Source organism: Bradyrhizobium sp. UFLA05-125, assembly GCF_059803515.1.
In genome coordinates, this window is the sequence record NZ_JBANBJ010000037.1 from 1 (window position 1) to 57,189 (window position 57,189).

A 57,189-nucleotide genomic window follows, 5' to 3' on the forward strand; every position below is an offset into this window, starting at 1 on the left:
CGAGATCCTGTCCGACAACGGGGCGGAGTTCGCCTCCCGCAACTCTCCTGAAGAGCACCCCTTCGAGGCCATGCTGATCGAGCTCGGCATCAAGCATCGCTACACCAGGCCCTATCGGCCTCAAACCAACGGCAAGGTGGAACGCTTCTGGCGAACGCTCGACGACGACGTCATCGAAGGCGCAACCTTCGACAACCTCGAGCACTTCGCCAACGAGCTGTTCGAGTATGTGATCTACTACAACAACTTCAGGCCTCATCAGGCCCTCGGCGGCAAGACACCAAAGGGATTTGCCGAGGCCCAGACCCAAACCATTCGATCACCGAATTAGTGAACTTGCACAATTGCGAGGAGCGAAGCGACGAAGCAATCCAACTATTTCCGCGGAGAGATTCTGGATTGCTTCGCTGCGCTCGCAATGACGATGTGGGGGTCGTGTGCACAAAAATCTGCAAAACAACCCCATGCAAAGTAGCCGGCCTAGCCTTTTCTTCCCACCCGATAGCCCGCCGCCGGGTGCGGCGTGGTGAGCCGGGCGCGGCCTTGGCCGAACAGCTTTTCCCGCAGCGTGCCCTTGGCATAGTCCGCCTTGTAGCGGCCGCGCCGGGTCAGTTCCGGCACCAGCATGTCGGCGATATCCTCGAAATCGCCGGGCGAGATCGCAAACGCCACGTTCAGCCCGTCGACGTCGGTCGCCTCGAACCATTCCTCGATCTTGTCTGCGACCATCTCCGGCGTTCCCACCACGACCGGGCCGGCGCCGCCGATGCCGACATGTTCGATGACGTCGCGCACGGTCCAGACGCGGTCGGGATCGGCGCGGGTGACGTTGTCCATGGCGCTGCGGCCGGCATCGTTCTGCACGTGGCGAACCTGCTGATCGAGCTCGTAGCCGGAGAAATCGACGCCGGTCCATCCCGACATCAGCGCCAGCGCGCCTTCGGGGCTGATGTGGCGGCGGTAGTCGGCGTATTTCTGCTTTGCCTCCGCCTCCGTCCGCCCGAGGATCAGCGTCATCATCGAGAACATCAAAATTTCGGCCGGGTTGCGCCCGAGCTCGGCCGCCGTCTGGCGGATCGCGGCTACGCGCGGCGCGATCACCTTCGCCGACGGTCCCGACATGAACACGCATTCGGCGTGCTGGGCCGCGAACTGCCGGCCGCGCGGCGAGGTGCCGGCCTGATACAGCACGGGCGTGCGTTGCGGCGACGGCTCGCTCAGATGAATCGTGTTGTTGAGCCGGAAATTCCGGCCCTCATGCGTGATGCGATGAACCTTTGCCGGATCGGTGAAGATGCCACGCGCGCGATCGCGCAGCACGGCGTTATCCTCCCAGCTTCCTTCCCAGAGCTTGTAGACGACCTCCATATATTCGTCGGCAATGTCGTAGCGATCGTCATGCGCGGTCTGCTTGTCCTTGCCGGCGCCCCGCGCGGCGCTGTCGAGATAACCGGTGACGACGTTCCAGCCGATCCGCCCTTCGGTCAGATGATCGAGCGTCGACATCCGTCGCGCGAACGGGTAGGGCGGCTCGTAGGAGAGGTTGGAGGTGACGCCAAAACCGAGATTCTGCGTCACCGCGGCCATCGCCGAAAGCAGCAGCAGCGGCTCGTTCGATGGCGTCTGCGCTGCATTGCGCAACGCGGCATCGGGGCTGTTGCCAAAGACGTCATAGACGCCGAGCACGTCGGCCAGGAACAATCCGTCGAAGCGGCCGCGCTCCAGCGCCTTCGCCAGATCGATCCAGTAGGGCAGGCGATTATATTCGGCTGTGCGATCGCGCGGATGGGTCCACAGGCCCGGCGATTGATGCGCGACGCAATTCATCGCGAATGCGTTGAGCCGGATTTCTTTTGCCATGCTTGTCCCTCGGCGCCACTATCCCCGGGCTCGTCTCGATGCTATCGGTCCCCGGCAGTTGGCCAAGTTCTTGCATTCGGCCTGCCCTTGGCAAGAGTCAATTGCTAACCCTGCTACTTCCGAAAGACGGCGTATCCCGCTACGCTTGTTCCAAATCCAGGCTTGAAAAAGAACGAAATGACCAGAGCTGACGCCATCGCCCGCGCCCGCGATGATTTTTCATCCGGCGCGTTCCTCGCGGAGCTCGACCGCCGCGTCGCCTATCGTACCGAGAGCCAGAATTCCTCGCGCGGCGCCGAGCTGCGTGCCTATCTGGAACAGGAGATGCAGCCCGCCTTTGCCGCGCTCGACTTCGAGAGCCGCCTGGTGGAATCGCCGAGCGGCAAGGCGCCGTTCCTGATTGCCGAGCATGTCGAGAGCGCGTCCGCGCCGACTGTTCTGATCTATGGCCATGGCGACGTCGTCGACGGCATGGAGGGCGAGTGGCGCGACAATCGCGATCCCTGGCGCACGACGACATCGGGCAATCGCGTTTATGGCCGCGGCACCGCCGACAACAAGGGCCAGCACAGCATCAACATGGCCGCGCTTCGCGCGGTGCGCGCGGCGCGCGGCGGCAAGCTCGGGTTCAACGCCAAATTCATCGTCGAGATGGGCGAGGAGATCGGCTCGCCCGATCTCGGCAAGGTCTGCGATCTCAATCGCGAGACGCTGAAGGCTGATCTGTTCATGGCCTCCGACGGGCCGCGCCTCTCGGCCGATCGCCCGACGCTGTTCCTCGGCTGTCGCGGCGGCATTCGCATCCATCTCGACGTCAACTTACGCGACGGCGGACATCATTCCGGCAATTGGGGCGGTGTGCTCGCCAACCCCGCGACCATTCTGGTGAACGCGATTTCGACGCTGGTCGACGGCCATGGCCGCCTCCAGCTAGACGCCTTGAAGCCGCCGCGGCTGACCAACCTGATCCGCAGCTTCCTTGCGGACGTAAAGGTCGAACCGACCGAGGACGAGCCGGCGCTTGCGGAGAACTGGGGCGAGGACGGATTGTCCGCCGCCGAACGGCTCTACGCCTGGAACACGCTGGAAGTGCTGGCCATGTCGTCGGGCAATATCGAGAAGCCGGCGAACGCGATCCCCGGCCATGCCAACGCGGTGCTGCAACTGCGCTTTGTGGTCGGCACGAAGATTGACGGTATGATCGACGCCATCCGCGCGCATCTCGTCGCAAGGGGATTTCCGATGGTCGAGGTGCGGGCGGCGCAAAGCTTTGCCGCTTCACGGACCGATTTCGACAGCCCCTGGATCAAATGGGCCGCGGACTCCGTGCAAGCGACCACCGGCAAGGCGCCCGCGATCCTGCCAAATTTCGGCGGCTCATTGCCGAACGACGTGTTCTCCGAGGTTTTGGGCCTGCCGACGATCTGGGTGCCGCATTCCTATCCCGGCTGCTCCCAGCATGCGCCAAACGAGCACATCCTGCTGCCATTGACCGAAGAAGCGCTGACTGTCATGGCCGGCCTGTTCTGGGACCTTGGGGAGCTACCCCGTCCGCTCGGCTAGGTGAAGGGCTCCGAAAGTCACATTCTAATCCGGCCCGATTTATGCAAGCATCCGGCCGCCATTCCGCAACGGGAGAAAAAAGTGAAATATTTCCGTAACTTCGGCCTCGCGCTCGCCGCCACCATGGTCGTGAGCCAGGCCAGTGCCGAGGAGCTGACCGGCACGCTCAAGAACATCAAGGATACCGGCGCGATCACGCTCGGCTTCCGCGACTCTTCGATCCCGTTCTCCTATCTCGACGACAACCAGAAGCCCGTCGGGTTCGCGATGGACATCTGCTACAAGATCGTCGACGCCGTGAAGAAGGAGCTCAAGCTCGACAAGCTCGAGGTCAAGCTCAACCCGGTGACCTCGGCCACCCGCATCCCGCTGATGGCCAATGGCACCATCGACCTCGAATGCGGCTCGACCACCAACAATGCCGAACGGCAGAAGCAGGTCGCCTTCACCAACACCCACTTCCTGACCGCGAGCCGCTACGTGTTCAAGAAATCGAGCGGCCTCAAGTCGATCGATGACCTGAAGGGCAAGACGGTGGTCTCGACCGCCGGCACCACTAACATCAAGCAGCTCACCGAAGCCAACGTCGAGAAGAAGCTCGGCGCCAACATCATTCCGGCCAAGGATCACGCCGAAGCCTTCCTGATGGTGGAGACCGATCGCGCCGTCGCCTTCGTGATGGATGACATCCTGCTTGCGAGCCTCGTTGCCGGCTCGAAGAGCCCGTCCGACTACGTGATCTCCAAGGATGCGTTCTCCAAGCCCGAGCCCTATGGCATCATGCTGCGCAAGGACGACGCCGCCTTCAAGAAGGTGGTCGATGCGGCGACTGCCGCGCTCTACACCTCCGGCGAGGGCCAGAAGATCTACGACAAGTGGTTCATGCAGAAGATCCCGCCGAAGGATCTCAACCTCAACACGCCGATCTCGGACGAGTTGAAGCACGAGTTCGCCAAGCCGTCGGACTCGCCGAATCCGGACGATTATAAGTAAGCTGATCCGTTACTGCCGGTTGTGCGATGGTCCAATCATTGCATGAGCGGTGCAGCACATTTCGCCTCTTCCCTCACCAGGGGAGAGGCTCTCGATCCTCATGGTGAGGAGCTGCGCAAGCAGCGTCTCGAACCATGAAGGCCCGGACCGTGGCCTTCATCCTTCGAGACGCGGCGAAGCCGCCGCTCCTCAGGATGAGGGGCACTTTCGATCATTCTGGAGGAGAATGGTCTAAGATGTGCACGGAAGTTGGTAGGTATAATCGACATGTTCGCGCGGGGGACTCGTGAACTACAACTGGAACTGGGGAATTTTCTTCCAGCCGAACCCGATGGGTACAGGCACGTATCTCGACATGCTGTTGTCGGGACTGGTGCTGACGCTCGAGACCGCGGTGCTGGCCTGGATCATCGCGCTGATCACCGGCTCGATCGTCGGCGTGATGCGCACGCTGCCGTCCAAGGCAGCCTACTGGTTCGGCTTTTGCTGGGTCGAGTTCTTCCGCAACATGCCTCTGCTGGTGCAGCTCTTCCTGTGGTTCTTCGTGCTGCCGGAAATGCTGCCGAAGGCCGCCGGCCTGTGGCTGAAGCAATTGCCGAACGCGCCGTTCTGGACGGCGTCGATCGGCGTCGGCCTGTTCATGTCGGCGCGCGTCGCCGTGCAATTGCAGGCCGGCATCGGCTCGCTGCCGCGCGGGCAGAAGATGGCGGCGACCGCACTCGGCCTGACCACCGTGCAAGGCTATCGCTACGTGCTGCTGCCGATGGCGTTCCGCATCATCCTGCCGCCGCTGACCTCCGAGTTTCTCAACACCATCAAGAATACCGCGGTGGCCATCACCATCGGCCTGCTGGAACTGACCGGACAGGCGCGCTCGATGCAGGAATTCTCGTTCCAGGTGTTCGAGGCATTCACCGCGGCGACCGTTCTCTATCTCCTCGTCAACGCCGTCGTCGTGACCGCAATGCGTTTCCTCGAGCGCTGGGTCGCGATCCCCGGCTACATCACGGGGAAATAGCGATGCTCGGCAATTTCGATTTCGACGTTATCCGCCGTGCACTGCCCTATCTGTTCTACGAGGGCATGACGTTCACGCTGATGCTCACGGCGCTCGCCGCGCTCGGCGGCCTGATTTTCGGTACGGCGATCGCATTGATGCGGCTCTCCGGCTACAAGCTGCTCGGCCGCATCGCCGGTCTCTATGTCGACTTCATGCGCTCGCTGCCGCTGGTGCTCGTCATCTTCTGGTTCTACTTCCTGGTGCCCTATATCGGGCAGTGGCTGACCGGTGCGCCGCGGCCGATCAAGGTCGGCGCGTTCGCCTCCTCGCTCATCACCTTCATCATGTTCGAGGCGGCCTATTTCTCCGAGATCATGCGCGCCGGCATCCAGTCGATCTCACGCGGGCAGCCGGCCGCGGCGAACGCGCTCGGCCTGACCTACGCGCAGACCATGCGCTACGTCGTCCTGCCGCAGGCGTTTCGCAACATGCTGCCCGTGCTGATCACGCAAACCATCGTGCTGTTCCAGGACACCTCGCTGGTTTACGTGCTCTCAATCACGGATTTCCTCGGCGCGGCGAGCAAGGTCGCGCAACGCGACGGGCGTCTCGTCGAGATGTACCTATTCGCCGCCGTCGTCTACTTCACCATTTCCTGCATCGCGTCCTTCGGCGTTCGCCGCCTGCAGTCGCGCATCGCCATCATCCGCTAGAGCCCCTCATGATCGAGATCAGTCACGTCGACAAATGGTACACCGCCTCGTTCCAGGTGCTGAAGGATTGCACCACCAACGTCGCCAAGGGCGAGGTGGTGGTCGTCTGCGGCCCTTCGGGCTCGGGCAAGTCCACCCTGATCAAATGCGTCAATGCGCTGGAGCCCTTCCAGAAGGGCGATATCACCGTCGACGGCACCAAGGTCAACGATCCCAGAACCGATCTGCCAAAGCTCCGCTCGCGCGTCGGCATGGTGTTCCAGCACTTCGAGCTGTTCCCGCATCTCAAGATCATCGACAATCTCTGCCTCGCGCAGGAGAAGGTGCTGCGGCGGGCTCACGACAAGTCGATGGCCAAGGGCATGCAGCTTCTGGAGCGCGTCGGGTTGAAGGAGCAGGCGCAGAAGTTTCCGGCGCAGCTCTCCGGCGGCCAGCAGCAGCGCGTCGCCATCGCGCGTGCACTGGCGATGGATCCCATCGCCATGCTGTTCGACGAGCCGACCTCCGCCCTCGACCCCGAGATGATCAGCGAGGTGCTGGACGTCATGGTCGACCTCGCCCGCGAAGGCATGACCATGATGGTCGTCACTCACGAAATGGGCTTTGCCCGCAAGGTCGCCAACCGCGTGATCTTCATGGACCGCGGCGAGATCGTCGAGGATGCTCCGAAGGATGATTTCTTCGGCAAGCCCAGAAGCGACCGCGCGCAGAAGTTCTTGTCGAAGATTCTGTCGCATTAACTCTCCCCACCGTCATTCCGGGGCGATGCGAAGCATCGAACCCGGAATCTCGAGATTCCGGGTTCATTCGCTGCGCGAATGCCCCGGAATGACGGGGAGTGGGGTTTATCGCCGCCCACGAATTTCGTATACGAGCAGGCAATTCCCGCATTCCCGACAGGAGACCTGCCTTGGACTCGATCGCCTACGTCAACGGCTCTTTCGTCCCGCTTTCGGAAGCCAAAGTCTCGGTCCTCGATCGCGGCTTCCTGTTCGCCGACGGCATCTACGAGGTTTCGGCCGTGCTCGACGGCAAGCTGGTCGACAATGCCTCGCACCTGGCGCGCCTCGAGCGCTCCGTCGGCGAGATCAAGCTGAAGCTGCCGGAGACGGTCGAGCGCATCACCGAGCTGCAGAAGGAGCTCATCGCGCGCAACAAGCTCGCCAATGGTCTCGTCTATCTCGAAGTGACGCGCGGCGCCGACACGGGACGCGACTTCGCTTTCCCCACGGGCGACGTCAAGCCGACGCTGGTCATGTTCACGTCCGAGAAGGACATCATCAACGCGACCTCGGCCAAGACCGGCATCAACGTCATCACGGTGCCCGACATCCGCTGGGAACGGCGCGACATCAAGAGCGTGGCGCTGCTTGCGCAGGTCCTGGCAAAGCAGGCCGCAGCCGAAGCCGGCGCAGGCGAAGCCTGGATGCTCGAGGACGGTTTTGTCACCGAGGGCGGCTCGTCATCGGCGTTCATCCTGACCCAGGACGACGTCATCGTGACGCGCCAGAATTCGAATGCCATCCTGCCGGGCTGCACCCGCAAGGCCGTGCTGGCGCTCGCCGAAGAGCGCCAGCTCCGCGTCGAGGAGCGCGCTTTCACGGTCACTGAGGCGCTCGCCGCCAAGGAGGCCTTCATCACCAGCGCATCCTCGTTCGTGCAGCCGGTGGTCGCGATCGACGGCAAGCAGGTCGGGAGCGGTAAGCCCGGCCCGATGGCAACGCGGCTGCGCGAGATCTATGTGGAGTTTGCCAAGGCGACGGGAGTTTAAGCCTCGTACTCAGCTATCGCAGGGTGGGCAAAGGCGCGCTTGCGCCGTGCCCACGTCTTCTCTCGCGTTTGCCGAAAAAAAGAGGTGGGCACGCTTCGCTTTGCCCACCCTACGAGATTTGCCCGTGAGGGGCGTCCCGCCCCTCACGCCGCTGTGCATTGCTGCAAGCCGTGGCATGAGGCCTGTGTCGCACACTCCGCCGAAATCGCCCGGTTTGACCGGGCGATCCAGTACGCCGCGGCAGTCGTTGTGAATCTCGAAGCCTCTGGAATACTGGATGCCCCGCCTTCGCGGGGCATGACAGCGGAGAATGCCTCACGCTACCGACGCCTTCACCTTCACGGGATGAACCGAACGGAACGAGATCGCGATCCGGTTCCAGGCATTGATGGTCGCGATCAGCATGGTCAGGTTCACCGTCTCCTCCTCGGAGAATTGCGCACGGACCTGCTCGTAGACGTCGTCGGGCGCGTGCGTTTCCGAAATCAGCGTCACCGACTCCGTCCAGGCCAGTGCTGCGCGTTCCCGATCGGTGTAGAGCGGGGATTCGCGCCAGGCGTTGAGCAGATAGATGCGCTGCTCGGTCTCGCCGCGCTTGCGCGCGTCCTCGGTGTGCATGTTGATGCAAAAGGCGCAGCCATTGATTTGGGAGGCGCGGATCTTGACGATCTCGATCAACGATTTCTCCAGGCCCGTCGACTGGATCTGGGTCTCCAACGCGTTCAGGGCCTTGATCGTGTCGGGCGCGGCCTGGAAGAAATTCATGCGGGGCTTCATGGTCGTTCTCCTTGGTTTGGTCAGTGGGCTCCGCCCGCCGAAACGTGGCCGGGCTTCTTCAGGAAGAGGGACGCGATCAACGCGACGATCAGCGCCGCGCCGAGCAGATAGAAGGTGTCGCTGAAGGCGAGGATGAAGGCCTGCTTCTGCACGATATGGCCGATTGCGACATAGGCGCGGTGCGCCGCATCGGTGCGGTCGACGACGCCGTGATTGACGAAGTACTGGGTCAGTTGTTCCAGCCGCGTGCGGGTCGCCTGCTCGAACACTGACACGGACTGCATCAGTACGTTGGAGTGATATTGCTCGCGCTTGGTCAGCACGGTCTGCAACAACGCGATGCCGACAGCGCCGCCGAGATTGCGCATCATGTTGAACAGGCCGGAGGCCGAGCCTGCATTCTCCGGCTCGATGCCTGATGTTGCAACTGCCGACAGCGGCGTCAGGACCAGTGCCTGGCCGATCGCGCGGACAACATTGGGCCACAAGAGCTGGTCGGCGGCGTAGTCGCTGGTCATGTAGATGTTCATGAAGTTGGAGGCCGCGAACAGAACGAAGCCGACGCCGATTACGATCCGCGGATCGAAGCGCTGCATCAGACGCGGCACCAGCGGAATGAAGAGAAGCTGCGGCAGCCCGGTCCAGGCCAGCACCATGCCGATCTGCTCGGCATTGTAGCCCTGGATGCGTGCCAAATATTGCGGCAGGATGAACACGGAACCGTAGAGCGCGATGCCGAGCAGGAAGTTCGCCAGTATCGCGAAGCCGAAATTGCGACGGACCAGGAGGCGCAAGTTCAGAAGCGGCTTGTCGACGCTCAGCTCGATGATCAGGAACGCGGTCAGCGCAACGGCAGCGATGACGGAGAGCTTGACGATGAAGGGCGAGCCGAACCAGTCGTCCTTGTTGCCTTCCTCCAGCACGGTCTGAAGCGCGGCGAGGCCGATCGCCATGGTGATGATGCCGGCCCAGTCGCCGTCGCGCAGTAGGGCAAGCTTCATGAGCCTCGGTTCCAGCGCGTACCAGAGCATGCCGACCATGATCGCGCCCGGCACCAGATTGACGTAGAAGATGTACTGCCAGCCGAGATTTTCGGTGAGATAGCCGCCGATGGTCGGGCCGATTGCCGGCGCAAAGGTCGCCGACAGCGCGAACAGCGCAAGGCCCACAGGCTGCTTTCCGCGCGGCAGCAGTGTGATGATGAGCGTGAAGGCCATCGGGATCAGCACGCCGCCGGTAAAGCCTTGCACGGCGCGCAGCGCGATCATCTGCGGCAGGTCCTGCGCCAGTGCACAGGCCGCAGAGAGAACCAGGAACAGGATCGCGTTGGTCAGGAGATAAATGCGGATCGAGAACACCTGGGCAAGCCATCCCGAAAGCGGGATCACCACGATCTCCGCGATCAGGTAAGAGGTCGAGATCCAGCCGCCATCGTCGATGCCGGCGCCGATCGCGCCCTGAATGTCGGCCAGTGAGGCGTTGACGATCTGGATGTTCAGCACCGCCATGAAGGCGCCGAGCGTTGCGCCGATCACGGCGATCCAGGTTTTTGCGGAGACCGCGGGCGTGGTGGGCGCAGCCGGAGCTGGAATGGTTGCGGCGGATGTGGCGTTGAGGGCGGGTTGGAGCGTGCTCATGGAAGCCTCGTCTCGTTTCTAGAGACAGGATGCATTAGGCGAATGATTTCGATAATCGCGGAAGTTTTGGAAGGATCGTCCGGCGGAGCTTGATAATCGGGCGAACCGGCGGCCTCATCCGCCGTTCGCGCGCGCCGCGCTGTCGGCGACGCGCTTGCCGATGTCACGCTCGGCCAGCACCGCCTGCTTGGTGTTGACGGTCGGAACCGCCGACATGCCAGGGCGTAACAGGCCGCTCAGGTTGTGGTCGTCGAGCACGATCTTCACCGGCACGCGCTGCACGATCTTGGTGAAGTTGCCGGTGGCGTTGTCCGGCGGCAGCAGCGCGAATTCAAGCCCGCTCGCCGGCGACAGGCTGTCGACATGGCCGTGCAGCGTCTGATTGCGGAAACTGTCGATGCGCATTTCCACCGGCTGGCCGGCGCGCACATGGGTGAGCTGTGTCTCCTTGAAGTTGGCGACGATATAGACCGCATCTAGCGGGACCACCGCCATCAATTGCGTTCCGGCCTGCACGAGCTGGCCGACCCGCAACGAACGGGCACCGACCGTGCCGTCCACCGGCGCGGTGATCTCGGTGTAGGAAAGATTGAGCGAGGCCTGCTCCGCGATCGCGCGTGCGCGCTCGAGCTGCGCGACGGCCCTGGCGCGCTCGGTGGTGAGCACGTCGACCTTGCGTTGTGCGGCCATCAGGCCCGATTTTGCGTGCTGCAATTGCGCGTCGCTGGCGCGGAGCGCGGCGTCGGTCTGCTGTGCGCGCTGGATCGTGCCGGAGCCCGACTTCATCAGCTCGTCGTAGCGCGCACGCTCCTCCTGCGCGAATTTCAGGTTGGCCTCGGCCGCGGCGACGTCGGCGGTGCTCTGTTCGATGATCGGCTGCTGCAGCGCGATCTGCGCATCGAGATTGCGGACCGACGCTTCGCCGCCGGCAACGTCGGCGCGGGCCTGGTCGAGCGCCGCCCTGAAATCGCGGTCGTCGATCCGCGCCAGCACCTGACCCGCTTTGACCTTCTCATTGTCGCCGACCAGCACCTGGGCGATGTAGCCGGAGACCTTTGGCGCGATGATCGTGGAGTCCGCCTTCACATAGGCGTCATCGGTGGATTCGAGATAGCGCCCGGTCGTCAGGTAGTCGTAGCCAAAATCGGTCGCCGCGGCGACGCCCAGCCCCAGTGCGAGTGCGATGGCCACCCGCTTGATCGCCTGCCGCGACGGGCGCAGGCCGATTTTTGTAGTTGGTTCAGTGACATAAGTAGCGTTCGACATGGCGCTCTCCGGCATCTCCAAGCGTCCCCGTCTGAAAGGACGCCGCTCGTGACGGTAAGATGCGCTGTCCCGCCCGTTGTGATAATCCCAGAAGAACTGGAAGCATTATCCAGCGACAGCGGATAATCGGAGCCTCGATCATGGACCGCTTCACCAGCCTCACGGCCTTCGTCCGGGTGGTCGAAAATGGCGGATTCTCCGCCGCCGCCCGCCGCCTCAACATGTCGACGACCATGGTGAGCAATCACGTCCAGGCGCTGGAGGACCGGCTCGGCGTGCGCCTCCTCAACCGCACGACGCGGAAGGTGAGCCTGACCGAAATCGGCCAGGCCTATTACGACCGCTCGACGCAGATCCTCGCCGACCTCGAGCAGGCCGACGACATCGCTGGCGCGCTGCAATCGACACCGCGCGGCACGCTGCGCATCCATATCGCCACCCACATGGTACCGTTCGTCGCGCCGGTGGTGGCCGAATTCCTGTCCGCCTATCCGGAGGTGAAGGTCGACTTGCGCATGGGCGAGAGCAACGTCGATCTGGTCGCTGAGGGGTTCGACCTTGCGCTCCGAATGACATCGCCGCCGGATTCGAGCCTGATCGTGCGAAGCCTTGCGACCTGGCGGCACGTGCTGTGCTGCTCACACGCCTATATCGAGGCGCGCGGGCGCGTGCAGCAGCTCGAGGAGCTTGCGGAGCACAATTGCGTGCGCCATTTGAACTATCCTTTCGAGGAGTGGCGCTTCCTCGATCGCAAGGGCAACCCTGCATCGGTCCGCGTATCCGGCACTCTCATGACCAACAGCGGTGAGGCCTTGCGCACCGTCGCGCTGCAAGGCGCCGGCGTTTGCCTTGCGGCGGGGTTTTTGGTGCACGACGATCTCGAAGCCGGACGCCTGGTCCGCCTGCTGCCGGAATATCGTCCGGTCGAGCTGTCGATGAATGCGGTCTATCCGCATCGCCATCATCTGTCGGCGAAGGTGCGGACCTTCATCGACATGCTCGTGCACCACAGCGCCGAGCAGCAGAAGCTGATCAATCCCTACGCCTGACGCGAGGGATCATGATGCCGGTTCCCCTGCTCGGGTTTGGCCGTTAGACTGGTGACGCCATGTACGTTACCGCCACCGAGAGCCGGGTTCTTGCGCGCATCTTCGGGCTGCTGTCCGAGGACATGGGGGAGCGAGACGTCCGTGAAGCGGTCGGACATCACCTGCTCGAATTGCTGCAGGCGGATTACTACGCGTCTTTCGTCTGGGAGGACGCGACGAAGACGTTCGGCAAGGCCGTATTCCTGCACATGGATCCGAAGAACCTCGCGAACTACGACGCCTATTACCAGTACCACGATCCCATCACCTTCAAGCTCCAGGCACGCCGTGAAGCGACGCTGGTGACGCAAGTCATGCCGCAGCGCGATCTGATGCGGACGGAGTTCTTCAATGACTTCCTCGCACGCGACGGGCTGCATTGGGGCGTCAACGCCTACAGCTTTGTCGGCGATCGCAACATCGGCGATGTCAGGATCTGGCGCTGCCGCCAGCGCGACAATTTCGACGCGCATGCGCTGGAATTGCTGCGGCTGATCGAGCCGGCATTCACCGGAGCGCTCGTCCGTGCAAACGGCGACGCCGCGGTGGCCGGTGTCTCACCGGTTCTCAAGCTCTCGGTCCGCGAGTTCGAGATCGCGCGCATGATCGCGGATGATCTCAGCGACAAGGAGATCGCGCACCGCCTTCAAGTCGAGGTATCGACGGTGCGCACCTATCTGAAGCGCATCTTCGACAAGCTCGGCGTACGCCGGCGCAGCGGCGTCGCCGGTCTATTGTCGAGGCACTAAAGCGCGATGAGGTTTAGGATGAATCGTCATCGCGCTTTACGTTGTTGTTTGAGCATGATCTTTTCGGAAAACCGCTTCACACTTTTCCGGATCATGCTTTAGTGCGTGGGCGCCGGCAGGCGTCCAAACACCTTGTCCATTGCCATTCCAATCGCGAGCAGCCGGCGGTCGCTTCCGGCGGGTCCATCGAGCTCGAGACCGACAGGGAGCTTGCTCGACGCGCCCAGCGCGACCGGGATCTGGATGCCGGGGACACCGGCATTGCTGCCGGGGTCGGTGTTCTGGATGAACAGCAGGAAATTCGGCAGGCTGCTGGAATCGGGATTTGCGGCGAGCGCGACCTTCGGCGTGGTCGGAAACGCGATGGCATCGAGCTTGTTCTTGGCGAACGTGTCGCGATAGAGCGCCTGAAGCGACGGACGAGCCGTTTTGATCGCCGCGTCGTAGACCGGCTTGCCGTCGACGACGGTGTTGTCGGGACCAGGCAATTTGTGCGGGATCACCAGGCCATCGTAGGTGCCTTTTACATCGGGACTTGCAATGTCTTTGGCCAGCGCTTCGATGGTGATGCCGGTGCCAGTGTGCTTGAGATAGGCGACCATGTCTTCATTGGCCTCATAGATGGCCACGGGGAAACTCACTTTGCCGTTGAGCTCGGCGAGCTCTGGCATCTCGACATCGACCACGGTGACACCCTGCGATCTGAGCTTGTCGATCGCCGCCTTGAAGGCGCCATCCGTATCGCCGTCGAGATTGGCCTGCATGATCTTCGCAACGCCGATGCGCACCTGCTTCAGATCGGCGGGGACGATCGCACCGCCGCCGGCGATGATGCGGTCGAGCGCCGCGACGTCCGTCATTGTTGCCGCCATCGGGCCCGCGGTGTCGCGGGTGTGGGAGATCGGCGCGATGCCGCCTTGCGGATAGCGGCCGACGGTCGGTCGCAGCGATGCGCAGCCGTTGAGCGCGCAGGGGATTCGAACTGATCCGCCAGTATCGGTGCCAAGGCCCGCGGTCACGATCCGCGCGCCGATCGCGGCGGCCGTTCCGGACGACGAGCCGCCGGCGATCTTGCTGGTGTCATAGGCGTTGCGGACGCCGGGCTCGGCGCCGGTCTTGAAGCCCGCATTGTATCCGGAGATGCCGAAGGCCAGCTCGTGCATGTTGGTCTTGCCGATGATGATGGCGCCGGCTGCGCGCAACTTCGCCGCGACGGGAGCATCGTTCTTCGGAACGAAGCCCTTCAGCGCCGGCGTTCCCGCGCTGGTGGGCAGCCCGGCGACCTCGATATTGTCCTTGATCACGACGGGCACACCGCCAAGCGGCTGGCACGGGCGCTTCCTGCGCCGCGCATCGAAGGCCTCGGCAGCCTTCATGGCGCCGGCCTCGTCCAGCGTGATGAAGGCGTTGAGATTGGGATTGGCCTTGGCGCGGGCCAACGTTGCCGATGTCAGCGCCTTGCTCGTGACCTTGCCTGCGCAGATGTCGGCCGCGGCCCGGGTCATCGTCAGCTGGTCGAGGTCGATCGCCTGTTGCGCGAGCGCGGGCGCCGGCAGCGCGGCGGCAGACAGGATGAGGCTTGCGATAGCTGAATTCAGCGAAACGGTTCTGCGTTCCATGAGGCTCCCCCGTGACCACCGGAGCTTACCTCAGGCGGAGGACGGTGCCTGTCCTCATTTTCGTGGACGCGGAGCCTCCTCAGGCTGCCTGGGCAGCTGCCGGCCGCGCCAGCAAGGATACGACCTCGGCCTTGACCTTCGTGATCGCGGCATCCTTCACCGGCCCGTAGCCGCGGATGTCCATCGGCGCCTTGGCGATGGTCACGAGATCAGGCAGATGCGCGGTGTCGAGCCGGCCGAGCATCATGTCAATCAATCCCTCGTACCAGGTGATCAGCTCGCGCTCTGCGCGCCGCTCGGAGGTATGGCCAAACGGATCAAAAGGCGTGCCGCGCAGGCCCTTCAGCCGAGCGAGCAGGGAGAGTGGCATCTGGATCCACTGCCCGAAGACGCGCTTGCGCGGCCGGCCGCGCGCGTCGCGCTTTGAGGGGAGGAAGGGCGGCGCCAGATGATAGTTGACCCTGAAATCGCCGTCGAACTCGCGCTTCAGCGTGTCGAGAAAGCCGGTCTGCATATGCAGGCGTGCCACCTCGTATTCGTCCTTGTAGGCCATCAGCTTGAACAGGGAGCGCGCGACCGCATCGGTCAGCGCCTCGCTACCGAATTTACTCTCGGCGCTGCGCACCTTCGCGACCATCGCCCGAAAGCGCGCCGCATAGGCTGCGTCCTGATATGCAGCCAGGAATTCGGCACGACGGTCGATGATTTGTTCGAGCGTCTCGGCGACGGGAGAGCCCTCCGGCTTGGGGAGAGAATCCGGATCGGCCGCGGCGATCCGGCCCCAGGCCAAAGCCTGCTTGTTGCGCTCGACCGCGACGCCGTTGAGCTCGATCGCGCGGAGCAAAGCCTGAAGCGAGACCGGCACGAGGCCGCGCTGCCAGGCAAAGCCGAGCATGATGATGTTGGCGTAGACGGCATCGCCGAGCAGGTGTTCGGCCAGTGCGTTTGCGTCGATTGTATCGAGATTGCCGTCACCGACGACCCGGCGGATCGCGCGCAGGCGGGCGGGCGAGGCGAGATCGGCGTCGCGGAAGCGCACGACGTCGCCGGTCGGCATCTCCGCCGTGTTGATCGCGGCACGCGTGCCGCGGTGGTAGGTGCCGGAGGCTTTAGGCGAAGAGCTGACGACGAGATCGCAGCCGATCAGCGCATCTGCTGCGCCCTGATCGATGCGCACCTGATGCAGCGCCTCCGGGCTCGCGGCAAGACGGATGTAGCTCAGCACGGGTCCGAATTTCTGCGCAAAGCCGGTAAAATCCAGCACCGAGACGCCGTGGCGTTCGAGATGCGCGGCCATGCCGATCAGCGCGCCGACGGTGATCACGCCGGTGCCGCCGACGCCGGTCACCAGGAGATCGTAGGGTCGGTCGAGCGACGCGGGCGCGGGCAGGGGGAGCGAGGCGGCGCGACCCACGGCATCGACGTCGCTCGCCGTCCTCTTCCGTCGCGTGGCGCCTTCGACCGTCACGAAACTCGGGCAGAAGCCGTTGAGGCAGGAAAAGTCCTTGTTGCAGGCCGACAGGTTGATCTGGCGCTTGCGGCCGAACGGCGTTTCCTTCGGCTCGACGCTCAGGCAGTTGGACTCGACCGAGCAGTCGCCACAACCTTCGCAGACGAGATCGTTGATGTAGGCAAAGCGCTTCGGATCTCCCATCTGACCGCGCTTGCGCCGGCGGCGCTTCTCGGTGGCACAGGTCTGCTGATAGATCAGCACGGAGACCCCAGGGACTCCGCGCAACTCGCGTTGCACGGCGTCCATCTCCTCGCGCGGATGGATGCTTACGCCACCAGGCAGATCTGTGGGCGAGAACTGCGCGGGATTGTCCGACACCAGCGCGATGCGCGAAACGCCCTCGGCGCGAACGCTGTGCGCGATCGCGTGCACGCTGACGGGGCCGTCGACCGGCTGGCCGCCCGTCATCGCCACCGCGTCGTTGAACAGGATCTTGTAGGTGATGTTGGCCTTCGCGGCGATCGCCTGCCGGATCGCCATCGAGCCCGAGTGGTAATAGGTGCCTTCTCCGAGATTCTGGAACACGTGCTTGTGGCCGGTGAATCTTGACGACGCAGCCCAGTTCACGCCTTCGCCGCCCATCTGGATCAGCGACGAGGTCTCGCGGTCCATCCAGCTCGCCATGAAATGGCAGCCGATACCGGCGAGCGCCTTGGAGCCTTCGGGGACTTTGGTTGACGTGTTGTGTGGGCAGCCTGAGCAGAAATAGGGCGTGCGCGTCGCGCCGCTGACGGTGATCACGCGCTCAGCCTCCGGCGACAGCGCGGCCGCACGCGCGGCGAGGTTCAACCCCGGAAACATCGGGTCGAGCCGTCGTGCCAAGACGCCTGCGAGCGCGCGGGGCGACAATTCCCCGATCCAGGAGATCAGCCGCGTCCCTTGTTCGTCATGCTTGCCGACCATGCGCTCCGGCTTTGCGCCGGGAAAGTCGTAAAAATACTCCTTGAACTGGCTTTCGATGATGCCGCGCTTTTCCTCGACCACCAGGATCTCGCGCTTGCCCTTCACGAACTCCATCGCGTCGTGCAGCGCCAGCGGCCAGACCATGCCGACCTTGTAGATGTCGATGCCGATGCTGCGGCAGGCCGCTTCATCAAGGCCCATCAGCCGCAGTGCCTCCATCAGGTCGAGATGCGCCTTGCCGGTGGTGACGATGCCATAGGTCGCGTGCGGGATGTCGTAGATGTGCCGGTCGATCGGGTTGGCCTTGGCGAAGGCGTAGACCGCATGCTTCTTCGCCTCCAGCCGTTCCTCGATCTGCGGACCCGGCAGATCCGGCCAGCGATAGTGCAGGCCGCCCGGCGGCGGCGTGAAGTCGGGCGTACGGAAGTCGCGCGGCGGACGCAATGCGACGGAGGCGCCTGATTCCACGATCTCCGAGATCGCCTTGAAGCCGACCCACATGCCGGAGAAGCGGCTCAGTGCGTAGCCATATTCGCCGAACTCCAGATACTCGCTGACGCTTGCCGGATGCAGCGTCGGCATGAACCAGCTCATGAAGGCGACGTCGGACTGGTGCGGCATCGAGGAGGAGACGCAGCCATGGTCGTCGCCAGCGATCACGAGCACGCCGCCATGCGGCGAGGAGCCGTAGGCGTTGCCGTGCTTGAGCGCATCGCCGGAGCGGTCGACGCCGGGGCCCTTGCCGTACCAGAGCCCGAACACACCCTGCACCTCGCGGTCGGCTTGCGTCTCGACCTGCTGGGAGCCGAGCACGGCGGTCGCAGCGAGATCTTCGTTCACCGCGGGCAGAAACTCGATGCGATCTCTGGTCAGGCGATCCTTGATACGCCACAGCTCGAGGTCGACGCCGCCGAGCGGCGAGCCGCGATAGCCGGAGATGAAGCCAGCGGTGCTCAGCCCCGCGGCGCGATCGCGCCGGGCCTGGTCAAGCGCGATGCGGACGATCGCTTGCGTGCCCGTGAGGAAGACCCTGCCATCCTCGCGCTCGTAGCGGTCGGAGAGCTCGTAAGCATCGAGTGATGAAATGGCGTCCATGGTGGACCTCGCGCGGCGTCCCTGCCGGATAGGCGAAAGGTTAGTCCCTGATGGCTGGTAGGTCTTACCTATCCATCCCGAATGGAGGCGATATTTGGTACATTTTTGCGATATTATCTTCGGTGTGGTAGAATTATCCGGATTGAGGTGCTTCCATGATCGAAGAACAGGACGCGCGGATTCTCGCTCATCTCCAGAAGGATGGTCGCGCCACCAACCAGCAGCTTGCCGAGGAGGTCGGCATGTCGACCTCGGCATGCTGGCGCCGGGTGCGCGCGCTGGAGGAGACCGGAATCATCCAGGGCTATGCGGCGCTGGTCGCGCGCGAGCGGGCAGGGTTTGCAATGTCCGCGGTCCTCCATGTCTCGCTGGAGCGGCATGATGCAAAATTCGTCGACGAGTTCGTCTCGCGCGTAACGAAACGTCGCGAGGTGCTGGAGTGCTTTGCGACCACGGGCGATGCCGACTATCACCTGCGCGTCGTGGTGCAGGACATGGCGGCCTACAACAAATTTCTCGATGAATTCATGTTCCGGATTCCCGGCATCCGCTACGTCCGAAGCAACGTGATCCTGAAGGAGATCAAGACGGGCGTGGCGCTGCCGTTTTGATATGCGGTGTCGTCGGGTCGTAGGGTGGGCAAAGGCGCTCTTGCGCCGTGCCCACCATCTCTCCACGATTGCGAAAAGTGGTGGGCACGCTTCGCTTTGCCCACCCTACGATATCTATTCCGCGGCCACGCGCGGCTGTGTCTTCCACGCGCCGGCGGCCGGCCGCTTCAGCCCGAGATTGTCCCGCAGCGTCTTGCCGCGATAATCCTTCTGGAACAGCCCGCGCCGCTGTAGCTCCGGCACGACGTGGCGGACGAAGTCGGCATAGGAGCCCGGAACGTAGGTCGCAGCGATGACAAAGCCGTCGCAGCCTCGCTCGATGAACATCTCCTCGAATCTGTCGGCGATCTCCTTCGGTCCGCCGACCATTGCATCCTGTACTCCGCCGCGTCCGGAGAAGGTGACGAAATCACGCGCGGTCGGATTGCTCTTGCCCGACAGCTTCAGTACGCCGTCGCGGATGCCGAGGATGCCCTGCATGCTCTTCAGCTCGTCGGTCGTGAGCGGCTCATCGAGTCCCTTCGAGGCGAAATCATAGTTGAGGGCTTCGGCGAGCAGCGACAGCGCGTCGATCTGGAGCGGCAGCGTGTTGATCAGCGCCATCCTGTCTTCCGCTTCCGTCTTGGTCGCGGCGCAGACCGGCGTGGTCAGGTTGCAGAGGAACATCGCATCGGGGTCGCGTCCGGCCTTGGCAGCCTCATTGCGCACGGCGGCGTAGCCCTCCTTGGCGCCCGCAAGATTCCGCGCAGCAGTGAAGACCACTTCGCCCCAGCGTCCCGCAAAGCGCTGCCCGCGGCCGGAGGCGCCGGCCTGGATGATGACGGGATGGCCCTGGTCCGAGCGCGGCACGGTGAACGGCCCGCGCGATTTGTAGAATGGCCCCTTGTGATCGAGACGCTTCACTTTGCTCGGATCAGCGAAGCGGCCGCTCGTCTTGTCCACGATCAGCGCGCCGTCTTCCCAGGTGTCCCAATGGCCAAGCACGACCTCCATGAATTCGTCGGCGCGGTCGTAGCGAGCGTCATGTTCGGGATGGGAGTCCCTGCCCATGTTGAGCGCCTCGCCGTCATTGAGCGAGGTGACGACGTTCCAGCCCGCGCGCCCACCCGACATCAGGTCGAGGGTGGCAAAGCGGCGCGCGACGTCGAACGGCTCGTAATACGTAGTCGAGCAGGTCGCGCCGAGCCCGAGCCTGTCGGTGACCATGCCCATGGTGGTCAGCACGATCAGTGGATCCATCTTGACGCAGCGGATGCCATATTCGACGGTGTGCGCGTGATCGTTGCCGTAGCGGTCCGGCATCGCCAGGCGGTCGTCGAAGAACGCCATGTGGAACTTGCCGACTTCGAGAATGCGCGCGATCTCCTGGTAGTAGTCCGCCGACATCGAATCATCGCGCGAGTCCGGATGCCGCCACGAGCTCGGCAGATTGGTGCAGTTCTGCGCCTGAAGGAAGCCGACCAGTACCATCTGCCGCGTCATGCCGCTTCTCTCCGTTTTTCGTCAGGCGAGGTCGAGCTCGGTGTCGAGCTTGTAGCCGCGCGCCAGCGCGCGCAGCTTCTCCCAGGTCGCGTCCTCGACCGCGATGCCGTCGCGCAATCGCTCGATTTCCCGCAGATGCTCGACCTCGCCGGGATAGAACACCCCGCGGCTTCCTTCCGACGGCGGCGTCGACTTCAGGTAACGCGCGAACTCGGCGACCTCGCGCTTGAAATCCTTCAGGGGGCGGAACGCGGCGACGTTGAACACCGCCATGAAGCATCCGTCATTGTGACGGCCGGTCGGCTCGACACCGAAGCCGAGACCGGTGAGCAGGCCGCACAGCACCTCGACCATGGCCGCGAGGCCACTGCCCTTGTAGCCCTCGGTGCAGCCGAGCGGCAGCAGTGCGCCGCCCTTGCGATATTGCGTGGGGTCGGTGGTGTGCCGCCCTTCGGCATCGATGATCCACCCCAACGGAATCTCTTCGCCGCGCGCGACCGCTAGCTGGATTTTGCCCGCGGCGACCGCCGAGGTCGCCATGTCCAGATAAAACGGGGCCTCGAGATCGGACGGCACCGCGATTGCGATCGGGTTGGTGCCGAGCCGTGCCTCGCGGCCGCCGAACGGCGCCACATGTTTTGGCGAGCGGCCGGAATCCGCCGTCGCAATTCCGATCATGCCTTCGCGCATCGCCATCAGCGGATATGCCGCGAGCCGGCCGACATGGCTCTGCCGGAACACGGTGCAGGCGGCGACGCTTGCGGTCTTCGCCTTCGCGATCGTCAGCATCATCGCCTTGGCGTTGACGTGGAAACCGAAGCCCCAATGGCCGTCGATGACCGTCGTGGTTGGCGATTCCTGCACGATCGTCCATTGAGCACCGGGCACGATGTGGCCGGCCTTGATGCGGTCGATATAGGTCGGGATCGCGATCACGCCGTGGGAGTCATGGCCGGCGAGATTGGCGTTGACGCAGCCAGTCGCAACCGCATCGGCTTCCTCGACGGATGCGCCCGCAGCCCGAAGCAGCGCGGCACTGACGCGCGTGAGGCGGTCGGCCTTGACGATCGGCATGGCGTTCCCTCGATGCCCGCCCGTTGGCGGGCTGGATTGTTGAGGGCCATCGTCTCAAAGCGCAGGCGTGATATCAATCTCCCGTAAACCAAATCAGGGCTGCATATTGGTAAAGGAGCCGTGCGCGGATGCCGCTGCTGGCGCGAAAAGCCGCGTCCACCGTAGTTCTGCGAACAGTTTTGCACCACTCGTTCGCAGCCCATTCACTTTGATTGCGGGTTTGCAGGGGGCAATAACGACCACTTAGGCGGTCGTCGCCGATAAAGTCCCGGGAAAAACGGCAGGAATGCCCCGGGAGTTGAGACCTTGCAGACGACCCTCGCGCGCACATTTGCAGCGTTGAGTGCCATCAACGAAGCCATCCTGTATGCGAAATCGCCGGACGAGCTGTACCAGAAGGTCTGCGACGCCGGGTTTTCGAGCGGGGACTTTTTGGCGGTCTCGGTGTTCCTGGTCGAGCCGGATGGCCGGCGGCTGCGCTTCGCGGCGGGCTGCGGCGAGGATGTTCCCCGGCTGCGGTCCATCAATATCACCATCGAGGAAGGCACACCGGAAGGATCAGGCGTCGGCGGTGAGGCGTTCCGCACGCAGCGGCTGTGCATCAGCAACGATTTCCTGAACGATCCGCGTTCGTTGGCGTGGCGCGAAGGCGCCATCAAGGCCGGTGTCGGTGCGGCTGCGGCCCTGCCACTGATATGCAATGGGAAGAGCATCGGCGTACTGTTCGCCACGCGCACCGAGGCCGGATCGCTCGACGAGCAGATGGTCTCTCTGTTCACGCGCATGTCGTCCAACATCTCCTATGCGCTCGAAAATCTCGAGCGCGAAACGGCCCGCGTCCGCGGCGAAAAGGCGATGCGGCGGCTGAACCGCATGTTCAGCGCCATCAGCGCGACCAACGAAGCTATTTTGCGCGCCAAGACCGAGCTCGAGCTGTATCAGCTCGTCTGCGACGCCTCCGTGCACAGCGCCAAGTCGATTGCAACCATCGTCCTGCTCCGCGAGCCGAATTCACACTGGTTGAAGCCGGTGGCGGGAACGGGCGAAAATCTCGACCTCGTCACCCAGGCGCGCTACTCGATCGATCCGGACAATCGGTTCGGCCGCGGCATTTCCGGCCAGGTGTTCCGCACGCAGGAGCCGATCGTCGAGGACGACCTCGCCAGTCGCACCAAGGGAACGCCCTGGGAGCAGGTCAACGTCGATACCGGCGTCGCGGCTTGCGTGGCCGCGCCGCTGATCAAGTGCGGCGACGGCGTCGGCGTGCTGCTGTTCTTCATCAGCCGGTCCTGGGCAAAGGACCAGGAGATCGTCGGCTTGCTGCTGCGCATGGCGGAGAACGTCTCCTTCGCGCTCGACAACTTCGCGCGCGACGAGGAGAAGGCACGGATCGCCGCCGAGGAGGAGCGGCTGGCGCGGATGTATGCCGCGCTCAGCGCCACCAATGAGGCGATTCTGCGCGCGCGATCGCGCGCCGAACTGTTCGATCTGGTCTGCGAGGCCACGGTACAAAGTGCAAAATTCGCATCGACCACGATCTTTGTGGCCGATCTTGAGGCCGAATTGCTCCGTGTCGCGTCGAGCTACGGGCCGCATGCGGAAGACTTGCGCAACTACACGTTCTCCCTCACCGACGCGGTGCCGGAGGGACGAGGGTTGACCGGAACCGCCTTCCGGACTCGCCAGACCTATATCAGCAACGACCTCCTGGCCGACGAGCGCATCAAGCCATGGCACGAAAGCGCGCGTCGCGCCGGCATACATTCTTCAGCGGCCTTGCCGCTGTTCAACGGCGGTCGGGTCGAAGGTGTCTTCCTCTTCAATGCCGTGGAGCGCGACACATTCACTCCGGAGTTCGTCGAGTTGCTCCGGCGGTTGCAGGCCAACGTCGCCTTTGCGCTCGAGAACTTCGATCGCGCGGAGGAGAAGGCGCGTGCCGACAGGCAGCGCGACAGGCTGAGCGGCATGTTCCAGGCGCTTTGCGCGACCAATGAAGCCATCATGCGCGCCAAGACGCGCGAGGAGCTGTTCGAGGTGGCCTGCCAGGCCGCCGTCCTCGGCGGGATGTTCGCCTCGACCACCATCGGTCTCATGGATGCCAAGCATGAAGTTCTCCGAGTCGTCGCGGCCAAGGGGCGCAAGCACGAGAGGATGCTCGGTCGCACCTGCGTCATCTCCGCCGATCATCCCGAAGGAAGAGGCCTGATCGGCACGTCGGTGCGGACCCGACGACCCTGCGTGATGAACGACTATCTGAACGATCCGCGCTCCGAGCATTGGCGCACCAAGGCGAACGAGGACGGCACCCACGCGGCAGCGAGCTTCCCGCTGCTGCGCGCGGGTCGGGAGCCGATCGGCATCCTGCTGTTCCTTGCGCCCGAGGAAGGCACCTTTACGCCCGACCTCGTGGAGCTGCTGGAGCGGCTCGCGGAAAACGTCTCCTTCGCACTCGACAATTTCGACCGCGCCGAAGAGAAGGCTCGTACGGAGGAGCAGAAGGAGCGCCTGACGCTCATGTTCGCGGCGCTGAGCGCGACCAATGAAGCGATCATGCGGGCGAAGTCCCGTGCCGAATTGTACGAGCTGGTGTGCCAAGCGGCGGTGCTCGGCGGCAAGTTCACCTCGACGACCATCGCGCTTGCCAGTCCCGACAGCGACCAGCTCGAGATTGTGGCTACTGCCGGCCCATCCTCCGAGACGACGCGGAACGTCAGGCTGTCCATCGACCCCGCGCGTCCCGAAGGGCGTGGCATGAGTGGTACGGCGTTCCGCACCCGGCAGCCCTGCATCAGCAACGACTATCTGAACGACAACCGGGTCGCCGCGTTCCATGCCATCGTTCGCAACGACCGGGCGCGGTCGGGCGCCGCATTCCCGCTGATCGCACACGATCAGGCCGTTGGCGTCATGATTTACATGTCAACCGAGCACGCGGCGTTCACCGGCGAGTTCGTCGAGCTGCTCCAGCGCCTCGCCGACAACGTCTCCTTCGCGATGGAGAATTTCGACCGTGCCGACGAGAAGAACAAGGCCGACGAGCGCATCGAATATCTGGCGTCCCATGACAGCCTGACCAACCTGCCGAATCGCGAGACGTTCAACGCCCTCTTGCGTGCGGCTATCGACACGGCGCAGCGTCACGACCACCGCTTTGCCCTGTTGTTCATCGACCTGGACCGGTTCAAGGTCATCAACGACTCGCTCGGCCATGAAGCTGGCGACTTGCTCCTGCTCGAGGTCGCCGCTCGGCTGCGCCGCGCGCTGCGGACGAGCGACGTGATGGCGCGGCTCGGCGGCGACGAATTCGTGGTCATTCTCGACCAATGCGGTGAGATCGATGACGTGCAGCGCATCGCAACCGGGCTCCTGACGGCACTCGCGCAGCCGATGGAGCTTGCCGGTCACGAGTGCCACACCACGGCCTCGATCGGCATCGCGATGTATCCGGCCAACGGCGCCGACGCGCAGACGCTGACCAAGAATGCGGACATGGCGATGTACCTCGCCAAGGAAGACGGCAAGAACGGTTACCGCTTCTTCTCCAAGGAGGTGAAGACGCAGTCGATCGAGCGGCTGTCGCTGGAAAGCGCGCTGCGGCGGGCGCTGGAGCGCGAGCAGTTCGCGCTGAACTACCAGCCCAAGGTGGACATGGAGACCGGCCAGATCACCGGCGTCGAGGCGCTGCTCCGTTGGACGCATCCCGAGCTCGGCAGCATATCGCCGGCGCAGTTCATCCCGCTCGCCGAGGAGACCGGCCTGATCGTTCCGATCGGCCGTTGGGTGCTGAAGGAGGCCTGTGCGCAGGCCATGGCCTGGCAGCGCCGCGGCCTCTTGCCGCTGTCGATGGCGGTCAACCTGTCGCCGCGGCAGTTCGCCGACGAGCACCTGTTGCAAGATGTCGACGAGGCGCTCGCGGCGAGCGGCATGTCGCCCGTGCTGCTCCAGCTCGAAGTCACCGAGAGCATGATGATGCGCAACGTCGGGCGCGCGTTGAAGGTGCTCGACGCCATCCAGAGCCGCGGTATTCGCCTCGCGATCGACGACTTCGGCACCGGCTATTCGTCGATGTCGCTGATGAAGCATTTTCCGATCGACACCATCAAGATCGACCGCTCCTTCGTGCGCGATCTGTCGCATGACAGCGAGGACCAGGCGATCGCGCAGGCGATCATCAGCATGGGCAAGGCGCTCGGCATGACGGTGGTCGCCGAGGGGGTCGAGAATGCCGAGCAGGAGACGTTCCTGCGAACTCATGGCTGCGACGAGATGCAGGGCTTCCTGATCGCCAAGCCGCTGCCGGCGCGGCAGATGGCCGAGCTGTTGCGACCTATGGCGCCACCACTCCAGCCCGAGCAGGACGCAGGCAGCGAGGCGGAGACCACGTCACGGCTGAAACGCGCTGTCGTCTGACGGCAGCGGGTGCAACTCGCGAGTGGCGTGATCGTCACCCTCGGACTTGCTTGGAAAATCCTGTGGCCCCGTCAGAGACGTCTGCTCGACGAACAGTGCAAGGATCGTGCGCGCGCCTTCGGCGAAGCTCGCGCTTTCGTTCAAGCCAAGCTCGCAACACAACGCGCTGCTCATCGGCTCATGGTCGTCGAACACCGCCATGGCGGGCCCCCACCACCACGCCGGCGCGGGCGAGCGCTCGTGCTCGGGCACGGCGTGCCAGCGGGCGAACTCGTCCATCACGCGCTCGAACTCCAGGCGTTGAGCCTGATGCATTGCTTCGGTGCTCCCTGTGCCGCGCCTGAAAACAGGCCGATCAGTTAAGGACACGGTGACGGCCTTGACGCGGTGAGAAAATCCGCTCGCGCAAATCTTCGCGAGCCATTCAAGCCGACCTCATCGTCGGCCACGGGCAACTGGCGACCGGGCTTTTTGCCGGCGCCGACCGCGTTGCTATGTTCTAGCCGTCAAGGCTCCCGCCCGGCAAGGCGCGGGGTCCGCGGATGCCTGACGCCAGTCTAGCAGAAGCTTCGCCGTGCCGCCATGCTAGCGATTGAATGGCCGGTTTCGGCTGAACAGGAGATAGAGCGCACGCGGATTGGTGGTCAGATAGCGCCAGAACAAGCGCCGCGGTTCCAGCATCGTGCGCCAGACCCATTCCAGCCCGATCGTCTGCATCCATTTCGGCGCGCGGCTGCGGCTGCCGGACAGGAAATTGAACAGGCCGCCAGCGGTCTTGATCACACCGACATTGCCGAGATGGGGCGTGTATTCCTCGACGAAAAGCTGCTCGAAGGGCACGCCGAGCGCGACCCAGAGATAATCGGGTGCCAGCGCGTTGATCTCGTCGACCTTGGCCCGCAGCGCGTCGCCGCGGAGATAGCCATGGCTGCGTCCGACGATCTTCAGGTTCGGGTACATCTTCCGAATCCGAGCGACCGCAGCGGCGTTCTCGTCCTCGCTGGCGCCCAGCATGTAGAAGGTCCGGCCGGCAGCTTCGGCTTTGCGGGCGACGACATGGAAGAGATCGGTCGTCGCGACGCGTTCGGGAAGCGGGAACCATGATTGCAGCCTGGAGGCCGCTACCAGCGGCTGGCCGTCGGCATTGATCAGGTCGGCCGAGCGGAACAGGCGGTCGGTTTGCGGCTCGGTCGAGCAGCGCGCCAGCACTTCGCCGTTGGCGGAGGTGAGATAGAGCGGGCGGCCAATGCGATGACGCGGGTCGGTCGCCTCGATCATGAAATCGGCAGTCGCTTCCAGGTCGAGCGCGGCCATGCGAAGGCCACCGACCGTGGTCCGTGGTACCTCGGCGGTCGCGGTGCGTCCGACCAGATTGACGCGGCGCTCAAGCATATTGTTTGCCTCGCTGGCGCGATTGGGTCGCGCGATTGAGCTCGTTGAGGATGACGCCGACGAGCTTGCGCTCGCCACCGCCGAGTGCGGTGAGGATGTCTTCCATGGCATCGTTGATGTCGAGATGAGTGGGCAGCACGGCCACCAGCGCGTCCGCTGCGTCGAGCAGCTTGCGGTCGGCAGCGGTCAGCGGCATTGCCGGCCCATCGAGAATGACGAGATCGCTGCCGCCTGTGGAACGTGCCTGCGCCACCGACTTGCCGATGGCCTCGACGGCCTTGCCGGCATCGCCCCCGGCGACGGGCAGCACCGAAATGCCGTTTGCGGTCTTGATCTCGCGCGATGCCTTGTTGCCGATTGAGAGCCAGCCGAACCGGCCCGGCTCGCTCTTGCCGGGGCGGTTGAGCTTGTCGGAGAGCTCGTGGGCCTGGCGGTCGGTGTCAATCATCAGCACGCGCGTGCCGTCACGAGCGGCGGCGAGCGCAAAGTTCAGCGCGGCGACGCTGCGGTCAGCCGTAGTGCCGGCGCCGACGATTGCAATCACCGGCATGGTCTTGCCTGCCGCGTGTCGCGTCGCCACGGCGCGCATGTCGCGCATCGCGTTGATCAGCGTCGTCAGTGGAAATCCGGGACGGAGCGTCGGCCAGCCCAGCCGGGTGAGGTCGACCGTGGTGTCGACAGCGAGGATGGCGCCGAGCGTGCGCATGACATCGGCTTCCTGGAGGCGCGCGATCAGCGGCTTCTCGACCAGCGTCAGCGGCGGCGTCTGCGGCGTGGAGGCGTCGTCGACCGAGGCCTTGGGAGCTTCGGGAGCTGCCGTGCGCTCGCGGCGCGTCGGTTCGGGCTCCGATGCGCCGGCGGACAATTGCCTGATGGCGACGAACCAGCCCGCGGCGGCGAGCGAGCCGAACAAGAAGCCGATCATGGCGAACAGGCCCATCGTCGGCGGGAACGAGCGCCGCTGCGGCATCGTGGCCTCGCCAATCACGCGGGCCGCCGACGTATTCAGGCTTTCCTGCTCCTCCGTCTCGCGTGAGCGCTTCAGGAAGGATTGATAGACGTCGCGGCTGGCCTCGGCCTCGCGCTCGAGCTCACGCAGGCGCACCGCGGCCTGGCTGAGCTGCACGCTCTGCCGCTTCTGCGTTTCCAGCGCCCGGTTCAGCGACGCCTCATAGTCCCGCGCGCGCGTCAAATCGTTCTTGGCGGCCTGGGCGAAGCGATCGATCTCCTCGTTGATGGTGCGCTTGACATCCTCGACCTGCTTCTCGGTCTGGCGTAGCGCCGGATGCCGCGGCCCGAGCTCGGCGGCTTGCTCCGCGTATTTCTTGCGCGCTTCGGCATATTGCGCGCGCAAATTCGCGATGGTCGGCGATTGCAGGGCTTCCGGAATGGCGCCGGCATCGGTCGCAGTGCGGCGGCTCGCCTCGATCTGGTCGTAGCGCGACTGCGCGTCCAGCGTCGCCGCGCGTGCCGCGGCAAGCCGCTGGTTGCTGGCGGAAAGCTGCTGGTCGCTGATCAGCGTGTCCTGGGTGCCGACGAAATTGTTCTGCGCCTTGTAGGTCGCAAGGGCGGTCTCGGCCGTACGCAGTCGCTCGCGCAATTCCTTCAGCCGGCCGGAGAGGTCGTTGGTGGCGCGTCGCGCCGCCAACGCCTGCGAGTTGCGAGACTCCGCGAGATAGACGTTGGTCAGCGTGTTGGCGAGCATCGCCGCCTTCGCCGGATCGGTCGACCATACCTCGACGTCGACGATGAAGCTCTTCTCGGTCTTGCGGATCGTGATGTGCCGGTTCAGCGCCTCGAGGGCGCCGAGCTGAACTTCCTTCCTGGCGGCGGCGGAGGGAGCGCGGCCCTGAAGACCGATCAAGCCAAGCAGCGACGAAATCAGGCTCCTGCCGTCGCCGCCGCCGAACTCGGGATCCTTATCGAGATTGGCCTGCTCGATGACCTGGAGGAGCACGCTGTTGGAGGTGATCAGGCGTGCCTGGCTCTCCACCACCATGGCCATGCCGGAGACGTCCTGCGCGCGCGGCGTCAGCTCGCGGTCGACGAGTTGCAGCTCGCGCGGATCGACATAGAGCTGGGCGGTTGCGGCGTAACGGGGCGTCAGGCTCTTGCCGACGGCGACGGCGAGGCTCGCGCCGATCAGGCCGGCGGCCGCGATCGCGGCCTTGCGCTGCCAGAGCAGATGGACGAGCTCGAGCACGTTGAAGCCGGCCGATGGCGCGGGCTGCCTGGCCTCTCGCTTCGATCGCTCTATCGGCTGGTCATAGTCGAGCATGTTCCCCAGCTTTCACTCCAACTGCCGCAGGCCGAGGGGTTACTCTTCGGGTCACGCGCTGCGCCCCTGATATAGGCGCTGAACAAACGCAACAGGGAAAATTAACCATACTCATTGAGGGACTATTCACCGAAATGGCAAACAAAGCGTTTAAGCGCATGTGAGCGCGCGGCGCGTCGTTGTGACGCTTCCACCGCCGCCGTCCCTCCGGAGATTAACGGTTCGTTACCGCGCACGCGCTTCTGCGTGCGTGCGTCCGACGGCGCAGCGGCAAACGCATCGGGATTGGGATGCGTCAACACGAGGTTCGGATTCGCCTCCACCGCGCGCGCGACCGCATCGGTCTCAGTTGCTATCGCGAGGTCGATCGTGGCTTGCTTGTTCATTTTTTCAATCGCGCTGCGTCGCCCCAAATTACAGGGAATCCCGCACACGACCGAAGAGCAAATTTGATACCGGTGGGGCACCGCCGGTCGCGGTGCTTACGGTTCGGTTAATGCGCATGCGCGTTAACTACGCCATCCTCCCGGGCGTGAGCCTACACCGCGTTGGATCGAGAATTGCAGTAGCATGCGCGAGGGATTTTGCAGGCGAAACAGGTGAAAGCGGTTCAGCGGATGGTAACTGGCGTCGCCGCGAGGCGAAATTCGGCGTCAGGTGTGGTTGCAGTGCGTGGCATGCCCAGCCAAGCCGCGACTGCCGGCGTCGGAGCGGGCGTCCATCTAGGGACGATCGTGTATCGCAATAGCAGCACTGTATCGGACTGGAGCAGGGCTTTTTCAACACATCTCGGCCATTGAGCAGCATCATGACCTTGATCCCGACCGAGCTGCCAAGGAGCAGCATCACCGATGCGGTGGGCGATCCCAGCCGGGAGATCGCCGCGAGCTCGCACGTGCTCGACCTGTCGGTCGGCATTGTGGTCTGCATACCCTGTTTCCGGCGGCCGCAGCATTTGCGGCTGACCCTTGAATCGCTGGCCAGCCAGCGCACGCCGCGCTCCTTCGCGGTCGTGATGGTCGAGAACGACACCACGCAGCGCGAGAGCGCGCCGGTCGCTGCGGAGTTCCTCGCCGCGGCAAAGCTTCAGGGCATTTGCCTCGTGGAGAAGCGTCAGGGCAATTGCCAGGCGATCAACGCCGCCTTCGAGACGGCGCAGGCGCTGTTTCCGGCAGCCGACCGCTTCCTGATGATCGACGATGACGAGATCGCTTCGCCGGACTGGCTCGAGCTGATGGTGCGCACCGCGGAGGCCACCGGCGCCGACATCGTCGGCGGTCCGGTGCTGCCGATCTTCGACGACGACACGAAACCCTGGCTCGCGCGCCATCCGGCGTTCTGCCCGGCCTATGACTATACGGGCGCGGTGCCGCAGATCTACGGCAGCGGCAACTGCCTGATCACACGTCCGGTGTTCGACCGGCTCCACAGTCCGGCCTTCGACCTCCGATTCAATTTCCTCGGCGGCGGCGACTGTGATTTCTTCACGCGATGCCGTAATGCAGGAATGAAATTCCACTGGACGGCGGAAGCCGCGATCACCGAGACAGTGCCGCATAGCCGGACGAGCTTGGGGTGGATCGCAAAACGGAGCCTGCGCATCGGAGCGATCAATTATCGTGTGCAGTGCAAGGCGGCAAATACCACAATCGCCCGGGCGCGTGTGTTTGCGGCGATGCTGGGGAGGCTGCCGCTGTCGCTGGTCCGCGCGGCGCGCTTGTCGTTCACGTCCAAAGCAGTCGTCGCGATGCATCCCGTGATGGTCGCGTTGGGCTGCGCGCTCGCCGCCTTCGGCATCGAGCAGCGGCCGTATGAAGCCACGAAGATCGTCTCGTGACGCCTAGAGCATGATCCGGAAAGGTGTGCAGCGGTTTTCCGAAAACATCATGCGCAAACAATAACCTAAAGCGCGATGATGATTCATCCTGATTTCATCGCGCTTTAGATGCCAAACCGGGCGAGAACCAGCTTCGCGAGCGATCGCGGCAGCGCGGTGAGCGACCGCTGCCCGACCATGCGCATATAGTTCAGGGCATCGCCATAGCGGCGAAAGCGGACCGCCTGGGTCGCCGCATATGTGATGAGATGGATCTCGGCCGCCTGCCGCAGGCCCGGCCGGCTCTCCGGCGCGAGCTTGCCGAGGATCAACTGGTCGGCAAAGACGCGCTCCACCGCCGGAAAGAAGTCGCCGGGCGAGCGCGCGGCTGCATTCATGGTGTTCGCGGTGTGGAGGCGATAGTCGAGGAGCAGCGCGGGCACGAACTGGAAATCGCCGATCGCGGCCAGGCGGCACCAGCAATGCCAATCCTCGCACAAGCTGAGCCGCTCGTCGAAACCGCCGGCCGTCCGGAACGCGTCAGTGCGCACCAGCGTGATGCCGCCATTGACGATGAAGTTGCCGCGCGCGAGCCGCACGAGAACGTCGCCCGACGGTTTCTTGCGCCCTTGCAGGAGGCCGCGCCGGCCGATCGGCCGGCCATCACTGTCGATCAGATCGTAGTCGCCATAGACGAGAACGGCGGCGGGCGCGGCCATCGCTGCCGCGACCAGCGTGGCCACCGCGCCGGTGCGCAGACGATCGTCGGCGTCGAGGAACAGCAGCCAATCTCCGCGCGCCGTGCGTGCACCGAGATTTCGCGCCGCCGAGACGCCCGGAAGCTCGTTCGCGATCAGGTGCAGCCGGCTGTCGCGGATGGACCGGACGATTGCCACGGTGTCGTCGCTCGAGCCGTCGTCGATGACGATGACTTCGCCGACACTTTTGCTTTGCGCCAGCGCGCTGCCGATCGCCTCACCGATGTAGGCGGCAGCGTTCTTGGCGGGGATGATAACGGAGACGAATCCGGCCGAACGCGCTTCCACGTACTCCCCGGCGGTCGACGGCGTGCCCGGCGGTGGATCGAGGATGGCGCCGACCGTGATCAATTGACGCCTCGTCCTCTGGAGCTGGCTTTAATGGTTCGTTAACCAGGCGGCATATCGGGCCTGGCGCCGCATGATGGCGGCTCGGTTCGCCTTCGATGATAGCCAGGTAAGCGTCAAAGCTTTGCAGCAAACAGCGGTCGGGGGCGCCTTTTGCATATTAGCGTTAAACCCACCGTATCCGGTGAGCCTGCTGATTGGCGAAAGGTGAGGACGGGTCGGCTTCCGCACGTCTCAGATCAGGACAGGCGCCGCTCTGCAAGGAAAGCCCAACGGTATCAGCTTAACGATAAGCAGCGACGTAACTTGTCGTTGGCGACAAAACGTTCTTCATCTGGAAACATTCAGCAATCGTATGCCCAGGGCGGATGGCATTTCTCAGCGTCGAGCAATTAGATGGTCGGGTGACCAGCGCGTCCGGAATCGCAATCGATTTCGTGCGCGACTGGAAGCAGGCGGCGTCGCGCCTGGGTGCGGGCCATCGCACGGCATTCCAGCATGGTGACTGGCTGGCCGCCTGGTACGACGCATTCCGAGGCCTCTCTCCGCTGATCGCGGTGATGTCGGATGCCGGGACCGGCAACGACATTGCGCTGGTGCCGATGATCAGCCGCAGCAAGGGCGGCGTGCGCATCGTCGAGTTCGCCGATCTCGGCGTGTCCGACAACAACGCGCCGATCCTGGCGCTCGACGCCGCTTGCGACGTGGCCGGTGCGCGCGCCATCGGCGATGCGCTGGTCAATGGCTTGCGCGCGTTGCCGGATCGCTTCGATCTGCTGCGCCTGCAGAAGATGCCGGCCTATGTGGGCGGCAAACCGAACCCGCTGGTGTCGCTCGGCCGCGTCGGATCCTGTTCGCTCAATGGCAATCTGGTGCTGACGGGCGATGATTATTCGGACTACCGCACCGCGATCAAGCGCATGCAGCTGCCGCGCTGCTGGCGCGTCTTCAGCCGTCACGCCGGCGCGCGTTTCGAGATTGCGACCGAGGTCGATCATGCGCTGATGTTGCTCGATGCGATGGACATCCAGCAGCAGCAGCGCATGAAGCAGCTCGGGCTCAGATTCGTCCTCGGCGACGAGAGCCACGCGAAATTCTATCGCGAGGTGGTCCGGAAGGGCGTTGCGGAAGGCTATGCGATCGTCTCGGCGCTGGTGTGCGACGAGGGCATCATCGCGACGTCGCTGGGCCTGAGATACGGCGCGAGCTATTATCTGCTGCGCATCAGCAATGCCGGCAAGCCCTGGTCGGCCTGCTCGCCGGGCCTGCTCGTGACCGAACGCACGATGGCGGCCTTGCATGGAGAGGGCGTGCGCCGCTTCGATCTCAGCATCGGCAATCACGACTACAAGCGCCGTTTCGGCGCCGTGCGGCTTCCGCTGACCGACGTCAGCGTCGCGCTGTCCTGGCGCGGCGTGCCTTATGTGCTGCGCGATCACGCAGCCCAGGGCCTGCGGCGCCATCCGCGGCTCGCCGCTCTTGCGAACCGCGCGATGGGCAAGGCCTAGCACGCGCAGGAGCGCGTCACTGTCCCGTGCATTCGGCGCAGTGCAGCCGGCCGCGCGAGGCGCGGAACAGGCTGCGGCAATACCAGCGCCGCGCCAGCATCTGGACAGGCTTGCGGATCATCTGCGCCATCAGGAGAATTTCGAAGGCCATGCGTTGCTCCTGCACGGTGAGGTGGGGCGGCATCCGCAAAAGAGAATGCCGCCCCGAACGCATCAGCCATGCAGCTTGTTCGCGGTTTCCGCGATCACGCGTCCTTGATAGCGCGCGCCGGCAAGCTCGTTGGCGCTGGGCTGGCGGCTGCCGTCACCGCCGGTGATCGTGGTGGCGCCGTAGGGCGCGCCGCCCGTCACTTCGTCCAGCTTCATCTGGCCGGCGAAACCGTAGTTCAGGCCGACCACCACCATGCCGAAATGCAGGAGGTTGGTGATGATCGAGAACAGCGTGGTCTCCTGGCCGCCATGCTGGGTCGCGGTCGAGGAGAAGGCGCCGCCGACCTTGCCGTGCAGCGCGCCCTTGGCCCAGAGGCCGCCGGCCTGGTCCAGGAAGTTCGCCATCTGCGAGGACATCCGGCCGAAGCGGGTGCCGGTGCCGACGATGATCGCGTCATAGTTCGCGAGGTCCTCGACCTTGGCGACCGGAGCGGCCTGGTCGACCTTGTAATAGGAGGCCTTGGCGACCTCGGCCGGCACGAGTTCGGGTACGCGTTTGATATCGACAGTCGCGCCTGTCTCGCGCGCGCCTTCGGCAACGGCGTTCGCCATCGCTTCGATGTGGCCGTAGGCGGAATAATAGAGAACGAGAACTTTAGTCATTGGTGGTCTCCGTTGTGAGTGAGGTTGAAAAAATGCATGCCCGGGCAAAAGCGCGAAGCGCGTCTTCGCGCCACAAGTCTCGGGCGTCCACGTACTTGTTTTCTGTGCAGAGAGCCGTGGATGGCCGGGATAAGCCGGCCATGACGGCATTCGTCGTTATGCCGCGTCGACCAGCACGAGCTCTGAGTCTTCGAGCGCCGTGATCTTCAAGTTGGACTCATCGCGGATCGCGGCACCGTCGCGGGCATTGACGCGCACGCCATTGACCTCGACAGCGCCGGCGGCCGGCACGAGATAGAGGTGACGCGACGTCTGCGGTTCGTATTCCGCGCTCTCGCCGGCCTTCAGCGTGGTCGCGAGCACCCGCGCATTGGCGCGGATCGGCAGCGCGCCCTTGTCGGCCTGAAAGCCGCTGGCGATGGTGACGAGCTTGCCGTTTCGGTTCGCTTTCGGAAACGGTTTTGAACCCCAGGTTGGCTGGCCGCCGCGTCCCACCGGCTCGATCCAGATCTGGAATATCTTGGTCTTGGTCGCCTCGAGATTGTACTCGGAGTGGCGGATGCCGCTTCCCGCGCTCATCACCTGCACGTCGCCGGCTTCAGTGCGGCCCTTGTTGCCGAGGCTGTCCTGATGGGTGATCGCGCCCTCGCGCACATAGGTGATGATTTCCATGTTGGCGTGGGGGTGCGCGGGAAAGCCGGTGTTCGGAGCGATCTCGTCATCGTTCCACACGCGCAGCGCGCCGTGTCCCATGTTGTCCGGATCGTAGTGGCTGGCAAAGGAGAAATGATGCTTGGCCTTGAGCCAGCCGTGGTCGGCGCTGCCGAGCTTTGCGAAAGGTCTGAGTTCGATCATGTGCGTGATTCCTGGCTTGAATTGTCTGCGTCCGGATCAGGCGTTGAAGCCGCCGTCGACGTTGAGTACGGTGCCGGTGACGAAGGAGGCTTCCGGGCTCGCCAGGAAGACGACGCCGGCGGCGACTTCCTCCGGCCGGCCGAAGCGCTGGAGCGCGTGCTTCTTGCGCTGGGTCTCGGCGAACTCGCCGCCATCCTTCGGATTCATGTCGGTGTCGATCGAGCCGGGCTGCACCACGTTGACGGTGATGCCGCGCGGACCGAGATCGCGGGCTGCGCCCTTGGTGTAGCCAACCACCGCGGCCTTCGTCGCGACGTAGTCGGCAAGTCCCGGGAACGAGGCGTGGTCGGCAAGCATCGAGCCGATCGTGACGATGCGGCCGCCTTCGCCCATCAACTGCGAGGCTGTGCGGATCGCCGCGATCACGCCATGCACGTTGACGGCATCGAGGCGCGCCAGTGCGGCGGTGTCGGCCTTGGGATCGTCGATAGCGCCGCCGGCGGCGACACCGGCATTGTTGACGAGGATGTCGAGACGGCCGAATTCATTCGCGACGTCGTTGACGAGCTTTTCGACCTCAGTCACCGAGGCCTGGTCGGCCTTGAAGGCGCGGGCCTTCACGCCCTTGGTCTTCAGTTCGGCGACCACGGCTTCGGCCTTGTCGGGCGACGCGACGTAGCTGATGGCGACGTCGGCACCTTCATCGGCGAGAGCGCGGGCGGAGGCCGCGCCGATGCCGCGTGAGCCGCCGGTGACGAGAGCAACCTTGCCTGAGAGCTTCTTGGTCATTGGATTTCTCCATTCCCTGAATGTCTGATGCCCCCTTTGATATGCCTCCATCTGTGGTATAGAAATAGAAACTGTCGAAACGTATTGTTTCCATAAACGTCACTTACAGGCTGGCACCCATGGCAAAACTCCCGGATTTCGAGGCGCTCGCAATCTTCGCAAAAGTCGTGGAATTACGGTCGTTTGCGGCCGCCGCCGGCGAGCTTGCGATGTCGAAGGCGACGGTCTCCAAGGCGGTGACGCGGCTCGAGGAGCGACTCGGCGCCCGGCTGTTCAACCGTACCTCGCGGCGACTCGCGCTGACCGACGCCGGCCACAAGCTCGCCGATCGGGCGACGCGGCTGCTGGCCGATGGCGAGGCGGCGGAGAACGAGGCGCTGGCGCAATCGGTCGCGCCGCGCGGGCTGGTGCGGCTCGCTGTGCCCATGACCTTCGGCGTGAAGGCGGTCGCGCCGCTCTTGCCGGAGTTCTTCCAAACCTATCCGGAGGTCTCGGTCGATCTGCACTTGAGCGACGCCACAGTCGATCTGATCGGCGAAGGCTTTGACGCGGCATTGCGCATCGCGCGGCTGCCCGATTCCTCGCTGATCGCGCGGCGGCTCTTCACCATGCCGCGCTACACGGTTGCGGCGCCGTCGTACCTCAAGCGCCACGGCCGGCCGACGCATCCGATGCATCTCGCCGAGCACAGATGCTTCAGCTACGCCTATCTCTCCACGCCGAACATCTGGCACTACACCAACAGTGCCGGCGAGCAGGCGAGCGTGCGCCCGGCGGGGCAGTTGCGCGTCAACAATGGCGAGGCCGTGATGCCGGCGCTGCTCGCAGGTCTCGGCATTGCCGATCTCCCCGAGTTCATCGTCGGTGAGGCCATTGCATCCGGCGAGGTAGAAGTGATCCTGAAGGACTGGAAGCAGGCCGAAGGCGCCGTGCACCTCGTCACCCCACCCGGTGGTCCGCGCCCTGCACGCGTCGAGGTGCTTGCCGAGTTTCTCGCGGCGAAATTGCCGGGCACATGCAAGCGCCAGACGAAGAAAGCTATCAAGGCGAAGTAGGTTTGGTAGGGTGGGCAAAGCGAAGCGTGCCCACCACTTTTGGTGAGAAGATCTCAGATGGGCAAAGTGTTCTTCTTCACTGTTCTCGTTGATCGTTCGAGCGCATTGCTGGTCGATCAGATTGATCGCTGCTGATTGGGGCGGCGACATGCGAGATATCGAGGGCAATTCGGCGAATAAGAGTGGTGGGCACGCTTCGCTTTGCCCACCCTACGGCACCTCAAAACTTGGCTCCGTCGCTGGCGATCACACGCAGGTTCGGCTTCAGCGTTTCTTCCAGTTGCGTCTTCAGCTAGCTTGTAGGGTGGGCAAAGCGAAGCGTGCCCACCACTTTCGCTGAGAAGATCGCAAATGCCCCAGTATCGTCGAGCAACCGGCAAAGTTTTCTTCTTCACCGTTGTTCTTGCTGATCGTTCGAGCACATTGTTGGTAGATCAGATTGATCGATTGAGGCAGACCTACCGAACCGTTCAGCGGCGCCGTCCATTCGAAACCGTGGCGATCTGCATCCTGCCTGACCATCTGCACGCCATTTGGGACCTCCCAGAGGAGGATGCCGACTTCTCGTCCCGATGGAATTTGGTCAAGGGCAGCTTTTCGCGAGGCCTGGATTCACGGCCGAGTTCGACAAGCAAAATTGCCAAGCGCGAAAAAGGCATCTGGCAGCGTCGCTATTGGGAACATGCGATTCGCGATGACACGGATCTCGAGCGTCACATCGATTATATCCATTTCAATCCAGTGAAACATGGCCATGTGTCTCGCGTCAGCGATTGGTCTTACAGCAGCTTCCACCGTTACGTTGAGTGCGGCGTCCTTGCAGCGGATTGGGGAGGGGACATGCGGGATATCACGGGGCAATTCGGCGAATAAGAGTGGTGGGCACGCTTCGCTTTGCCCACCCTACGGCACCTCAAAACTTGGCTCCGTCGCTGGCGATCACACGCAGGTTCGGCTTCAGCGTTTCTTCCAACTGCGCCTTCAGTTCATGCACGCGCGGATCGCTCGAGCGCGCGGCACAGGCTGAATATTGATTGACTGATAGTACCAGCGCGCGCCGCGCCTCCGGCGTTCGCGTCAAATCCGGCTTCGCTAGCCGGAGCACAATGGCGGCGAGATTGACCAGCATCTCGTCCAGCGCAATATCGATCGTGCCAATCTGGTTCATCCCGCGAATTCAATCACGCGCGGCGGGATCCGTTCCTGCACTTTGAGATGCAGGGATAACAGTTCGCAAATGTTGCCGCCGCTTGGCACCAAATGCACAGATGCGGCCGCCGGCCGGAAACGGCACGAGGGAGCTCGGCTACAAGGACGTCGAGATGTATATCTGGGCGGGCCTGTTCGGGCAGAGCGCGCTGCCGGCGCCGATCGTCGGCCGTTTGCGCGAGGCGATGGGACAGGTGATGAAGAGCCCGGAGGTCCTCAAGACTTTCGAAGCCGCGGGCAGTCTCGTCGCCTATCAGGATGCGCCGGAGTTCTCGCAGTTCGTCGCCGCCGACAGCGTGCGGCTGATCGCGGCGGTCAGGAAGATCGGCAGGGTGGAATAAGTTCCATTGCTGCTTTCACATTTTGTTGTTGGTCCAGAACCTTCGCGCGCCTCATTGATTGAGGAGCGTTTGAGAGAAAATGAGAAGGATCGGGACATGCGAACAGGGCCGATTGCGCTCGGTGTGGCGCTTGCGATCGGCGGCACGGTCGCCGCGAGCGCCGTATCAGCCGAGGAATATCGCGGCACCATGGAACAACAGATGGCCTGCACGCCGGATGTCTGGCGCCTGTGCAGTGATCAGATTCCCGACGTGAATCGCATCGTCGCCTGTCTGCGGCAGAACACGCCGCAGCTTTCGAGCGGATGCCGGGCCGTCTTCGAAACCAACAACCAGGCGCAGCCGCCGCAAGTGCTGCCGCGCGGCCGGGCCGCACCGCCGCGCTACAACAATATGCCGCCGCCTCCTGCGGCGCCCCCGCCGCGGCCTTATTACGATGACGACTACTAGCGTGTCTGGCGATTAACGCGCTTTAAGGTCTATGCTCGCAGACGTCGACCCATTCGGCACTGACCAGCTCGGCCATCCGGTCGGGCGCGATGCGCACCGCGCTATGGGTTGAGCCCGCGGCCGGCACCACGATATCGAATGCCTTCAGCGACACGTCGCAATAGATCGGTAGCGGCGCCTTCAGCCCGAACGGGCAGACACCGCCGACTTCGTGGCCGGTGATGTCGGCGACCTCTTCGAGCTCCAGCATCTTCGGCTTGCCGCCGAACTGCGCCTTCACCTTCTTGTTGTCCATGCGCGAGGTACCGCTTGCGACGATCAGGACGACGCGCGCGCCGATCCGCAAGGACAGCGTTTTGGCGATACGGCCGGGTTCGACGCCGTAGGCCTCGGCGGCAAGCGGCACCGTCGCCGAGCTGATCGGCGATTCGATCACGGTGATGTCTGGGGCTTTCTCGGCGAAGAAGTCGCGAACGGATTGAATGCTCATAGGCGGGCGGCAATCCCGGGCAGTTCGGAAAGTGAGCGGACGCGGTGATCCGGCGCAAGGCCCAGCTCGTCCATCTGGGTCCGGATCGCCTTGAACATCGTCAGCGGTGCCACGAGATCGCTTTCGACGCAAGCCAGTGCCATGGCTTCCGGTGTCACGCGCTCGATCCAGGCGACGTTCAGTCCGAACGCCTTGGCGCCGGCGACATCCCACGGGTTCGAGGAGATGAACAACACTTCGTCGGGACGCGTACCGAGCACCTCGCCGATCAACGTATAGGCCTGCGGGCTCGGCTTGAAGATCTTCTTCGCGTCGACGCTGATCGTGGCATCGAGCAGCTTGTCGAGACCGGAGTTGTGCACGAGCGCGTCGAGCATGTCCGGGCTGCCGTTGGAGAGGATGGCGAGTTTTCGCGGCTTCAAGGCCGCGAGCGTGGCGGCCGCATCTGGATAGAGGTCGAGATGCAGGTATTTCTCGATCACGCGCTCGAACGCCTCGCGCTCGTAAGCGAGCCCGAGCACGCGCAGCGTATAGGCAAGCGAGTCGCGCGTGACTGCGGCAAAATCCTGATAGCGCTGCATCAGCGAGCGCAACCAGGTGTATTCGAGCTGCTTGATCCGCCAGACTTGCGTGATGATCTCGCCGTAGCCCGGAAACGCATCCTCGGTGACGTCAGCCACCGACTGGACGTCGTAGAGCGTTCCGTAGGCGTCGAAGACGACGGCTTTGATCGTCACGTTGACCCCTTGGCTAGATCCCCAACAACTTTCTCGCGTTCGCTTTCAACACTTTCGGCCGGATCTCGTCGCGGATGTCGATCTTGGCGAAATCGGCCAGCCACCGGTCCGGTGTGATCACCGGCCAGTCCGAGCCGAACAGCATCTTATCCTGCAGGATCGAGTTGATATAGCGCACCAGGATCGGTGGGAAGTATTTCGGCGACCAGCCGGACAGGTCGATATAGACGTTGGGCTTGTGGGTCGCGACCGACAGTGCCTCCTCCTGCCAGGGGAAGGACGGGTGGGCGAGGATGATCTTGAGGTCAGGGAAATCCGCCGCCACGTCATCCATGTACATCGGGTTGGAATATTTCAGCCGCATCCCCATGCCGCCGGGCATGCCCGAGCCGACGCCGGTCTGGCCGGTGTGGAACAGCGCGATCGCGCCGCCATTGTTGATCTCTTCGTAGAGCGGGTAGGCCATGCGGTCGTTGGCGTAGAAACCCTGCATGGTCGGGTGGAATTTGAAGCCGCGGACGCCGTATTCCTCGATCAGCTTGCGCGCCTCGCGCACACCAAGCTTGCCCTTGTGCGGGTCGATCGAGACGAACGGGATCAGCACGTCGAGATGCTCGGAGGCAGCCTCAATCATCTCGTAATTGTTGTAGCGGCGGAAGCCGGTCTCGCGCTCGGCATCGACCGGGAAGATCACGGCGGCGATGTTCTTCGAGCGGTAGTAGGCCGCGGTCTCCGGAACGGTCGGCGGATGCTTGTTCGGCGACTTGAAGTATTCCGCCATCTGCGCCTGGAAATCGTCATAGCCGTCGTCGGGGTGACAGCCGCAGGGCTCCTCGGCGTGGGTGTGGATGTCGATCGCGACGACGTCGTCGATGTTGGGCAACTTCAGCTTGGGCATTGGTTTCCTCCGGACAGGTTGCCAAATTGATTATATGATATAACGAATTTGGCAAGGCGTCGCAGGAAGCAGAGATTGGGACCGATCCGGCCACTTTCTACTTTGCATGGGGTTGTTTTCAAGAATTTGCTGGGTTGGAACGGGGCAGTTAACATTGACATCACCTGCCGCCATGCCTTAAGAACCGCCGCATCCCGGGCGGTCGGTCCGCCGGCGGGAAAAATCTCATTTTGCCACATTCGCGCGTGCCGAAACGGTAGTGCCGAACACGGCCTTTCGAACGTTCAGGATTCTGCCATGAAGGTCCGTAACTCGCTGAAATCGCTGCGCGGTCGCCACCGCGCCAACCGCCTGGTCCGCCGCAAGGGCCGGGTCTATGTGATCAACAAGGTGCAGCGCCGCTTCAAGGCTCGTCAGGGCTGAGTTCCCTGCCGAGGGCCTGCGCGCCCCCGCAAGACCACGGTCTCACACGACTTTGACGCCGTCCTTGCTATGCAAGGGCGGCTTTGCGCGTTTACACTTTCACCATGGCAGTGAGATTCTTGTCCGCGCATCCGCTCCGTCTGGCCGCCCTGCTGGCCGCGCTGACGGTCGTCGCCCCCGTCGTCCCCGCTTTCGCGCAGGATGATCCCTCAAGCCCGCCTGCAAAGCAGAAGAAGCTTCCCGAGGCGCCCGCCAAGCTGCCCAAGGTCGACCGCACCAAGAACCTCGATTTCCTGTTTGGCGCGCTGAAGGCGGCGCCCGATGATATCAGCGCCAAGCATGTCGAGGCGCGGATCTGGGCGATCTGGCTCCAGACCCCCAGCGATACGGCAGCACTGCTGATGACGCGGGCCAAGGCTGCCGTGGATGCGCAGAAGGTCGACGTCGCGATCAAGCTGCTGGATGCGGTCATCAAGCTCCGCCCCGACTATGTCGAGGCCTGGAACCGGCGCGCCACGCTCTACTACATGCAGAACGACTATGGCCGGTCGCTCGCCGACATTCGCGAGGTGCTGGTCCGGGAGCCGCGCCATTTCGGCGCCCTCGCAGGCCTCGGCATGATCATGCAGGAGATCGGTGACGAGAAGCGTGCGCTGGATGCCTACCGCAAGGCGCTCGCCATCAACCCGCACCTCGACAAGATCCCCGATCAGGTCAAGGCGCTGACCGAGAAGGTCGAAGGGCGGGACATCTAGCCCCCAACTCGATGTTGTTTTGAGCGACTGCGGAGCGCGGCCATTAACCACGCGTCGAGCAGCCTTGCGGCGAGGGGATGATTTTCCCGCGCCTTCGGGATTAGCTGCATGACAGCCACAAGTGGGAGCCGTGCGATGAAACGCGTGATTCTTGCGGGGGTGTTGTTGCTGGTGTCCGCAACGGCCTGTCTTGCTGACGGGCTGTTCTGGGTGGTGGGCAACCGTGCCACCGGAAAATGCGAGATCGTGACCAGCAATCCCGTCATCATGGGCGACATCTGGTTCGGCGACGGTCCCTACAAGTCCAAGGCCGACGCCAAGCTTGCGCGGTCGACGATCCGTGCCTGTCCGGGGCCAGATGCCGGCGAAGACAAGGACGACGACAACGCGGACTAGGCTCGCCTAGTGCAGGATGTGGTCGCCGCGCTCGGCGAGGCTCCGGTCCGCGGCCGCGGCATAGAGTTTTGCCAGCTCGGCTTCGAGATGCTCGTTGATCAGGAGCAGCGCGCGTACCGCGCCGCGCAGGTCACCACTGCAGCTCGCAACGATCTCGTCGATCGCAGTATCTTTTGATCGCAGACTCATCGAAAAAACCTCCAATCCAAAACAGAACAATCTGCCGGTCTTTCCCGCGTTCCTGTGGATTGCGTGGAGGATCGGCGCCCACCCGCGCTTAAGAGGCGGAACCGACCGTGGCGATTATATGGAGGCGGCGATGACGGCTGCATGAACCGGCCTGATCGGCGGCGCGCTTTCAGACCCGCATTGATTTTATTGATATTTTCCCAATTGGAATTCTATTGATATCCACAGGGTAGGGACTCTCAGCGGGAAGGCAAAGCCGGCGCATCGAAAAGAAACTGCCAGACGTTGAGACCGTAACTGCCATGTGCCCTGGATCGCCCGGACCATCTTCATGATCGTATTTTTCGTCGTGACGGCGCTCGTTGCGCTCGTCGTCGTCACGCTGGCCGGTGTTTGGGCCGTCGAGCGTGCCTTCCCGCCGCAGGGCGAGATGATCGAGGTCGCCGGTGCAACGCTGCATATCGTCGATCTCGGCCCGCGCGATGCCGGCCTGCCGATCGTCATGCTGCATGGCGCGAGCTCGAATCTGGAAGTGATGCGGCGCCCGCTTGGCGATCTCCTTGCCGAAAAGCATCGCGTGATTCTGATCGATCGCCCCGGCCATGGCTGGAGCACGCGGGCGCGGCTCAAGGATTCGACGACCGAAGTGCAGGCGCGGATGGTCGACGAGGCCCTGGCCAAGCTCGGCATCGACCGCGCGGTGTTCGTGGTGCATTCCTGGAGCGGGGCGCTCGGTGCGCGGCTTGCACTCGATTATGCCGGTCGTGTCGCAGGTCTCGTCATGCTGGCGCCGGTCACCCATCCCTGGCGCGGCGGCGTCGGGCGCTACAATGAGATCATCGCAACGCCGGTGATCGGCCCCTTGCTCGCCTACACCATCACGCTGCCGCTCGGCTATCTGCTTGCAGCGCCCGGTGCGCGGAACGTCTTCCTGCCGCAGATGATGCCGGATGGCTTCGTGCGGGACTCCGCGACGCCGCTGCTTTTGCGCCCGCGCGAGTTCATCGCCAATGCCTACGATTTGGTGACGCTGAAGGCGTCGGTGGCCGCGCAAGCTGCGCGCTATGGCGAGATTTCAGCGCCGACCGTGGTCATCGCCGGCGCGCCCGACAAGACGGTATCCACCAATATCCACGCCCGCCCGTTCGCCGCGACCGTGCCGAATGCGAAGCTGATCGTGTTGCCCGATCTCGGCCACATGGTGCAGACCACGGAGCCGGACCTGGTGAAGAGCGAGATCGAGGCGCTGATCGCCGCGATCACGTCCGAGAAGGCGGCCGCCGATTAGCGGCCGCCAATCTCGCTGTGTTACGCTTGATCCCGTTATTGCTTGATCTTCCCGTCCTTGTCGAACTGGGAAACGAAGGCCCAGAGATCGTTGATCTCCTTCTCGTTCTTGATGCCAGCAAACGCCATCTTGGTGCCGGGGATCTTGGCCTTGGGATCCTTGATGTATTCCTTGAACTGCGCCTCATTCCAGGTGATGCCGGAATTCTTGTTGGCATCCGAATAATTGTAGTCCGGCGCCGTGCCGGACTTGCGGCCGTCGAGGCCGTTGAGCTCCGGTCCGACCTTGTTCTTCGCGCCTTCGCCGATCGCGTGGCAGGCGAGGCACTTGTTGAACGACGTCTTGCCGGCTGCGGCGTCCTGCGCCATCGCTCCGGACGATATGGCGGTGGACGCTGCGGCAGTCATGGCGAGGGCAACCAGCGCGCCGAAAGTCATTTTTGTCATAGGGGGCTCTTCGTCTCTTCCCGGGATCAGATTGAGTTCATGGTTTTGGCAGGTCCGGTTCAGGTGGACAAGCTGCGAAACCATTGACAGGTTTCGCGATAGCAGACTTGCCCCAGAGAGAACTTGCGCTGCAACAAAGCAATGCGACCTTTGGAGGACCTACCCAAAGACAGCAAGACATGATTGATTTGGCGGGATAATCTCCTCCGTCGGACGAAGGTTCGTAACATGGCCATCATGATGCCCGCATCCGACCAGGCCGTGCTGGCGCGTCGCAGCGAGATCGTTGCCGCCCTGCGCGCGATCGTGCCCGGCGAAGGTGTGATCGACAGCGCCGCCGAGATGCGGGTCTATGAGTCCGACGGGCTGACCGCCTATCGCCAGCCGCCGATGGTCGTGGTGCTGCCTGACACGACCGAGCAGGTCTCGCTGGTCCTGAAATATTGTGCCGAACACGGCATCAAGGTGGTGCCGCGCGGCTCTGGTACCTCGCTGTCGGGCGGCGCGTTGCCGCTGGAAGACGGCGTGCTCTTAGGGCTCGGCAAGTTCAAGCGCATCCGCGAGATCGATCTCGACAACCGCGTCGTCGTCACCGAGCCCGGCGTTACAAATCTTGCAATCAGCCAGGCGGTCGCGCATGCCGGTTTCTACTACGCGCCCGATCCCTCGTCGCAGATCGCCTGCTCGATCGGCGGCAATGTCGCGGAAAATTCCGGCGGCGTGCACTGCCTGAAATACGGCATGACCACCAACAACGTGCTCGGCTGCGAGTTCGTGCTGATGAGCGGCGAGATCCTGCGCATCGGCGGCAAGGCGGCGGAGAATTCAGGCTACGACCTGATGGGCGTGATCACGGGCTCGGAAGGCCTGCTCGGCGTCATCACCGAGATCACGGTGCGCATCCTGCAGAAGCCGGAGACGGCGCGCGCATTGATGGTCGGGTTTGCGGAAGTCGAGGCGGCCGGCGAATGCGTGGCGCGGATCATCGGCGCCGGCATCATTCCCGGCGGCATGGAGATGATGGACAAGCCCGCGATCCACGCCGCGGAAGCCTTCGTCCATGCCGGCTATCCGCTCGATGTGGAGGCGCTTCTGATCATCGAGCTCGACGGTCCGAGCATCGAGGTCGATGAGTTGATCAAGCGCGTGGAGGCCATCGCGCAAGGCTGTGGCTCGACCACCTGCCAGATATCGACTTCGGAAGCCGAGCGCAATTTGTTCTGGGCGGGCCGGAAAGCTGCATTCCCTGCCGTAGGCCGCATCTCGCCCGACTATCTCTGCATGGACGGGACAATTCCGCGCGGCGCGCTGCCGAAGGCGCTGGCGCGCATCCGCGAGCTCTCGGAAAAATACCAGCTCGGCTGCGCCAACGTATTCCATGCCGGCGACGGCAATCTGCATCCGCTGATCCTCTACGATGCCAACAAGCCCGGCGAGATCGAGCGCGCCGAAGCGTTCGGCGCCGATATCCTGCGCGCCTGCGTCGAGTTCGGCGGCGTGCTCACCGGTGAGCACGGCGTCGGCATCGAGAAGCGCGACCTCATGGGCGATATGTTCAACGAGATCGACCTCAATCAGCAGCAGCGGCTGAAATGCGCCTTCGACGCGCAGGGCCTGCTCAACCCCGGAAAGGTGTTCCCGACCCTGCACCGCTGCGCCGAGCTCGGTCGCATGCATGTGCATGCGGGCAAGCTGGCGTTTCCGGACATTCCGCGGTTCTGAGGATCCGGCATTATCGGTCCAGGTGGCGGCATGACGGACATTCCGGTAGGCACGGCGACGACTGCAACTGCGGGGGCGCATGCCCCGCCGCGGCTCCTGTTCATCGACAACATCCGCTGGTCGATGATCCTGCTCGTGCTGAGCATGCACGCGGCCGACACCTACAGCCCGTTCGGCAATTGGTACTATGTCGACCGGCAGGCGACCGGCTTTGGCGCGGCACTGTTCTTCGGCATCTACCAGAGCTTCCTCCAGGCCTTCTTCATGGCGGCGCTGTTCTTCATTGCCGGCTACTTCGCCGCGGCGTCGTTCGACCGGAAGGGATTTTGGCTATTCGCCCGCGACCGGCTGCTCCGGCTGGGGCTGCCGACCCTGCTCTACATGTTCGTGATCGGCCCGCTTACGCAGTATTTCCTGTCGCGGACCTGGGGACGTGGCGGCTTCGGCCATCAGTGGCTGACCCATCTTGGGGATGGCGAGTGGCTGTCCGAGACGGGTCCTATGTGGTTCTGCGCTGTCCTGCTCCTGTTCTCGCTTGCCTATGGTCTGATCCGGTTGTCGGGCTGGCAAGAGCGCACGGTCGCGCTGCGTGGGCCAATGGTGGTCGCTTTCGTGATCGCCATGGCGGGAGCCACCTTTGCCGTGCGCATCGTCATGCAGGCCGGCGCCTCGGTGCTCAATGTTCATCCTGGCGACCTGCCGCAATATGTCCTGATGTTCGTGGCCGGAGCCTATGGCTATCGCGGCAACTGGATGACGGGACTTGCCGAGGGCGCCTGTCTGCGCTGGGGAGCGCTTGCGCTCACGCTCTCCATTCCGCTGTTCGCGGCACTGGTGCTGTTCGGCGGCGGCCTCGAGGGCGAGACTGCGCTCTATTCCGGCGGCTTCAATCTCGTCAGTGCCGGGAAATGCCTGTGGGAGGCGCTGGTCTGTGTGGGCATGGGCCTCGTCATTCTGGCGGTCTATCGCCGCCGTTTCGACGGGCAGGGGCCCGTCGCCAAATGGCTCTCGGACAACGCGTTCGGCGTTTACCTGATCCACCCGCCGATCCTGATCGGCTTCGCCATGCTGTTGCATGGGCTACCGCTCTTCACACTCACGAAGGCGCTCCTGCTGACGATGCTGGCCGCGGTCGGCAGCTTCACCGTCTCCGCGCTGATCCTGCGGAAGTCGCCGCTGCGCGCGATCATCTAATCGCGCGCAGCGTGTGAGGAGGTCTTAGATCAACGCGTACTGTGTGCGCTCGCGCCGCGCCAGCAGCGGCAGCGCCCGGCTTGCGATGTGAGCCTTGAAATGCGCGCTCTCCTGATGCGCCTTGAAGGCCGCTTCATCGCGGAACAGTTCGTAGAACAGGAACTGTCCCGGATTCTCGGTGCCGCGGCTGATCAGGAACAGTTTTACGCCGGGCTCGCTTTGCGCCTCCGGCAGGAAGCCGCGCAGGATCTCGGCGACGTTGTCGGCCTGTCCGTCCTTGGCTTCCCACTGCGCCACGACCAGAAGGCCTCCGCCGCTGGTCGCCTCGCTGATGGTGCGCTGGTTCATTGCCTGTCCGTTCATGATGGAACTCCTGTCGATGGGGCGTCGGTAACAATTCGATTCATAACGAAATTTGGAAGGCGATAATTCGATAGTGGGCGAAGTGACGATGTCATGTCCGGAGCGGCGCGAGCCCCGCGCGAATTGATTTCCGACGGAAATTTCGCTACCGCCTTTTCCCGTGGATACGCTCAAGGTCAGAGACGCCCAAGACGTCGAAGAGGTGGTGCGCGCGGCGATTGCCAATGAGCAGCCGCTCGAGATCATTGGCCATGGCAGCAAGCGCGGCATCGGCCACGTGATGGCGACCAACGCCGTGCTCGACGTCTCCGCGCTCAACGCGATCACTTCCTATGAGCCCAACGAGCTGATCATCACGCTCCAGGCCGGCGCGCCGCTGGCCGACGTGCTGTCGCTGATCGATGCCAAGAGTCAGCAATTCGCCTTCGAGCCGATGAACACTGCGCCCCTCCTGGGGACGCCGGGGCTCGGCACCATCGGCGGCATGATCGCGGCGGGCCTCGCCGGGCCGCGCCGCATCAAGGCCGGGGCGGTGCGCGACCATCTGCTCGGTGCGCACGCCGTCTCCGGCTTCGGCGACAGTTTCAAGACTGGCGGCAAGGTGGTGAAGAACGTCACCGGCTATGACCTCTGCAAGCTGCTCGCCGGTTCCTGGGGCACGCTGTCGGTCATGACCGAGGTGACGCTCAAGGTCATGCCGAAGCCGGAGAGCGAGCGGACGCTGCTGCTCAGGGGGCTGGACGATGCCGGCGCCAACAAGGCCATGACCGCGGCGCTCGGTTCGCCCTTCGACGTATCGGGCGCGGCGCATCTGCCGAAATCGGCTTTGCGGGAGAGAGCCGAAGGGCTCGGCGACATCGCTGCTCAAGGGGAGCCGCTTACCGTGCTGCGGCTCGAGGGCATCACCGCTTCGGCCGCCCACCGCGCCGTCTCGCTGCGCGAGGCGCTCGCGCCGTTCGGAACCGCCACCATCGTGGAGGATGCCGCCTCGGCCGCATTGTGGACCGCGATCCGGGACGTGCTGCCATTCGCGGCCGATGGCGCGCTTGGTGCCTGGCCGGTGTGGCGGATCGTCTGTCCGGCGGCCTCTGGTGCCGCGGTCGGCCGGCTGCTGGCGCGGGATACCGGCGGCGACGTGATCTACGACTGGGGCGGCGGGCTGATCTGGGCGGCCGTGCCGCCAAAGGGCGATGCGCAAGCCTCCATCGTGCGCCAGCGCGCGGAGGCCGTCGGCGGGCACGCCATGCTGGTCCGGGCACCTGAAGAGGTGCGGCGCAATGTGGACGTGTTCCATCCGCAGGCGCCGGGCGTCGCCGCCCTCAGCGAGCGGGTTCGCGTCAGCTTCGATCCGAAGACAATCCTCAATCGCGGGCGGCTGAAGCGGGGCGCGGCATGAAGACCGAATTCTCGCTCACCCAGCTCGCCGATCCCGACATCGCGGAAGCCGACAAGATCCTGCGTGCCTGCGTGCATTGCGGCTTCTGCACCGCGACCTGTCCGACCTATGTGCTGCTCGGCGACGAGCTCGATAGCCCGCGCGGCCGCATCTACCTGATCAAGGAGATGCTGGAGAAGGACCAGGCGCCGACATCAGAGGTCGTCAAGCATGTCGACCGCTGCCTGTCGTGCCTTGCCTGCATGACCACGTGTCCGTCCGGGGTGAACTACATGCACCTGGTCGACCAGGCCCGGGTCCGGATCGAAGAGCGTTACGAGCGGCCGCTTGCCGAGCGAATGCTCCGCGCCGTGCTGGCATTCGTCCTGCCCGACCCGCAGCGCTTTCGCATCAGCATGTCGCTGGCGCGGCTTGCCCGGCCGTTCGCGGCTTTGCTGCCGACGCCGCGGCCGTCGGCTACCCCTGGCCTCACGCAGCGGATCAAGGCGATGCTGGCGCTCGCGCCAGGCCGGCTGCCGGCGCCAGGGCCCGCCGCTGGCAGCGTCTTTGCGCCGCTCGGCAAGAGGCGGGGGCGGGTCGCGCTGCTCCAGGGCTGCGCCCAGCAGGTGCTGGCGCCGCGGATCAACCAGGCCGCCATCAACCTTTTGACCCGCCACGGCATCGAGGTCGTGCTGGTCCGGGACGAGCAATGCTGCGGCGCGCTGACCCATCACCTCGGCCGCGACGACGACGCGCTCGCACGGGCGCGGGCGAACGTCGCGGCCTGGCGCCGCGAGGCGGCAAAGGATGGTCTCGATGCCATCCTGGTGACGACGTCCGGCTGCGGCACGGTCATCAAGGACTACGGCTATCTGCTGCGCGAGGACCGCGACTTCGCGAGCGATGCGGCCAGCGTCTCTGCGCTCGCCAAGGACATCACGGAGTATGTCGCAGGCCTTGCGCTGCAGCCGTTGAGGCGACACGACGACATCGTCGTCGCCTATCATTCCGCTTGTTCACTGCAGCACGGGCAGAAAATCACTGGGCTTCCGAAAGAATTGCTTTCCAAGAACGGATTCGTGGTGAAAGATATCCCCGAGAGCCATTTGTGTTGCGGTTCGGCGGGGACCTACAACATTCTCCAGCCCGACCTTGCGGGCAGGTTGCGCGATCGCAAGGTCGCCAACATCGCGAGCGTCAAGCCGGACATGATTGCCGCAGGCAATATCGGCTGCATGGTGCAGATTGCCAGCGGGACATCAGTGCCGGTCGTGCACACGATTGAGCTTCTCGATTGGGCGACGGGCGGTGCGCAGCCGGTATTGAACTAGTCGAATTGTAGTAGCCGACTGCGCCGCGCCCGGAGGTGGACGACTGAAGGCCCGATCGACATTGTTCGACGGCAACAGGAGGATCACGATGGCGAAAGCGAAGAAGAAGAAAAGCAAGAAGGCCAAAAAGGCCAAGAAAGCCGTAGCGGCGAAGAAGACCTCAAAGAAGGCCGCAAAGAAGGCCGCAAAGAAGGCCGGCAAGAAGAGCTCGGCGAAGAAAGCCGCCAAGAAGGCAGCAAAGACATCGGCAAAGAAGGCCGCACCGAAGAAGGCAGCCAAGAAGGCCGCCAAGAAGGCCGCAAAGAAATCCGCGAAGACGGCGGCACCCAGGAAGAGCGCGAAGAAGGCGGCGCCGACCCCCAAGCCACCGGCCCCCATGGAAGCTCCCGCTCCCGAGCCCGCACCGGAGGCGAGCTGGGCGACTCCGTCCAGCGGCGACGGCTCGTCGGCTTCGGCCGAAGGTCAGGGCTAGCTCTCGCTTCGCGCTTCAAACGACGATCAGCAATCAGGAAGGCCGCGGCGGCGACGCTGCGGCCTTTTTGCATCGACAGATTGCATCAGAGCGCGCGCGACATTGGCTTCCCCTCTTGGTTCACCATGGGCTGCGGCTGATTCGTGTCGCCGCGCTCGGCCTGTGCTGCACATCCGTAACAAACCGGAGGCGGGGCGCCCTCTGGAATGCAAACATGTTGTCGAGATGCAACACGTCCCGACAACCTTTCGTGGAATTGCCATAACGCCTAAAAAGTCGGCAGATGCATGTGTTTTTTGCTTCACTGAATGGGGGCCTCACTCCAGATTGCGGCGGTTAAGAGCTTTGCAGTCAGGGTTCGCATGCCCCGGGGGGCGCCGGGATCGGACTTGCCTTGAGAAGGTGATGGGGAAAGAAATGAAGAAAGTGGCTTTGTTGGCAACGGCGCTGGCAATGGTGACGGGTTCGGCTCTGGCGGCAGACATGCCGGTGAAGGCTGTGAAAGCGCCTCCGCCGCCCGCCTTCGATCCTTGGGATGTCGCCTTCGGCGGCGGCATCATGAGCGACTACATCTTCCGCGGCATCACCCAGTCGAACCACAAGCCGTCCGTCACGGCCTATTTCGAGCCGCGCTACAACGTCACCAAGGACCTCCAGCTCTATGTCGGCGTGTCCGGTGAGAGCATCTCCTTCCCGAACCGCGCCGCGGCCGAGATCGACGTCTACGGCGGTATCCGCCCGACCTTCGGCGCATTCGCCTTCGACATCGGCGTCTGGGGTTACCTGTATCCGGGCGGCAGCTGCTTCTTCGGCGCGCCCGGCATCGACTTCGCCGGCAACTTCCAGGGCGCCGAGTGCGCCTCGCAGGCCCTGATCAATGCCAACGTGATCAAGAAGGATCTGAGCTTCTTCGAAGTCTACGGCAAGATGACCTACACGGTGAACGACAACTGGGCGTTCGGCGTCACCGAGTACTACACTCCGAGCTACCTGAACTCGGGCGCCTGGGGCAACTACAGCTCGATCACCGGCAAGTACACCGCGCCGAGCACCCTCTTCGGCTCGAGTGGCGTCGGCATGTACGTGTCGGGCGAGTTCGGCCGTCAGTGGCTCGGCACCTCCGACAGCTTCTACGGCGTGGCTGCGTTCCCGAACGGCATCAAATATGCCGACTACAACACCTGGAACGTTGGCATCGGCTTCACCTACAAGGTGTTCACGCTGGACCTGCGCTACTCCGACACCAACCTCTCCAAGGGTGACTGTAACGCCTTCACCAGCGACTGGTCGGCCCGCGGCAACATCACCGCCTCCACCGGTACCTTCGTGACCCCGATCAACCCGTCGGGCGTCGGCTCCAACTGGTGCGGCGCGGCCGGCATCGCCAAGCTGTCGTTCGACCTGACAGCGATGACCAACCTGAAGTAAGCTTCTTCCCTAGATCGACTGAAGGGGCGGCAGGACATCCTGCCGCCCTTTTGCTTTTTGGGGGAAACCGCGACGTCTCCTATGGGGCGCTAACACGGACAACTGTCGTTATGCCCGGGCCTGTCCCGGGCATCCACGTTCTTTGTGCCTTGGGTAAGGCGTGGATGGCCGGGTCAAGCCCGGCCATGACGATGTGGAAGCCTTCACCGCACCCAGATCAGCGCGCTTCGCTCGGCTCCGCCGGGGCCGGTGCGCCGACGCCGCCGAGCACGTGAATCTCGCCGTCCTGGACCAGCCTGACATTGCGGGTGTGGAAGGCATCCAGCGTGGAGCGGTGGCCGATCGATACGATCGTGGTCGACGGCAGCTTCTCCTCCATGAGGCGGTAGAGCAGGGCCTCCGATGGCTCGTCGAGCGAGGCGGTCGCCTCGTCGAGGAACAGGTAATCCGGCGCATGCAGCAGCGCCCGCGCCACCCCTAGGCGCTGCTGCTCGCCGAGCGACAGCGTCCTGTTCCAGTGCCCTTCCTCGTCGAGCTGCTCGGCAAGCCTCGGCATGCCGACCGCTCTCAGCGTCTCCTTGATCTTGTCGGGCGCGATCGTGCCGTGCTCTGCCGGGTAGATCACGGCGTCGCCGAGCGGGCCAATCGGGAAATACGGCCGCTGCGGCAGCATCATCAGGCTGGATTTCCCGGGGATAGCGATCTTGCCGGTGCCGAACGGCCAGATCCCGGCGATGGCGCGGAACAGCGTCGACTTGCCTGACCCCGACGGTCCCGTCACCAGCACGCGCTCGGGGTGCTGGATCGCAAAGGCGTTGGCTGCGACCAGCGGCTTGCCGTTGGGTAGCTTCACCAGCAGTTGCTCGAGCGCGATGGCCTCGCTGCCCGTGGACGACGTCACGCCGATGGTCGGCTCATGCGCGGGAAGATTGGCGGCCGAGCTGACCGACATCTCGAAGCCGTCGAGACGGGCGACAACCGCGCGCCATTCGGCGAGCGATCGGTAAGTGGTTACGAAGAACGACAGCGCCCGCTGCACGCTGCCGAACGCTGAGCCGGTCTGCATCATGTCGCCGAGCTGGATCTTCTTGGCGAAGTAAGCCGGCGCCACCAGCACATAGGGGAAGATCACGGCGGCCTGCTGATAGCTCGCCGTGAACGCGGTCAGGCGCTTGGTGCGGCTCATAATGCCGTACCAATTGCCGATCACGAAGCTGAAGCGGTGCAGCAGGCGTCCGCGCTCGGCGCTCTCGCCCTTCAGCAGCGCAATCTGCTCGGAATTCTCGCGCACCCGCACCAGGTTGAAGCGGAAGTCGGCTTCATAGCGCTGCTGCTCGAAATTGAGATTGACCAGCGGCACGCCGATCCAGTGCGTCAGGGCGGTGCCGAGGATCGCATAGATCAGGGCGCCCCAGCACAGGTAGCCGGGAATCACGAAATCGGTGCCGAAGAGATGCAGGGGGGCGGCGTTGGACAGGCCCCAAAGAATGATCACGAAGGAGAACAGCGTCACGATCGAGGAGAGCAGGCCGACGCCGATGCTGAGCGTCTGCTCGACGAAATTCTTGACGTCGTCGGTGATGCGCTGGTCCGGATTGTCGGCGGCGTCGCCCGTGAGTTGCATGCGGTAGTGCGTGGCGTCATCGAGCCATTCGCCGAGATAGTGCCGCGTCAGCCATTGCCGCCAGCGGATCTGGAGCCACTGGTTGAGATAGAGCTGATAGACCGCGAGCGCGACGAAGGCCGAGGCAAGGCCGACGAAGATCCAGATCTCGCGCACGAAGCTGTCCAGATCATAGGCCTGGAGCGCACTGTAGAAGCGGTTCTGCCACTGGTTCACGAGCACGTCGATCGCGACCAGCGTGAGCTCGATCGCGATCACTGCGGCGAGCAGGCCGCGGCCGGCCCATTTGTCCTCGGACCGGAAGTAGGGCATGGCGATTCGCCAAACGGTCGCGAGCGTCGCGCGGATGTTCTTCACAGATAGGGGTCTCCTGCGGGGTGGGCGTAAGCGCCTGATGCAACGGCGCAAATAAGCGCGCTTAGACTAAAGTTGCAAATCCGGCGATTTGCGTTGTCCGGGCCGGCAACCCTAGCATGGGCATAACGGCGCGGGGTGGGGGGCCTCCGGGACTTCGCGAGCTTGTGAGCGTACTGGAACCGCCACATTCGCGACATGACCGCTTCAGGCTCAAGGACTATCGGAACCCACGTCAAGCAGGTTCGGCTGTCCACGCTGGCCGCCCTGCCGCACTAATGCGTGGGGGAGGTAGAGCATGTGGAATCAAATTTATAACCCGCTGAACAATGCGGCGTTGTCGACCATCGCGGCGGCCGTTCCGGTGGTCTCGCTGTTGATCATGATCGCAAGCGGGCGCGTCAAAGCGCATATCGCGGCCGTGATCGCCGTCATCATCACCAACCTGATCACGATCGTCATTTTCACCATGCCGTTGAACATGTCGATCCGGGCCTCCGTGCTCGGCATCGTTACCGGCTTCTTTCCGATCGGATGGATCGTCCTCAACGTCATCTTTCTCTACCAGGTGACGGTCACAACCGGGCGCTTCGAGCTGTTGAAGCGTGCGGTCGGTGGCGTTACCGAGGACCGGCGCCTGCAACTGCTGCTGGTGGCGTTCTCGTTCGGCGCCTTCTTCGAAGGCGCTTCGGGCTTCGGCACGCCCGTCGCGATCACCGGCGCCGTGCTGATCGGTCTCGGCTTTTCGCCGCTCGCCGCTTCCGGCCTGTCGCTGATCGCCAACACCGCGCCCGTCGCCTATGGCGCGCTCGGTACGCCGATCCAGGGCCTTGCCTCCGTCACCGGGCTCGATCCCTACATCTTGGGCGCGATGGTCGGACGGCAATTGCCATTCTTCTCGCTGATCGTGCCGTTTTGGGTGGTGTGGGCGTTCGCGGGCTGGCGCGCCATGAAGGATGTCTGGCCGGCGATCCTGGTCACCGGCGTGTGCTTCGCAATCCCGCAATTCGTGATCTCCAACTACATCAATCCCTGGATCGTCGACATCGGGGCGTCGCTGATCTCGATGGGCGCGCTGATTCTGTTCCTGAAGGTGTGGCAGCCGAAGCAGCTCTGGCTGTCGCCGGCGCTGCGCGGCCGCGATGAATCGGTGTCGGAAATGGGCAAGACCGCACCGCTCGACAAGACGCCGCTCACGCAGGCCGAACTGTGGAGCGCGCTGTTGCCGTGGATCATCGTCTGCATCGTGATGCTGATCTGGGGCAGCGGATGGTTCAAGTCCTGGGCGGACTCGTTGTTCGTCTGGAAGTTTCCCGTTCCTGAACTCGACAAGATGATCAACAAGATGCCGCCGGTTGCGGCGGGCCCCACGCCGGAAGGTGCGGTGTTCAACTTCACCTATCTGTCCTTCACCGGCACGGGCATGCTGATCGCGGCGATCATCTCGGGCTTCCTGATGGGCGTCGGGCCGGGGCGGCTGCTGGTCGAGTATGGCCGCACCATCCGCCTCTGCGCGATCTCGCTGATCACGATCTCGGCGATGCTCGCGATCGGTACGCTGACCCGCCTCTCCGGCGTCGACGCCACGCTCGGTCTCGCCTTTGCGGCGACCGGCGTGCTCTATCCCTTCTTCGGCACGCTGCTCGGCTGGTTGGGCGTGGCGCTGACGGGATCGGATACCGCATCGAACATCCTGTTCGGCAACCTCCAGAAGATCACGTCGCAACAGATCGGCCTGTCGCCGATCCTGATGGCGGCGGCAAACTCCTCCGGCGGCGTGATGGGCAAGATGATCGACGCGCAGTCGATCGTGGTCGCCTCGACCGCCACGCGGTGGTACGGCCACGAGGGCACGATCCTGCGCTTCGTGTTCTGGCACTCGATCGTGCTGGCCTGCCTGGTCGGCGTGCTGGTGACGCTCCAGGCCTATGTCTGGCCGTTCACGGAGCTGGTGCTGAAGTAGCGCCA

The 57,189-nt window shown here is 63.8% G+C and carries 53 protein-coding genes; 28 read left to right on the plus strand and 25 right to left on the minus strand.

Going from position 1 to position 57,189, the window contains the following annotated elements; translation table 11 throughout:
- Positions 1-331 (plus strand): integrase core domain-containing protein (locus tag SO156_RS27105; RefSeq protein WP_498536898.1); only part of this gene is annotated, 331 nt, incomplete at its 5' end.
- 149 nt (positions 332-480) lie between these two features.
- On the opposite strand, the gene SO156_RS27110 is transcribed toward SO156_RS27105, so the two are convergent.
- Positions 481-1,860, minus strand: a complete 1,380-nt coding sequence (locus tag SO156_RS27110) for an LLM class flavin-dependent oxidoreductase (protein WP_498536899.1) — start codon at positions 1,858-1,860, stop codon at positions 481-483.
- Positions 1,861-2,037: 177 nt separating this feature from the next.
- Here SO156_RS27110 and SO156_RS27115 point away from each other — a divergent pair, with 177 nt between their 5' ends.
- From SO156_RS27115 to SO156_RS27140, 6 genes are all read left to right on the plus strand, one after another.
- Positions 2,038-3,423, plus strand: coding sequence for a M20 family metallopeptidase (locus SO156_RS27115; RefSeq protein WP_498536900.1), 1,386 nt, complete (start codon positions 2,038-2,040; stop codon positions 3,421-3,423).
- A gap of 81 nt (positions 3,424-3,504) precedes the next feature.
- The gene (locus SO156_RS27120; RefSeq protein ID WP_498536901.1) at positions 3,505-4,416 is read left to right on the plus strand and encodes an amino acid ABC transporter substrate-binding protein; all 912 of its coding nucleotides are present in this window, start codon (positions 3,505-3,507) and stop codon (positions 4,414-4,416) included.
- A 286-nt stretch (positions 4,417-4,702) separates the two neighbouring features.
- Complete coding sequence (locus tag SO156_RS27125; RefSeq protein WP_458150373.1) at positions 4,703-5,434, plus strand: amino acid ABC transporter permease; 732 nt, start codon at positions 4,703-4,705, stop codon at positions 5,432-5,434.
- A gap of 2 nt (positions 5,435-5,436) precedes the next feature.
- Positions 5,437-6,129, plus strand: a complete 693-nt coding sequence (locus tag SO156_RS27130) for an amino acid ABC transporter permease (protein ID WP_458150374.1) — start codon at positions 5,437-5,439, stop codon at positions 6,127-6,129.
- An 8-nt stretch (positions 6,130-6,137) separates the two neighbouring features.
- A complete protein-coding gene (locus SO156_RS27135; protein WP_458150375.1) occupies positions 6,138-6,869 on the plus strand; it encodes an amino acid ABC transporter ATP-binding protein in 732 nt (243 codons plus the stop codon).
- Positions 6,870-7,039: 170 nt separating this feature from the next.
- On the plus strand, positions 7,040-7,900 hold the full coding sequence (locus tag SO156_RS27140) for a D-amino-acid transaminase (protein ID WP_498536902.1): 861 nt from the start codon (positions 7,040-7,042) through the stop codon (positions 7,898-7,900).
- Between the two features lie 315 nt (positions 7,901-8,215).
- On the opposite strand, the gene SO156_RS27145 is transcribed toward SO156_RS27140, so the two are convergent.
- The 3 genes from SO156_RS27145 to SO156_RS27155 form a co-directional block, all read right to left on the minus strand.
- Positions 8,216-8,677 carry a carboxymuconolactone decarboxylase family protein gene (locus SO156_RS27145; RefSeq protein ID WP_458150377.1) on the minus strand — a complete coding sequence of 154 codons (462 nt, stop codon included), beginning with the start codon at positions 8,675-8,677 and terminating at the stop codon, positions 8,216-8,218.
- Positions 8,678-8,697: 20 nt separating this feature from the next.
- A complete protein-coding gene (locus SO156_RS27150; RefSeq protein ID WP_498536903.1) occupies positions 8,698-10,314 on the minus strand; it encodes an MDR family MFS transporter in 1,617 nt (538 codons plus the stop codon).
- A 114-nt stretch (positions 10,315-10,428) separates the two neighbouring features.
- Complete coding sequence (locus SO156_RS27155; RefSeq protein WP_498536904.1) at positions 10,429-11,580, minus strand: HlyD family secretion protein; 1,152 nt, start codon at positions 11,578-11,580, stop codon at positions 10,429-10,431.
- Positions 11,581-11,720: 140 nt separating this feature from the next.
- On the opposite strand from SO156_RS27155, the gene SO156_RS27160 reads away from it, so the two are divergent.
- Both SO156_RS27160 and SO156_RS27165 read left to right on the plus strand, forming a co-directional pair.
- Positions 11,721-12,629, plus strand: coding sequence for a LysR family transcriptional regulator (locus SO156_RS27160; RefSeq protein ID WP_458150380.1), 909 nt, complete (start codon positions 11,721-11,723; stop codon positions 12,627-12,629).
- Between the two features lie 59 nt (positions 12,630-12,688).
- Positions 12,689-13,417: a helix-turn-helix transcriptional regulator gene (locus tag SO156_RS27165; RefSeq protein WP_458150381.1), complete on the plus strand. Its 729-nt coding sequence runs from the start codon at positions 12,689-12,691 to the stop codon at positions 13,415-13,417.
- 98 nt (positions 13,418-13,515) lie between these two features.
- Here SO156_RS27165 and iaaH read toward each other — a convergent pair whose 3' ends face one another.
- Complete coding sequence (gene iaaH, locus SO156_RS27170; protein WP_498536944.1) at positions 13,516-14,943, minus strand: indoleacetamide hydrolase; 1,428 nt, start codon at positions 14,941-14,943, stop codon at positions 13,516-13,518.
- A gap of 172 nt (positions 14,944-15,115) precedes the next feature.
- Positions 15,116-18,547: an indolepyruvate ferredoxin oxidoreductase family protein gene (locus SO156_RS27175; protein ID WP_498536905.1), complete on the minus strand. Its 3,432-nt coding sequence runs from the start codon at positions 18,545-18,547 to the stop codon at positions 15,116-15,118.
- A 155-nt stretch (positions 18,548-18,702) separates the two neighbouring features.
- Here SO156_RS27175 and SO156_RS27180 point away from each other — a divergent pair, with 155 nt between their 5' ends.
- On the plus strand, positions 18,703-19,158 hold the full coding sequence (locus SO156_RS27180; protein ID WP_458150383.1) for an Lrp/AsnC family transcriptional regulator: 456 nt from the start codon (positions 18,703-18,705) through the stop codon (positions 19,156-19,158).
- 114 nt (positions 19,159-19,272) lie between these two features.
- Here SO156_RS27180 and SO156_RS27185 read toward each other — a convergent pair whose 3' ends face one another.
- Positions 19,273-20,640 (minus strand): LLM class flavin-dependent oxidoreductase, encoded by a 1,368-nt coding sequence (locus tag SO156_RS27185; RefSeq protein ID WP_498536906.1) that lies wholly within the window; start codon positions 20,638-20,640, stop codon positions 19,273-19,275.
- A 21-nt stretch (positions 20,641-20,661) separates the two neighbouring features.
- Positions 20,662-21,714 carry an Ldh family oxidoreductase gene (locus tag SO156_RS27190; protein ID WP_458150385.1) on the minus strand — a complete coding sequence of 351 codons (1,053 nt, stop codon included), beginning with the start codon at positions 21,712-21,714 and terminating at the stop codon, positions 20,662-20,664.
- Between the two features lie 306 nt (positions 21,715-22,020).
- Between SO156_RS27190 and SO156_RS27195 the strand changes: the two genes are divergently transcribed.
- On the plus strand, positions 22,021-26,124 hold the full coding sequence (locus SO156_RS27195; RefSeq protein ID WP_498536907.1) for a bifunctional diguanylate cyclase/phosphodiesterase: 4,104 nt from the start codon (positions 22,021-22,023) through the stop codon (positions 26,122-26,124).
- On the opposite strand, the gene SO156_RS27200 is transcribed toward SO156_RS27195, so the two are convergent.
- From SO156_RS27200 to SO156_RS27215, 4 genes are all read right to left on the minus strand, one after another.
- Positions 26,098-26,439, minus strand: coding sequence for a hypothetical protein (locus tag SO156_RS27200; protein ID WP_458150387.1), 342 nt, complete (start codon positions 26,437-26,439; stop codon positions 26,098-26,100). The genes SO156_RS27195 and SO156_RS27200 overlap by 27 nt on opposite strands.
- Before the next feature lie 270 nt (positions 26,440-26,709).
- Positions 26,710-27,516: a WecB/TagA/CpsF family glycosyltransferase gene (locus SO156_RS27205; protein WP_458150388.1), complete on the minus strand. Its 807-nt coding sequence runs from the start codon at positions 27,514-27,516 to the stop codon at positions 26,710-26,712.
- The gene (locus SO156_RS27210) at positions 27,509-29,794 is read right to left on the minus strand and encodes a Wzz/FepE/Etk N-terminal domain-containing protein (RefSeq protein ID WP_498536908.1); all 2,286 of its coding nucleotides are present in this window, start codon (positions 29,792-29,794) and stop codon (positions 27,509-27,511) included. Before SO156_RS27210 ends, SO156_RS27205 begins: the two co-directional genes overlap by 8 nt.
- Before the next feature lie 122 nt (positions 29,795-29,916).
- Positions 29,917-30,180: a hypothetical protein gene (locus SO156_RS27215; protein WP_498536909.1), complete on the minus strand. Its 264-nt coding sequence runs from the start codon at positions 30,178-30,180 to the stop codon at positions 29,917-29,919.
- A gap of 422 nt (positions 30,181-30,602) precedes the next feature.
- Here SO156_RS27215 and SO156_RS27220 point away from each other — a divergent pair, with 422 nt between their 5' ends.
- On the plus strand, positions 30,603-31,631 hold the full coding sequence (locus tag SO156_RS27220; RefSeq protein WP_498536910.1) for a glycosyltransferase family 2 protein: 1,029 nt from the start codon (positions 30,603-30,605) through the stop codon (positions 31,629-31,631).
- A gap of 104 nt (positions 31,632-31,735) precedes the next feature.
- On the opposite strand, the gene SO156_RS27225 is transcribed toward SO156_RS27220, so the two are convergent.
- On the minus strand, positions 31,736-32,716 hold the full coding sequence (locus SO156_RS27225; protein ID WP_498536945.1) for a glycosyltransferase: 981 nt from the start codon (positions 32,714-32,716) through the stop codon (positions 31,736-31,738).
- Positions 32,717-33,084: 368 nt separating this feature from the next.
- Here SO156_RS27225 and SO156_RS27230 point away from each other — a divergent pair, with 368 nt between their 5' ends.
- Positions 33,085-34,224 (plus strand): GNAT family N-acetyltransferase, encoded by a 1,140-nt coding sequence (locus SO156_RS27230; RefSeq protein ID WP_498536911.1) that lies wholly within the window; start codon positions 33,085-33,087, stop codon positions 34,222-34,224.
- A gap of 16 nt (positions 34,225-34,240) precedes the next feature.
- On the opposite strand, the gene SO156_RS27235 is transcribed toward SO156_RS27230, so the two are convergent.
- From SO156_RS27235 to SO156_RS27250, 4 genes are all read right to left on the minus strand, one after another.
- Positions 34,241-34,375, minus strand: a complete 135-nt coding sequence (locus tag SO156_RS27235) for a hypothetical protein (RefSeq protein WP_458150394.1) — start codon at positions 34,373-34,375, stop codon at positions 34,241-34,243.
- Positions 34,376-34,437: 62 nt separating this feature from the next.
- Complete coding sequence (gene wrbA / locus SO156_RS27240; RefSeq protein ID WP_498536912.1) at positions 34,438-35,037, minus strand: NAD(P)H:quinone oxidoreductase; 600 nt, start codon at positions 35,035-35,037, stop codon at positions 34,438-34,440.
- Positions 35,038-35,193: 156 nt separating this feature from the next.
- Positions 35,194-35,892, minus strand: a complete 699-nt coding sequence (locus tag SO156_RS27245; RefSeq protein ID WP_458150396.1) for a pirin family protein — start codon at positions 35,890-35,892, stop codon at positions 35,194-35,196.
- A 36-nt stretch (positions 35,893-35,928) separates the two neighbouring features.
- On the minus strand, positions 35,929-36,681 hold the full coding sequence (locus SO156_RS27250; protein ID WP_458150397.1) for an SDR family NAD(P)-dependent oxidoreductase: 753 nt from the start codon (positions 36,679-36,681) through the stop codon (positions 35,929-35,931).
- 119 nt (positions 36,682-36,800) lie between these two features.
- On the opposite strand from SO156_RS27250, the gene SO156_RS27255 reads away from it, so the two are divergent.
- Complete coding sequence (locus SO156_RS27255; protein ID WP_498536913.1) at positions 36,801-37,736, plus strand: LysR family transcriptional regulator; 936 nt, start codon at positions 36,801-36,803, stop codon at positions 37,734-37,736.
- Between the two features lie 351 nt (positions 37,737-38,087).
- Entirely contained in the window at positions 38,088-38,609 is a 522-nt protein-coding gene (locus SO156_RS27260) for an REP-associated tyrosine transposase (RefSeq protein WP_498536914.1), read from the plus strand.
- 40 nt (positions 38,610-38,649) lie between these two features.
- Here SO156_RS27260 and SO156_RS27265 read toward each other — a convergent pair whose 3' ends face one another.
- Positions 38,650-38,904, minus strand: coding sequence for a hypothetical protein (locus SO156_RS27265; RefSeq protein ID WP_498536915.1), 255 nt, complete (start codon positions 38,902-38,904; stop codon positions 38,650-38,652).
- Positions 38,905-38,986: 82 nt separating this feature from the next.
- Between SO156_RS27265 and SO156_RS27270 the strand changes: the two genes are divergently transcribed.
- Together SO156_RS27270 and SO156_RS27275 are read left to right on the plus strand one after the other, a co-directional pair.
- Positions 38,987-39,286: a tripartite tricarboxylate transporter substrate-binding protein gene (locus tag SO156_RS27270; RefSeq protein WP_498536916.1), complete on the plus strand. Its 300-nt coding sequence runs from the start codon at positions 38,987-38,989 to the stop codon at positions 39,284-39,286.
- A 96-nt stretch (positions 39,287-39,382) separates the two neighbouring features.
- Positions 39,383-39,736 carry a hypothetical protein gene (locus SO156_RS27275; RefSeq protein WP_498536917.1) on the plus strand — a complete coding sequence of 118 codons (354 nt, stop codon included), beginning with the start codon at positions 39,383-39,385 and terminating at the stop codon, positions 39,734-39,736.
- A gap of 22 nt (positions 39,737-39,758) precedes the next feature.
- Here the strand turns inward: SO156_RS27275 and SO156_RS27280 are convergent, their stop codons facing one another.
- The 3 genes from SO156_RS27280 to SO156_RS27290 are packed head-to-tail and all read right to left on the minus strand — an operon-like array spanning position 39,759 to position 41,861.
- Positions 39,759-40,226, minus strand: a complete 468-nt coding sequence (locus SO156_RS27280; protein ID WP_498536918.1) for a YbaK/EbsC family protein — start codon at positions 40,224-40,226, stop codon at positions 39,759-39,761.
- Entirely contained in the window at positions 40,223-40,963 is a 741-nt protein-coding gene (locus SO156_RS27285) for a haloacid dehalogenase type II (protein WP_498536919.1), read from the minus strand. The genes SO156_RS27280 and SO156_RS27285 overlap by 4 nt, the downstream gene beginning before the upstream one ends.
- Positions 40,964-40,976: 13 nt before the next feature.
- A complete protein-coding gene (locus SO156_RS27290; RefSeq protein ID WP_498536920.1) occupies positions 40,977-41,861 on the minus strand; it encodes an amidohydrolase family protein in 885 nt (294 codons plus the stop codon).
- 297 nt (positions 41,862-42,158) lie between these two features.
- Between SO156_RS27290 and ykgO the strand changes: the two genes are divergently transcribed.
- The 3 genes from ykgO to SO156_RS27305 all read left to right on the plus strand — a co-directional run bounded on the left by ykgO (position 42,159) and on the right by SO156_RS27305 (position 43,435).
- On the plus strand, positions 42,159-42,284 hold the full coding sequence (gene ykgO / locus SO156_RS27295; protein ID WP_006611362.1) for a type B 50S ribosomal protein L36: 126 nt from the start codon (positions 42,159-42,161) through the stop codon (positions 42,282-42,284).
- A 104-nt stretch (positions 42,285-42,388) separates the two neighbouring features.
- On the plus strand, positions 42,389-43,039 hold the full coding sequence (locus SO156_RS27300; RefSeq protein WP_498536921.1) for a tetratricopeptide repeat protein: 651 nt from the start codon (positions 42,389-42,391) through the stop codon (positions 43,037-43,039).
- Between the two features lie 135 nt (positions 43,040-43,174).
- Positions 43,175-43,435, plus strand: coding sequence for a hypothetical protein (locus tag SO156_RS27305; RefSeq protein WP_498536922.1), 261 nt, complete (start codon positions 43,175-43,177; stop codon positions 43,433-43,435).
- 6 nt (positions 43,436-43,441) lie between these two features.
- Here SO156_RS27305 and SO156_RS27310 read toward each other — a convergent pair whose 3' ends face one another.
- A complete protein-coding gene (locus SO156_RS27310) occupies positions 43,442-43,624 on the minus strand; it encodes a hypothetical protein (protein ID WP_458150231.1) in 183 nt (60 codons plus the stop codon).
- A 331-nt stretch (positions 43,625-43,955) separates the two neighbouring features.
- Between SO156_RS27310 and SO156_RS27315 the strand changes: the two genes are divergently transcribed.
- Complete coding sequence (locus tag SO156_RS27315; RefSeq protein WP_498536923.1) at positions 43,956-44,912, plus strand: alpha/beta fold hydrolase; 957 nt, start codon at positions 43,956-43,958, stop codon at positions 44,910-44,912.
- A gap of 35 nt (positions 44,913-44,947) precedes the next feature.
- On the opposite strand, the gene cycA is transcribed toward SO156_RS27315, so the two are convergent.
- Entirely contained in the window at positions 44,948-45,358 is a 411-nt protein-coding gene (cycA, locus tag SO156_RS27320) for a cytochrome c-550 CycA (protein WP_458150233.1), read from the minus strand.
- 228 nt (positions 45,359-45,586) lie between these two features.
- On the opposite strand from cycA, the gene SO156_RS27325 reads away from it, so the two are divergent.
- Entirely contained in the window at positions 45,587-47,080 is a 1,494-nt protein-coding gene (locus SO156_RS27325; protein WP_458150234.1) for an FAD-linked oxidase C-terminal domain-containing protein, read from the plus strand.
- A gap of 30 nt (positions 47,081-47,110) precedes the next feature.
- Positions 47,111-48,274, plus strand: a complete 1,164-nt coding sequence (locus tag SO156_RS27330; protein ID WP_498536924.1) for an acyltransferase family protein — start codon at positions 47,111-47,113, stop codon at positions 48,272-48,274.
- 24 nt (positions 48,275-48,298) lie between these two features.
- Here the strand turns inward: SO156_RS27330 and SO156_RS27335 are convergent, their stop codons facing one another.
- On the minus strand, positions 48,299-48,637 hold the full coding sequence (locus SO156_RS27335; protein WP_498536925.1) for a putative quinol monooxygenase: 339 nt from the start codon (positions 48,635-48,637) through the stop codon (positions 48,299-48,301).
- Positions 48,638-48,797: 160 nt separating this feature from the next.
- Between SO156_RS27335 and SO156_RS27340 the strand changes: the two genes are divergently transcribed.
- The 4 genes from SO156_RS27340 to SO156_RS27355 all read left to right on the plus strand — a co-directional run bounded on the left by SO156_RS27340 (position 48,798) and on the right by SO156_RS27355 (position 53,243).
- On the plus strand, positions 48,798-50,033 hold the full coding sequence (locus SO156_RS27340) for an FAD-binding protein (RefSeq protein WP_498536926.1): 1,236 nt from the start codon (positions 48,798-48,800) through the stop codon (positions 50,031-50,033).
- On the plus strand, positions 50,030-51,343 hold the full coding sequence (gene glcF / locus SO156_RS27345; protein ID WP_498536927.1) for a glycolate oxidase subunit GlcF: 1,314 nt from the start codon (positions 50,030-50,032) through the stop codon (positions 51,341-51,343). The genes SO156_RS27340 and glcF overlap by 4 nt, the downstream gene beginning before the upstream one ends.
- 88 nt (positions 51,344-51,431) lie before the next feature.
- Positions 51,432-51,815, plus strand: a complete 384-nt coding sequence (locus tag SO156_RS27350) for a histone (protein ID WP_498536928.1) — start codon at positions 51,432-51,434, stop codon at positions 51,813-51,815.
- A gap of 417 nt (positions 51,816-52,232) precedes the next feature.
- On the plus strand, positions 52,233-53,243 hold the full coding sequence (locus SO156_RS27355; protein ID WP_458150240.1) for a TorF family putative porin: 1,011 nt from the start codon (positions 52,233-52,235) through the stop codon (positions 53,241-53,243).
- A 217-nt stretch (positions 53,244-53,460) separates the two neighbouring features.
- On the opposite strand, the gene SO156_RS27360 is transcribed toward SO156_RS27355, so the two are convergent.
- Positions 53,461-55,224 (minus strand): ABC transporter ATP-binding protein/permease, encoded by a 1,764-nt coding sequence (locus tag SO156_RS27360; RefSeq protein ID WP_458150241.1) that lies wholly within the window; start codon positions 55,222-55,224, stop codon positions 53,461-53,463.
- Positions 55,225-55,519: 295 nt separating this feature from the next.
- Here SO156_RS27360 and SO156_RS27365 point away from each other — a divergent pair, with 295 nt between their 5' ends.
- Complete coding sequence (locus SO156_RS27365; protein WP_498536929.1) at positions 55,520-57,184, plus strand: L-lactate permease; 1,665 nt, start codon at positions 55,520-55,522, stop codon at positions 57,182-57,184.
- The last annotated feature ends 5 nt before the right edge of the window (positions 57,185-57,189 follow it).

Coding starts and splice junctions, on each gene's coding strand:
- SO156_RS27300 (WP_498536921.1), top strand. CDS start 42,389: ATGGCAGTGAGATTCTTGTCCGCGCATCCGCTCCGTCTGGCCGCCCTG.
- ykgO (WP_006611362.1), top strand. CDS start 42,159: ATGAAGGTCCGTAACTCGCTGAAATCGCTGCGCGGTCGCCACCGCGCC.
- SO156_RS27250 (WP_458150397.1), bottom strand. CDS start 36,681: ATGACCAAGAAGCTCTCAGGCAAGGTTGCTCTCGTCACCGGCGGCTCA.
- SO156_RS27230 (WP_498536911.1), top strand. CDS start 33,085: ATGGCATTTCTCAGCGTCGAGCAATTAGATGGTCGGGTGACCAGCGCG.
- SO156_RS27180 (WP_458150383.1), top strand. CDS start 18,703: ATGATCGAAGAACAGGACGCGCGGATTCTCGCTCATCTCCAGAAGGAT.
- SO156_RS27350 (WP_498536928.1), top strand. CDS start 51,432: ATGGCGAAAGCGAAGAAGAAGAAAAGCAAGAAGGCCAAAAAGGCCAAG.
- SO156_RS27160 (WP_458150380.1), top strand. CDS start 11,721: ATGGACCGCTTCACCAGCCTCACGGCCTTCGTCCGGGTGGTCGAAAAT.
- wrbA (WP_498536912.1), bottom strand. CDS start 35,037: ATGACTAAAGTTCTCGTTCTCTATTATTCCGCCTACGGCCACATCGAA.
- glcF (WP_498536927.1), top strand. CDS start 50,030: ATGAAGACCGAATTCTCGCTCACCCAGCTCGCCGATCCCGACATCGCG.
- SO156_RS27325 (WP_458150234.1), top strand. CDS start 45,587: ATGGCCATCATGATGCCCGCATCCGACCAGGCCGTGCTGGCGCGTCGC.
- SO156_RS27245 (WP_458150396.1), bottom strand. CDS start 35,892: ATGATCGAACTCAGACCTTTCGCAAAGCTCGGCAGCGCCGACCACGGC.
- SO156_RS27265 (WP_498536915.1), bottom strand. CDS start 38,904: ATGAACCAGATTGGCACGATCGATATTGCGCTGGACGAGATGCTGGTC.
- SO156_RS27255 (WP_498536913.1), top strand. CDS start 36,801: ATGGCAAAACTCCCGGATTTCGAGGCGCTCGCAATCTTCGCAAAAGTC.
- cycA (WP_458150233.1), bottom strand. CDS start 45,358: ATGACAAAAATGACTTTCGGCGCGCTGGTTGCCCTCGCCATGACTGCC.
- SO156_RS27190 (WP_458150385.1), bottom strand. CDS start 21,714: ATGCCGATCGTCAAGGCCGACCGCCTCACGCGCGTCAGTGCCGCGCTG.
- SO156_RS27175 (WP_498536905.1), bottom strand. CDS start 18,547: ATGGACGCCATTTCATCACTCGATGCTTACGAGCTCTCCGACCGCTAC.
- SO156_RS27310 (WP_458150231.1), bottom strand. CDS start 43,624: ATGAGTCTGCGATCAAAAGATACTGCGATCGACGAGATCGTTGCGAGC.
- SO156_RS27355 (WP_458150240.1), top strand. CDS start 52,233: ATGAAGAAAGTGGCTTTGTTGGCAACGGCGCTGGCAATGGTGACGGGT.
- SO156_RS27210 (WP_498536908.1), bottom strand. CDS start 29,794: ATGCTCGACTATGACCAGCCGATAGAGCGATCGAAGCGAGAGGCCAGG.
- SO156_RS27115 (WP_498536900.1), top strand. CDS start 2,038: ATGACCAGAGCTGACGCCATCGCCCGCGCCCGCGATGATTTTTCATCC.
- SO156_RS27145 (WP_458150377.1), bottom strand. CDS start 8,677: ATGAAGCCCCGCATGAATTTCTTCCAGGCCGCGCCCGACACGATCAAG.
- SO156_RS27205 (WP_458150388.1), bottom strand. CDS start 27,516: ATGCTTGAGCGCCGCGTCAATCTGGTCGGACGCACCGCGACCGCCGAG.
- SO156_RS27260 (WP_498536914.1), top strand. CDS start 38,088: ATGCCCCAGTATCGTCGAGCAACCGGCAAAGTTTTCTTCTTCACCGTT.
- SO156_RS27280 (WP_498536918.1), bottom strand. CDS start 40,226: ATGAGCATTCAATCCGTTCGCGACTTCTTCGCCGAGAAAGCCCCAGAC.
- SO156_RS27235 (WP_458150394.1), bottom strand. CDS start 34,375: ATGGCCTTCGAAATTCTCCTGATGGCGCAGATGATCCGCAAGCCTGTC.
- SO156_RS27330 (WP_498536924.1), top strand. CDS start 47,111: ATGACGGACATTCCGGTAGGCACGGCGACGACTGCAACTGCGGGGGCG.
- SO156_RS27275 (WP_498536917.1), top strand. CDS start 39,383: ATGCGAACAGGGCCGATTGCGCTCGGTGTGGCGCTTGCGATCGGCGGC.
- SO156_RS27220 (WP_498536910.1), top strand. CDS start 30,603: ATGACCTTGATCCCGACCGAGCTGCCAAGGAGCAGCATCACCGATGCG.
- SO156_RS27200 (WP_458150387.1), bottom strand. CDS start 26,439: ATGCATCAGGCTCAACGCCTGGAGTTCGAGCGCGTGATGGACGAGTTC.
- SO156_RS27165 (WP_458150381.1), top strand. CDS start 12,689: ATGTACGTTACCGCCACCGAGAGCCGGGTTCTTGCGCGCATCTTCGGG.
- SO156_RS27130 (WP_458150374.1), top strand. CDS start 5,437: ATGCTCGGCAATTTCGATTTCGACGTTATCCGCCGTGCACTGCCCTAT.
- SO156_RS27305 (WP_498536922.1), top strand. CDS start 43,175: ATGAAACGCGTGATTCTTGCGGGGGTGTTGTTGCTGGTGTCCGCAACG.
- SO156_RS27155 (WP_498536904.1), bottom strand. CDS start 11,580: ATGTCGAACGCTACTTATGTCACTGAACCAACTACAAAAATCGGCCTG.
- SO156_RS27290 (WP_498536920.1), bottom strand. CDS start 41,861: ATGCCCAAGCTGAAGTTGCCCAACATCGACGACGTCGTCGCGATCGAC.
- SO156_RS27135 (WP_458150375.1), top strand. CDS start 6,138: ATGATCGAGATCAGTCACGTCGACAAATGGTACACCGCCTCGTTCCAG.
- SO156_RS27110 (WP_498536899.1), bottom strand. CDS start 1,860: ATGGCAAAAGAAATCCGGCTCAACGCATTCGCGATGAATTGCGTCGCG.
- SO156_RS27335 (WP_498536925.1), bottom strand. CDS start 48,637: ATGAACGGACAGGCAATGAACCAGCGCACCATCAGCGAGGCGACCAGC.
- SO156_RS27185 (WP_498536906.1), bottom strand. CDS start 20,640: ATGACGCGGCAGATGGTACTGGTCGGCTTCCTTCAGGCGCAGAACTGC.
- SO156_RS27215 (WP_498536909.1), bottom strand. CDS start 30,180: ATGAACAAGCAAGCCACGATCGACCTCGCGATAGCAACTGAGACCGAT.
- SO156_RS27150 (WP_498536903.1), bottom strand. CDS start 10,314: ATGAGCACGCTCCAACCCGCCCTCAACGCCACATCCGCCGCAACCATT.
- SO156_RS27315 (WP_498536923.1), top strand. CDS start 43,956: ATGATCGTATTTTTCGTCGTGACGGCGCTCGTTGCGCTCGTCGTCGTC.
- SO156_RS27365 (WP_498536929.1), top strand. CDS start 55,520: ATGTGGAATCAAATTTATAACCCGCTGAACAATGCGGCGTTGTCGACC.